This window comes from Pseudoxanthomonas sp. G3, from assembly GCF_057654715.1.
The window spans coordinates 3,916,575-3,974,245 of record NZ_CM172805.1 but is presented as its reverse complement, the minus strand read 5'-3'; the positions used below and the strand labels follow the sequence as shown (position 1 = coordinate 3,974,245).

Here is a 57,671-nt window from a genome sequence, read left to right as displayed (position 1 = left end):
CGATGCGGCCGGTGCCGCGCGACTGGACCACGGGGGCGTGCAGCGCCGTCAGCGTGTCGTCGCCGCCGGCCTTGCGCTCGCCGACGATGCCGCGCACGCGGATGCGGTCGCCCGCCGTGAGAACCGGGGCGGGCGTGCCGTCTTCGAAGGCGACGAACAGCGCGTCGGACGTCGTCGCCTTGCCGTCGCCGGCGTCCTGCACGAAGACGCCGCCCAGGTCGGCGAAGGCCGCGGTGACGACGCCTTCGACGGTGACGGTCTGCCCGTCCAGCGGGCTGCGGGCGCCCTCGCCCTGCACGTCGCCGATCGGCACGATGCGTTCCTTCGGCGTGGCCGCGCAGCCGGGCAGGGCGAAGGAGGCGAGCAGGGCGAGCGTGAGCAGCGAGCGGGGAGACGTCATCAGTGATCGAACCGGGCGAGCGAGGCGGCAAGGGTAAACGGATTGGGTGACGGGCGATGCGGTGCCCACGTGTTCCCCTCGCCCCGCGTGCGGGGAGAGGGTGCCCGGAGGGCGGGTGAGGGGCGACGGCGCCGCGGCGGCATCGAGACCGCGATGTCCCGAACGTTGCGGGGCAGCGTTCGACCGTGGGAATGGAACTCCGTTTTGCCCCTCATCCGCCCTCTGGGCACCTTCTCCCCGCAGGCGGGGAGAAGGGAACGTCCGCGAAGCTTTTTCGCACAAACAAAAACGCCGCCCGGAGGCGGCGTTTCTGCGGAAGGCGCGAAGCCTTACTTGATGTTGGCCAGCATCCAGTCGACGGTGGCGTGCACCTGTTCGTCGGTCAGGGCCGGGTTGCCGCCCTTCGGGGGCATGATGCCGCCGTCAGGACCGGTGAAGCCTTCGATGGCGTGCTTGTACAGGGTGTCCTTGCCCTTGCTGGCGCGCGCGCCCATGCCGGCGGCGGTCAGGGTGGGGGCCTTGCCCACGCCGTTGGTGTGGCAGGCGCCGCAGAGGTTCTGATAGATCACGCTGCCGTCGGTGGTGCCGCCATAGGCGACCTGCGAAGCAGCGGCGGCCTGGGCGGCGGCCGCGGCGGCGGCCTGGGCCGCGGCACCGGTTTCACCGGCGTACACGGCGCCGGCCGGCGCGATGCGGCCCTCGGTGATCTGGGCGGTCTTCGGGTTCACTTCCGGCGGAATCGCGCCGTGCAGGAAGTGCGCGCCGACGATCAGGCCACCGGTGACCAGCACCAGGAAGCCGATCACCATCGAGAAATGCTTGAGGAATTCGAGGTCGTAGTTACGCACTTTCCACCTTTGGCAGCACGGCCGCGGGGCCGTGCATGGCTACGAAAACGGGGGCCGACGGTCCGCGCGACGCGCGATCCAGGCGGGACCGGGCGCTGGAACGCCGCGGGCAAGGGCACATTATAAGCAGTGAGGCCATCCTTGCCTCAACACCGGCGCGTCCGGCTCACTGCGCCAGATACACCTGCAGCGGTGCGTGCAAGGCCTGCAGTACGCCCCGGATCGGGTAACCGGCGCCCGCGCCCTGGCCGGACAGCGCCTGCTGCAACACCTGCCGCTTCTCGGCGCCTTCGATGTGCAGGTACAGGCGGCCGGCATCGCGCAGCACCGGCAGGGTCAGGGTGATGCGGGGCTCGCCCGCGCCGGGCGCGCGCATCGGCAGTACGGTGGCGTCGGTATCCGGGTCCATCGCCTCGGCCAGGCGGTCGCCGCCGGGGAAGAACGAGGCGGTGTGGCCGTCGCCGCCCATGCCGAGCACGGCGACATCGAGCGAAGCCGGCAGTGCAGAGGCGACCTCGGACAGGGCCTCCTCCGGGGTGGCGGCAGCCCGGTACAGGGGGACGAAGCGGGCGCTGGCCGCGGCGTCCTGCAGCAGGTAGTCCTTTACCAGACGGGCGTTGGAGCGCTCGTGGCCCTCGTCGACCCAGCGTTCGTCGACCAGGGTGACGGTGACGTTCGCCCAGTCCAGCGCCTGCCCGGACAGGGCCTGCAGGAAGCGGCGCGGCGTGGTGCCGCCGGACAGGGCGACAGCGGCCTGTCCGCGCAGGGCCAAGGCCGCGCGCAGGTCGTCGGCGACGGCCTGGGCCAGCGCCTGGGCGACGGCGTCGCCGTCCGGGAACGGATGCAGCTGGATCTGCAGCGAGAGATCGGTGGGGGGCATGGGGCGACTCGGGAGTGGGGGCTTCCCGGGGGAAGGCAGGCCGGCTTGGGGTGCCGGGTGAAGGCCCCGCAAGGCGGGGCCGGCGACGTCAGACGGTGTCTTCGTGCCAGGTGCGGCCGTCGCGTTCGACCAGGGCGACGGCGGCGCTGGGACCCCACGAGCCGGCGGTGTAGGCCTTGGGTGTTTCGCGCCCGGCCTCCCACGCGGCCAGGATCGGGTCGATCCAGGCCCATGCGGCCTCGACTTCGTCACGACGCATGAAGAGGGTCTGGTTGCCGCGGACCACGTCCATCAGCAGGCGCTCGTAGGCTTCCGGCTGGTGCACGCCGAAGGCCTCGGCGAAGCTCATGTCCAGCGGCACATGCTGCAGGCGCAGGCCGCCCGGGCCCGGGTCCTTGATCATGATCCAGAGTTTCACGCCTTCGTCCGGCTGCAGGCGCAGCACCAGCTTGTTGCCCATCACCGGGCCGGCGCTGTCGTCGAAGATGGAGTGCGGGATCTGCTTGAACGCGATGACGATCTCCGAGACGCGCTCGGCCAAGCGCTTGCCGGTGCGCAGGTAGAACGGCACGCCGGCCCAGCGCCAGTTGTCGACCTCGGCCTTCAGCGCCACGAAGGTTTCGGTGCGCGAATCGGGCTTGCCGAGTTCTTCCAGATAGCCCGGCACGGCGGCACCGCTGCTGGCGCCGGCACGGTACTGGCCGCGCACGGACAGGTGGCCCACGTCTTCGCCGCGGATGGGCTTGAGCGAGCGCAGGACCTTCAGCTTCTCGTCGCGCACCGCATCGGCCTGCAGGGCGGCCGGCGGTTCCATCGCCACCATGCACAACAGCTGCAGCAGGTGGTTCTGGACCATGTCGCGCAGCGCGCCGGAGGTGTCGTAGTAGCCGGCGCGCTTCTCCAGGCCGACGGTCTCGGCCACGGTGATCTGCACGTGGTCGATCCGGCTGGCGTTCCACAGCGGTTCGAACAGGATGTTGGCGAAGCGCAGCGCCAGCAGGTTCTGGACGGTCTCTTTGCCCAGGTAGTGGTCGATGCGGAAGATCTGGCTTTCGGCGAAGGCGCTGCCGACGGCGTCGTTGATGACCGCGGCGCTGGCCGAGTCGTGGCCGATCGGCTTCTCGATCACCACGCGGGCGTTGCCGGTGTTCAACCCGTGCGCGCGCAGGCGATCGCAGATGTTCACGAACAGCGTGGGGCTGGTGGACAGATAGAACACACGGATGCGGTCGCCGGTGGTCTGCAGGCGGCTGGCAAACTCGTCCCAGCCTTCGTCCTTGGTGGCGTCCAGCGCCAGATAGCCCAGCTTCTCCAGGAACGCGGGCAGCCTGGCTTTCAGGGTGTCGTCGCCGGCCGCGATGCGAGCGAGTGCCTCGCCGACCTTGGCCCGATATTCGGCATCGCCCTGCTTGTCGCGGGCCACGCCGATAATCCGGCTGTCCTCGGGGATCTGGCCATCGGCATAGCGACGCAGCAAGCCAGGCAGCAGCTTGCGCAATGCCAGGTCGCCGGTGCCGCCGAAGATGACGAGATCGAAGGTGTCGACGGGTAAGGTCTTCGCGGTCACGGCGTATCTCGGCGCAGCAGGGGAAAGAGCGGTCACAATACCACCGGGGTACCACGCGATGCCAACAGGTCCGGTACGTGAAGGCATTGTTGCGGTATTGGTACGGCACTGGTATTTTGCTTTCCATGCAAAAGAACCTGCTCGAGGAATACCAGCGTCTGCAAACCGGGGAGTCCACTCGGGCAGTGGCCTACCTGCGCCTGCGCCGCGCGCTGCAGAACCTGATGGATGCCGGCGTACTGCGGCCGGGGCAGGCGCTTCCCAGCGAACGCGACTTGGCCCAGTTGCTGGACCTGTCGCGGGTGACCATTCGCAAGGCGCTGGCCGGGTTGATCGAAAGTGGTCTGCTCGTGCAGCGCCAAGGTGCCGGCACCTTCGTGGCCGAGCGGATCCTGCGACAGTTCTCACGGCTGACCAGCTTCACCGACGACCTGCGCGAGCGCGGGTTGAACCCGCAGGTGAAGTTCCTCGAGCGCACGGTGGGCGAGGTCACGCCCGAAGAGTCGATGGCCCTGAACCTGTCGCCCGGCAGCGGGGTCGTGCGCATGTACCGCCTCCGTCACGTGGACGGCGCCCCGATCGCCATCGAGCGCACCCTCGTTCCTTATGTTTTGCTGCCTGACCCGGAGAGCGTGACGACCTCGCTCTACGAGGCGCTGGACGCCTACGGCCACCGGCCCAAGCGGGCGTTGCAGCGCCTGCGCGCCGTGGCCCTGGATGAAGAAGCGGCCCGCCACCTCGATCTACCCGTAGGTGCCCCGGGTCTGCTGGTGGAGCGGCGCGCCTTCTTGGAAGACGGCCGGGTGGTCGAGTCCACCCGCTCCTACTATCGCGGCGACGCGTACGACTTCGTCGCCGAGTTACAGAGCGACTGATCCCTGGGTCCTTGCGACCCCATTTGCACCTCCCTGAGACGAATCCCGCTACCCCGCCTGTGTAGCGGGCGTTTCTTTGCGCGTCGTTTCGTCGGACATCACGCCAAATACTTGACGCTTCTCACTGAATTGGTGCGATCATGTACATACATGTAGTTGATGCTGTCATTAAATTGACGTTAACATGGCGTGAATTGGGGTAACCGTCACGATTTATCTGGACTTATGTCCGCTTTAACCACACGGACGCGAACTGTGACTCTGACCCGTTGATTCGCCCGCGCTGCGGCGTGGACGAAGGGCAGCAACTTCAAGACAGCCTTGGGGGAGGCAGTCCCGGGCTGGTTTTTTTTGATCCAGTCGCAAGGGACCACCGTGCTCGGCCTGACCCATCTCTTCAAAGCGGCCTCCGGCCGCCGCCACGTGGCGACCGCCTCCGGTTTGCTGTCGCTCGCCATGGCGATCCTTGCGCCTGCCCACGCACAGACTTCGGTCCAGAACACCGCGACGATCGCGCTGCCTCCTGGCGCCACGGTGGTCGACAGCAATCCGGCGAACAACACGTCGACAGCGACCGTCAGTGTGCTGGCACTGCCCCGGTTGACGCTGGTCAAGCAGGTCATCAACGACAACGGCGGAACGGCGGCAGCCAGCGCATGGACGCTGGTGGCAACGGGCGCCTCCACCACCATTTCGGGTGCAACGGGCACGGCGACCGTCACCAACGCGCCCGTTCCTACCGGCACCTACACCTTGTCCGAAACGGGAGGGACGGCCGGGTACACAGCCGACACCTGGAGGTGCGTAAAGAATGGCGACGACGCAGTCACCAGCAACACGATCGACCTGATTGGCAATGACGTTGCTACCTGCGTGCTCGTCAATAATGACCAGCCTGCCACGCTGACGCTGATCAAGACGGTCATCAATGACAACGGCGGCACCGCCACGGTCAGCAACTTCCCGCTGACGGCGACCGGTCCGACCACGATCACCGGCATTAGCGGCACTGCCGCAGTGACGAATACGTCGGTCGACGCCGGTGTGTACACGCTGTCGGAAGTGACGGCCGCCGGTTATGCCGCGGGTTCGTGGAGCTGCACGGCTGGCACGCTCTCGGGCAACCAGCTGACGCTGGCCAATGGCCAGAGCGCGAACTGCTCGATCACCAACAACGATCAGGCCGCGACGCTGACGCTGGTCAAGACGGTCATCAATGACAACGGCGGCACCGCCACGGTCAGCAACTTCCCGTTGACGGCGACCGGCCCGACCACGATCACCGGTGTGTCGGGTACGGCCGCGGTGACCAATGCGTCGGTCGACGCCGGCGTGTACACGCTGTCGGAAGTGACGGCGGCCGGTTACGCCGCGGGCAGCTGGAGCTGCACGGCCGGAACCTTGTCCGGCAACCAGCTGACCCTGGCCAATGGCCAGAGCGCGAGCTGCTCGATCACCAACAATGACCAGGCCGCGACGCTGACGCTGGTCAAGAACGTCTCCGGTGGTCCGGGTGTGCCAAGCGATTGGACGTTGTCCGCCACAGGCCCGACACCTGTCAGTGGTGCCGGCGGCGTTACGGCCGTGTCTGTCAGCGCGGGCACCTATACGCTCGCCGAAACCGGTGGCTCCGCTAATAACGCCTATACCGCGAGCACATGGAGCTGCGACGCGGGCGTGTTGGTTGCCGACCAGTTGACGTTGACCAATGGCGCCAATGCGACCTGCAGTATCACGAACACGTTCGTCGCGCCTGCGGTGAGCTACAGCAAGTCGGCCAGCACGACCGGTCCGGTGGCGGTGGGTGACACGATCACCTACACGCTGACGACGGTGGTGGCGAACTCGCAGACCACGTCGGTGACGACGCTGACCGACACGCTGGGCACGGGCCTGACGTTCGGTGCGGTGACCAATGCCGGTGCGTACACCTGCAACAGCACCAACCCGCTGGTGTGCACGCTGCCGGTGGGCACGCTGCCGGGCACCTACACGGTGACCTACACGGCGACGGTGAATGACCAGGCCGTGGGCACGGTGGACAACGCCGTGGTCGGCACCAACGCGACCTGCACGACGAACTGCGGCACCAGCACGCCGGTGACGGCGCCTGCGGTGAGCTACAGCAAGTCGGCCAGCACGACCGGTCCGGTGGCGGTGGGTGACACGATCACCTACACGCTGACGACGGTGGTGGCGAACTCGCAGACCACGTCGGTGACGACGCTGACCGACACGCTGGGCACGGGCCTGACGTTCGGTGCGGTGACCAATGCCGGTGCGTACACCTGCAACAGCACCAACCCGCTGGTGTGCACGCTGCCGGTGGGCACGCTGCCGGGCACCTACACGGTGACCTACACGGCGACGGTGAATGACCAGGCCGTGGGCACGGTGGACAACGCCGTGGTCGGCACCAACGCGACCTGCACGACGAACTGCGGCACCAGCACGCCGGTGACGGCGCCTGCGGTGAGCTACAGCAAGTCGGCCAGCACGACCGGTCCGGTGGCGGTGGGTGACACGATCACCTACACGCTGACGACGGTGGTGGCGAACTCGCAGACCACGTCGGTGACGACGCTGACCGACACGCTGGGCACGGGCCTGACGTTCGGTGCGGTGACCAATGCCGGTGCGTACACCTGCAACAGCACCAACCCGCTGGTGTGCACGCTGCCGGTGGGCACGCTGCCGGGCACCTACACGGTGACCTACACGGCGACGGTGAATGACCAGGCCGTGGGCACGGTGGACAACGCCGTGGTCGGCACCAACGCGACCTGCACGACGAACTGCGGCACCAGCACGCCGGTGACGGCGCCTGCGGTGAGCTACAGCAAGTCGGCCAGCACGACCGGTCCGGTGGCGGTGGGTGACACGATCACCTACACGCTGACGACGGTGGTGGCGAACTCGCAGACCACGTCGGTGACGACGCTGACCGACACGCTGGGCACGGGCCTGACGTTCGGTGCGGTGACCAATGCCGGTGCGTACACCTGCAACAGCACCAACCCGCTGGTGTGCACGCTGCCGGTGGGCACGCTGCCGGGCACCTACACGGTGACCTACACGGCGACGGTGAATGACCAGGCCGTGGGCACGGTGGACAACGCCGTGGTCGGCACCAACGCGACCTGCACGACGAACTGCGGCACCAGCACGCCGGTGACGGCGCCTGCGGTGAGCTACAGCAAGTCGGCCAGCACGACCGGTCCGGTGGCGGTGGGTGACACGATCACCTACACGCTGACGACGGTGGTGGCGAACTCGCAGACCACGTCGGTGACGACGCTGACCGACACGCTGGGCACGGGCCTGACGTTCGGTGCGGTGACCAATGCCGGTGCGTACACCTGCAACAGCACCAACCCGCTGGTGTGCACGCTGCCGGTGGGCACGCTGCCGGGCACCTACACGGTGACCTACACGGCGACGGTGAATGACCAGGCCGTGGGCACGGTGGACAACGCCGTGGTCGGCACCAACGCGACCTGCACGACGAACTGCGGCACCAGCACGCCGGTGACGGCGCCTGCGGTGAGCTACAGCAAGTCGGCCAGCACGACCGGTCCGGTGGCGGTGGGTGACACGATCACCTACACGCTGACGACGGTGGTGGCGAACTCGCAGACCACGTCGGTGACGACGCTGACCGACACGCTGGGCACGGGCCTGACGTTCGGTGCGGTGACCAATGCCGGTGCGTACACCTGCAACAGCACCAACCCGCTGGTGTGCACGCTGCCGGTGGGCACGCTGCCGGGCACCTACACGGTGACCTACACGGCGACGGTGAATGACCAGGCCGTGGGCACGGTGGACAACGCCGTGGTCGGCACCAACGCGACCTGCACGACGAACTGCGGCACCAGCACGCCGGTGACGGCGCCTGCGGTGAGCTACAGCAAGTCGGCCAGCACGACCGGTCCGGTGGCGGTGGGTGACACGATCACCTACACGCTGACGACGGTGGTGGCGAACTCGCAGACCACGTCGGTGACGACGCTGACCGACACGCTGGGCACGGGCCTGACGTTCGGTGCGGTGACCAATGCCGGTGCGTACACCTGCAACAGCACCAACCCGCTGGTGTGCACGCTGCCGGTGGGCACGCTGCCGGGCACCTACACGGTGACCTACACGGCGACGGTGAATGACCAGGCCGTGGGCACGGTGGACAACGCCGTGGTCGGCACCAACGCGACCTGCACGACGAACTGCGGCACCAGCACGCCGGTGACGGCGCCTGCGGTGAGCTACAGCAAGTCGGCCAGCACGACCGGTCCGGTGGCGGTGGGTGACACGATCACCTACACGCTGACGACGGTGGTGGCGAACTCGCAGACCACGTCGGTGACGACGCTGACCGACACGCTGGGCACGGGCCTGACGTTCGGTGCGGTGACCAATGCCGGTGCGTACACCTGCAACAGCACCAACCCGCTGGTGTGCACGCTGCCGGTGGGCACGCTGCCGGGCACCTACACGGTGACCTACACGGCGACGGTGAATGACCAGGCCGTGGGCACGGTGGACAACGCCGTGGTCGGCACCAACGCGACCTGCACGACGAACTGCGGCACCAGCACGCCGGTGACGGCGCCTGCGGTGAGCTACAGCAAGTCGGCCAGCACGACCGGTCCGGTGGCGGTGGGTGACACGATCACCTACACGCTGACGACGGTGGTGGCGAACTCGCAGACCACGTCGGTGACGACGCTGACCGACACGCTGGGCACGGGCCTGACGTTCGGTGCGGTGACCAATGCCGGTGCGTACACCTGCAACAGCACCAACCCGCTGGTGTGCACGCTGCCGGTGGGCACGCTGCCGGGCACCTACACGGTGACCTACACGGCGACGGTGAATGACCAGGCCGTGGGCACGGTGGACAACGCCGTGGTCGGCACCAACGCGACCTGCACGACGAACTGCGGCACCAGCACGCCGGTGACGGCGCCTGCGGTGAGCTACAGCAAGTCGGCCAGCACGACCGGTCCGGTGGCGGTGGGTGACACGATCACCTACACGCTGACGACGGTGGTGGCGAACTCGCAGACCACGTCGGTGACGACGCTGACCGACACGCTGGGCACGGGCCTGACGTTCGGTGCGGTGACCAATGCCGGTGCGTACACCTGCAACAGCACCAACCCGCTGGTGTGCACGCTGCCGGTGGGCACGCTGCCGGGCACCTACACGGTGACCTACACGGCGACGGTGAATGACCAGGCCGTGGGCACGGTGGACAACGCCGTGGTCGGCACCAACGCGACCTGCACGACGAACTGCGGCACCAGCACGCCGGTGACGGCGCCTGCGGTGAGCTACAGCAAGTCGGCCAGCACGACCGGTCCGGTGGCGGTGGGTGACACGATCACCTACACGCTGACGACGGTGGTGGCGAACTCGCAGACCACGTCGGTGACGACGCTGACCGACACGCTGGGCACGGGCCTGACGTTCGGTGCGGTGACCAATGCCGGTGCGTACACCTGCAACAGCACCAACCCGCTGGTGTGCACGCTGCCGGTGGGCACGCTGCCGGGCACCTACACGGTGACCTACACGGCGACGGTGAATGACCAGGCCGTGGGCACGGTGGACAACGCCGTGGTCGGCACCAACGCGACCTGCACGACGAACTGCGGCACCAGCACGCCGGTGACGGCGCCTGCGGTGAGCTACAGCAAGTCGGCCAGCACGACCGGTCCGGTGGCGGTGGGTGACACGATCACCTACACGCTGACGACGGTGGTGGCGAACTCGCAGACCACGTCGGTGACGACGCTGACCGACACGCTGGGCACGGGCCTGACGTTCGGTGCGGTGACCAATGCCGGTGCGTACACCTGCAACAGCACCAACCCGCTGGTGTGCACGCTGCCGGTGGGCACGCTGCCGGGCACCTACACGGTGACCTACACGGCGACGGTGAATGACCAGGCCGTGGGCACGGTGGACAACGCCGTGGTCGGCACCAACGCGACCTGCACGACGAACTGCGGCACCAGCACGCCGGTGACGGCGCCTGCGGTGAGCTACAGCAAGTCGGCCAGCACGACCGGTCCGGTGGCGGTGGGTGACACGATCACCTACACGCTGACGACGGTGGTGGCGAACTCGCAGACCACGTCGGTGACGACGCTGACCGACACGCTGGGCACGGGCCTGACGTTCGGTGCGGTGACCAATGCCGGTGCGTACACCTGCAACAGCACCAACCCGCTGGTGTGCACGCTGCCGGTGGGCACGCTGCCGGGCACCTACACGGTGACCTACACGGCGACGGTGAATGACCAGGCCGTGGGCACGGTGGACAACGCCGTGGTCGGCACCAACGCGACCTGCACGACGAACTGCGGCACCAGCACGCCGGTGACGGCGCCTGCGGTGAGCTACAGCAAGTCGGCCAGCACGACCGGTCCGGTGGCGGTGGGTGACACGATCACCTACACGCTGACGACGGTGGTGGCGAACTCGCAGACCACGTCGGTGACGACGCTGACCGACACGCTGGGCACGGGCCTGACGTTCGGTGCGGTGACCAATGCCGGTGCGTACACCTGCAACAGCACCAACCCGCTGGTGTGCACGCTGCCGGTGGGCACGCTGCCGGGCACCTACACGGTGACCTACACGGCGACGGTGAATGACCAGGCCGTGGGCACGGTGGACAACGCCGTGGTCGGCACCAACGCGACCTGCACGACGAACTGCGGCACCAGCACGCCGGTGACGGCGCCTGCGGTGAGCTACAGCAAGTCGGCCAGCACGACCGGTCCGGTGGCGGTGGGTGACACGATCACCTACACGCTGACGACGGTGGTGGCGAACTCGCAGACCACGTCGGTGACGACGCTGACCGACACGCTGGGCACGGGCCTGACGTTCGGTGCGGTGACCAATGCCGGTGCGTACACCTGCAACAGCACCAACCCGCTGGTGTGCACGCTGCCGGTGGGCACGCTGCCGGGCACCTACACGGTGACCTACACGGCGACGGTGAATGACCAGGCCGTGGGCACGGTGGACAACGCCGTGGTCGGCACCAACGCGACCTGCACGACGAACTGCGGCACCAGCACGCCGGTGACGGCGCCTGCGGTGAGCTACAGCAAGTCGGCCAGCACGACCGGTCCGGTGGCGGTGGGTGACACGATCACCTACACGCTGACGACGGTGGTGGCGAACTCGCAGACCACGTCGGTGACGACGCTGACCGACACGCTGGGCACGGGCCTGACGTTCGGTGCGGTGACCAATGCCGGTGCGTACACCTGCAACAGCACCAACCCGCTGGTGTGCACGCTGCCGGTGGGCACGCTGCCGGGCACCTACACGGTGACCTACACGGCGACGGTGAATGACCAGGCCGTGGGCACGGTGGACAACGCCGTGGTCGGCACCAACGCGACCTGCACGACGAACTGCGGCACCAGCACGCCGGTGACGGCGCCTGCGGTGAGCTACAGCAAGTCGGCCAGCACGACCGGTCCGGTGGCGGTGGGTGACACGATCACCTACACGCTGACGACGGTGGTGGCGAACTCGCAGACCACGTCGGTGACGACGCTGACCGACACGCTGGGCACGGGCCTGACGTTCGGTGCGGTGACCAATGCCGGTGCGTACACCTGCAACAGCACCAACCCGCTGGTGTGCACGCTGCCGGTGGGCACGCTGCCGGGCACCTACACGGTGACCTACACGGCGACGGTGAATGACCAGGCCGTGGGCACGGTGGACAACGCCGTGGTCGGCACCAACGCGACCTGCACGACGAACTGCGGCACCAGCACGCCGGTGACGGCGCCTGCGGTGAGCTACAGCAAGTCGGCCAGCACGACCGGTCCGGTGGCGGTGGGTGACACGATCACCTACACGCTGACGACGGTGGTGGCGAACTCGCAGACCACGTCGGTGACGACGCTGACCGACACGCTGGGCACGGGCCTGACGTTCGGTGCGGTGACCAATGCCGGTGCGTACACCTGCAACAGCACCAACCCGCTGGTGTGCACGCTGCCGGTGGGCACGCTGCCGGGCACCTACACGGTGACCTACACGGCGACGGTGAATGACCAGGCCGTGGGCACGGTGGACAACGCCGTGGTCGGCACCAACGCGACCTGCACGACGAACTGCGGCACCAGCACGCCGGTGACGGCGCCTGCGGTGAGCTACAGCAAGTCGGCCAGCACGACCGGTCCGGTGGCGGTGGGTGACACGATCACCTACACGCTGACGACGGTGGTGGCGAACTCGCAGACCACGTCGGTGACGACGCTGACCGACACGCTGGGCACGGGCCTGACGTTCGGTGCGGTGACCAATGCCGGTGCGTACACCTGCAACAGCACCAACCCGCTGGTGTGCACGCTGCCGGTGGGCACGCTGCCGGGCACCTACACGGTGACCTACACGGCGACGGTGAATGACCAGGCCGTGGGCACGGTGGACAACGCCGTGGTCGGCACCAACGCGACCTGCACGACGAACTGCGGCACCAGCACGCCGGTGACGGCGCCTGCGGTGAGCTACAGCAAGTCGGCCAGCACGACCGGTCCGGTGGCGGTGGGTGACACGATCACCTACACGCTGACGACGGTGGTGGCGAACTCGCAGACCACGTCGGTGACGACGCTGACCGACACGCTGGGCACGGGCCTGACGTTCGGTGCGGTGACCAATGCCGGTGCGTACACCTGCAACAGCACCAACCCGCTGGTGTGCACGCTGCCGGTGGGCACGCTGCCGGGCACCTACACGGTGACCTACACGGCGACGGTGAATGACCAGGCCGTGGGCACGGTGGACAACGCCGTGGTCGGCACCAACGCGACCTGCACGACGAACTGCGGCACCAGCACGCCGGTGACGGCGCCTGCGGTGAGCTACAGCAAGTCGGCCAGCACGACCGGTCCGGTGGCGGTGGGTGACACGATCACCTACACGCTGACGACGGTGGTGGCGAACTCGCAGACCACGTCGGTGACGACGCTGACCGACACGCTGGGCACGGGCCTGACGTTCGGTGCGGTGACCAATGCCGGTGCGTACACCTGCAACAGCACCAACCCGCTGGTGTGCACGCTGCCGGTGGGCACGCTGCCGGGCACCTACACGGTGACCTACACGGCGACGGTGAATGACCAGGCCGTGGGCACGGTGGACAACGCCGTGGTCGGCACCAACGCGACCTGCACGACGAACTGCGGCACCAGCACGCCGGTGACGGCGCCTGCGGTGAGCTACAGCAAGTCGGCCAGCACGACCGGTCCGGTGGCGGTGGGTGACACGATCACCTACACGCTGACGACGGTGGTGGCGAACTCGCAGACCACGTCGGTGACGACGCTGACCGACACGCTGGGCACGGGCCTGACGTTCGGTGCGGTGACCAATGCCGGTGCGTACACCTGCAACAGCACCAACCCGCTGGTGTGCACGCTGCCGGTGGGCACGCTGCCGGGCACCTACACGGTGACCTACACGGCGACGGTGAATGACCAGGCCGTGGGCACGGTGGACAACGCCGTGGTCGGCACCAACGCGACCTGCACGACGAACTGCGGCACCAGCACGCCGGTGACGGCGCCTGCGGTGAGCTACAGCAAGTCGGCCAGCACGACCGGTCCGGTGGCGGTGGGTGACACGATCACCTACACGCTGACGACGGTGGTGGCGAACTCGCAGACCACGTCGGTGACGACGCTGACCGACACGCTGGGCACGGGCCTGACGTTCGGTGCGGTGACCAATGCCGGTGCGTACACCTGCAACAGCACCAACCCGCTGGTGTGCACGCTGCCGGTGGGCACGCTGCCGGGCACCTACACGGTGACCTACACGGCGACGGTGAATGACCAGGCCGTGGGCACGGTGGACAACGCCGTGGTCGGCACCAACGCGACCTGCACGACGAACTGCGGCACCAGCACGCCGGTGACGGCGCCTGCGGTGAGCTACAGCAAGTCGGCCAGCACGACCGGTCCGGTGGCGGTGGGTGACACGATCACCTACACGCTGACGACGGTGGTGGCGAACTCGCAGACCACGTCGGTGACGACGCTGACCGACACGCTGGGCACGGGCCTGACGTTCGGTGCGGTGACCAATGCCGGTGCGTACACCTGCAACAGCACCAACCCGCTGGTGTGCACGCTGCCGGTGGGCACGCTGCCGGGCACCTACACGGTGACCTACACGGCGACGGTGAATGACCAGGCCGTGGGCACGGTGGACAACGCCGTGGTCGGCACCAACGCGACCTGCACGACGAACTGCGGCACCAGCACGCCGGTGACGGCGCCTGCGGTGAGCTACAGCAAGTCGGCCAGCACGACCGGTCCGGTGGCGGTGGGTGACACGATCACCTACACGCTGACGACGGTGGTGGCGAACTCGCAGACCACGTCGGTGACGACGCTGACCGACACGCTGGGCACGGGCCTGACGTTCGGTGCGGTGACCAATGCCGGTGCGTACACCTGCAACAGCACCAACCCGCTGGTGTGCACGCTGCCGGTGGGCACGCTGCCGGGCACCTACACGGTGACCTACACGGCGACGGTGAATGACCAGGCCGTGGGCACGGTGGACAACGCCGTGGTCGGCACCAACGCGACCTGCACGACGAACTGCGGCACCAGCACGCCGGTGACGGCGCCTGCAGTGAGCTACAGCAAGTCGGTCGAGTTGCCGGTTGGCCAGACTGAGGTTTCGGCAGGCGATACGCTGACCTACACCCTGACGGCCACCATTGGGAACTCGAGTACCACTGCGCTACTGACCCTTACCGACACCCTGGGAACCGGCCTGACGCTGGGAGCCGTGTCTGCCGGCAACTTCTCGTGTGGTACCGCAAACCCGCTCGTGTGTACGTTGCCTTCAGGGACTGCACCGGGTACCTACTCGCTCACCTATACGGCCATCGTCAACGATCAGGCGACGGGGACCGTGAGGAACGCGGTGGTCGGTACCGGCGATGACGCCCCGACCTGTGCAGGCACCTGCACTACCGAAACTCCGGTCACCGAGCCGCTGCCGCCCTTGGTGACGTATGCCAAGTCCGCGGCGCTGCCGGCCGGCCAGGCCGAGGTCCGCGTGGGCGATACCGTCACTTACACGCTGACCACAACGGTCGTCAACGCCGTCACCACCGGGGATCTGGTGCTGACCGACACGCTGGGCGCGGGCCTGACCTTCGGCGCCGTGACCAACGGTGGCCTGTACGCGGCCAACACCAGCGGTGCGCCGGTGCTGACGTTCACCCTGCCGGCCGGCACCGTGCCGGGCACGTATACGGTGACCTACACGGCCACCGTGAACCCGCAGGCTCGCGGCACGGTGAACAACGCCGTGGTGGGAGCGGGCGACGATGCGCCGACCTGCTCGGGCGGTTGCACCACCGAAACGCCTGTCGCCGCGCCGCGCGTGGTGGTGTCGAAGTCGTCCGATCCGGGCAACGGCGCGCAGGTCCAGGTGGGTCAGACGGTCCGCTACACGCTCGCCGTGGACGTCGCCGGCTCCGCATTGACCCAGGAGCTGGTGCTGGTGGATACCCCGGACCGTGGCTTGACCCTGGGCGCGTTGCCAGCGGGCTGCGCGTTCGACGGCACCCTGCTGACCTGCCGCCTGCCGGCGGGCACGTCCACCGGCGTTCATCCGCTGACCTACGATGCCATCGTCAACGAGAACGCTGGGGCCATAGTCGGCAACCAGGTGACCGCCTCCGGCGGCGGTGGCGAAACGCCGGTCTGCACGACCTGCAGCACGGAGCATGAGCTGGATGCACCCGAGATCCGCCTGACCAAGACCGCGGGCAGCCGCGAAGTCCGCATCGGCGACCTCGTGCGGTACACGCTGACCGTGCAGAACGTCGGCAGCGTGGCGCTGATCAACGGCAGCGTGGTCGACACGCCCGCCGTAGGCTTCAGCTACGTCGAAGGCTCGCTGCTGGCCAACGATGCCGATGGTATGGCGACGGTGGCTGGCGGCAATCCGCTGCGCTTCGACGGGGTGGATGTCGCCCCGGGCCAGAGCGCCACCTTGGTCTACGCGATGCGGGTGGGTGCGGGCGTGCGTCCGGGCACCCATGTCAACCAGGCACAAGTACGTTCTGCCACGGACGACCCGATCTCCAACATCGCCACGGCCGAGGTCCAACTGATAGCGGATCCGCTGCTGGATGACAGCCTCGTGTTCGGCACGGTCTTCAACGACCGCGACAGCGACGGCTGGCAAGACAGCGCCGCACTGAGTGGCGTGAAGGTGCAGGGTGGCTTCGCTCCAGCGGCCTACATCGCCAACTCCACCACCGTGGATCGCGGTGCCGGTCCGCAACCGGAGCCCGATGCGAGCTCGCCTCTCTTGCACGGCATCGCCGTGGGCGAGATCAGCGGGCGCCAGTCGGTGGCCGATCCGGTCGAGGACCACGAAGTGGTCATCCGCCAGCGCCTGCGCGAAGCGGCCTTCACCGACGACTTCGTGCTGACGACCGCACAAGGCGTCACCGTACGCATGGATGCGGCCGGAATCACTCGCCTGGAGACGTCTGGCGACGCGGCGAAGGGCTTGACCGCGGCGGCGCCCACGGTGGAACGCCGCGTGGCCCAGTCCGAAGACGGTTACGTGGTGGACTACGTCATCCGCAACGCCGGCATCGACGAGCGTGGTATACCGGGTGTGCGTATCGCATCGGTGGAAGGCCTGCTGATCGAGACCGACCAGTTCGGCCGCTATCACTTGGCCGGCGTGCCGGGCGGTGCGTGGGAGCGTGGTCGCAACTTCATCCTGAAGGTCGACCCCTCCACCCTGCCCGCGGGTGCCGAGTTCACCACCGACAACCCGCTGCTTCGCCGGATCACGCCCGGCGTGCCCGTCCGCTTCGACTGGGGCGTCAAGCTGCCCGAGCAGGTCATCGAAGGCGGAACGAAGCAGGTCGAACTGGAGATGGGCGAAGTGTTCTTCGCCCCCGGCAGCGCAGAAGTACGGGAGAAGTATCTGCCGGTAGTCGAGGCGATGGCAGCCAAGGTGCGCGAGTACCAAGGCGGCGAAGTCGTCATTCACGCCAACGGCGACAACGAAGGCCTGGCGTTCGACCGTGCGAACGCGGTCAAGGCGGCCCTGCTGGCCACGCTCGATACCGCTTCCGCCAAGGGACTGGTGGTCAGCGTGCGCGGGACAGTCGACGACCCCAGCTCGATGATCGTCGGTGTGGATGAAGGCGGCGCGCTGCTCGGCACCGTGCTGTTCGATACCGACAAGTCCGCGATCAAGCCGGTCTTCGAGCCGTTGCTCGACAAGGTGGCCGCGGCACTGGAAAAGATGGGCGGGGGCAGCATCGCCATCGTCGGCCACACCGACGTGCGGGCGTCCCATGCCTACAACGTCGCCCTGGGCATGCGTCGCGCCAAGGCGGTTTACGAAGCGCTCGCCAAACGTTTGAGTCCGGAGGTGCGTGCCAAGGTTCGGGTGGAAGCCAGCAACGATCCGACAGCCCCTGTCGGCGTACGGAAGTGAGGGGGCGTGTCATGAAGAAGCGTATGAAGATGAAACTGCTGGACTACACCCTGATCAGCCTGCTGGCGGGCGCGGCGCCGATGGCCGGCGCCCAGACGGCGACGGCGCCTTCGCAGGCGCAGCAGGACCGCGCCGACGGCACGGCTGCGCCGGTCGATTGCGATGGCGAGCGCTGCACCGGCGAAGAAGGCCTCTTGTTCCGCCTGCGCACGCGCAGCTACGACAAGCCGGTGACGAAGGGGACGAGCCAAGCCTCCTCCTCCGAGGCCCTGCAGCCCGACCGCCGGGTGACCGTGGCGATGGAGCAGCCCGGCAAGGCGACGGCGATGGGCAAGTTCTCCATCGACCTGCCGGGCGGTGGCGTGATCTGGGCGACCGAAGACCCCACGCTGGGCCAGCCGGAACTGTCCGTGTCCGCGCCTTCCATCGTGGCCTTCGACGGCGCCCGTATCACCACGCCGGTACAGTTCTACGTGCGTGGCAACTACCCCGCGTTCATCGACCGGATGGAGATCACGTTGTATCGCAGCAGCGATGGCGACCTGATCGAGCCTATCGCCTCCCTGCCGCTCGACGTGGCGGCCGTGTCGAACACGACGTGGGACGGCGCACTGCCCGATCGCTATCGCTTCCGCAAGGGCGACGAACTCGTGTACGTCCTGCGCGCCTACGGCAAGGATGGCGCCTTCGACGAAACGCATCCACGCACGCTCCAGCTGGTATCGCCGGAGGACGTCGAGCGTGGCATGAACCAGTTGCGTACATCGGTCGAACGCACCTTGGGTACGGCACTGACCGCTGAGCAGGCGCAGACCCAGAGCCTGGTGGAAAACGCGTTTGCCGCGAACGGGCTGCGTCAGCAGAACATTCCCATGTACGGCTCGCGTATCCGCATCCAGGGCCGCAACATCCCGCCATCGGCATCGCTGACCATCAACGGCGAGACGTACCCGGTGGATCAGGAGCGCAAATTCGCCGCCGAGTTCCTGGTGCCGGTCGGCCGTCACCAGTTCCAGCTGGGCCTGGGCGGTCTGGCGGGTGGCGAAGCGACGGCGTCGCACACGCTGGATGTCGACGTCACCGGGCGCTATTTCTTCGGCGTGGGCCTGGCCGACGTGACGATTGCCCAGAACAAGACCAGCGGGGCCGGCGCGCCGTTCGCGAACGACGCCCGCTATCAGGATGACGTGATCAGTGACGGCCGTCTGGCGTTCTATGGGAAGGCCAAGCTGCGGGGCAAGTACCTGCTGACCGCGCAAGCCGACACGACCGAGCGCGACCTGGACCGCCTCTTCAATGGTTTCACCCAGGCCGACCCGCAAGACGTGTTCCGTCGCCTGGATCCGGACCTCTACTACCCGGTCTACGGCGACGATTCCACGACGTACCGCGACGTGGACACGATGGGGCGGTTCTACCTGCGCGTGGATTGGGACAAGAACCAGGCGCTGTGGGGCAACTACAGCACCGGAATCACGGGCACCGAATACGCCCAGTACCAGCGCTCGCTGTACGGCGCCGCGCTCAACTGGCGTTCGCTGGCCACCAACCGCTGGGGCGACCCGGGGACCGAACTGCGCATGTTCGGCTCGCAGGCCGAAACGGCGCCGGGCCACAACGAGTTCATCGGCACCGGCGGCAGCTTGTACTACCTGCGCCATACCGACCTGCTGCCCGGCTCCGACGTCGTCACCCTGGAGATCCGCGATCTGACCACGGGGCGCGCCGAGAACAGGATCGTCCTGCAGCGCGGCGCCGACTACGAGATCGACGAACTGCAGGGCCGCATCCTGCTGACGCGGCCGCTGGCGCAGATTACCCGAGAGAACATCCCCACCCTCACGCGCGATGCGCCCCTGGACGGCTTCGAACAGCGCCTGCTGGTGGATTACGAGTGGGTGCCGTCGGGCTTCGATGCCGACGATGTCAGCGCCGGCTTCCGTGGCAAGCACTGGTTCGGCAACCACGTTGGCGTGGGGGCGACCTATGTGCAGGAGAACCGCGCCGGGCAGGACTACACGCTGGCCGCGGGCGATGTCACGCTGCAGGCGGGCAAGGGCACTTACCTGAAGGCCGAGTATGCGCAGACCGAGTCGTTCGGGGCGCCCGTGTTCTTCTCCGACAATGGCGGTCTGAGCTTCGTCCAGCAGAACGACACCACCCTGCGCCGCGAGGGCGAAGCCAAAGCGCTGGAAGCGCGCGCCAACCTGAAGGAGCTCGGCTGGACGTCGCAGGACTGGAGCATGGGTGCGTGGTGGCGCAACGCCAGTGCAGGCTATTCGATCTCGCGCTACGACACGGGCCGCGAGGTCACCGAGTACGGTGCCGAAGTGCAGGGACAGTTCACCTCCGCCCTGGGCGTGTACGCGCGCTACAGCCGCGCAGAGAGCGGTGCGGAATCGCTGACGCAGACCCAGGCGACGCTGGAGTGGCGCCTCGACGACGCCCGTACGTTCAGCGCCGAAGTGCGCCGGGTCGATACGGAGGGCACATCCTCCGACGCCACCGGCACCCTGGGCGCGATGAAGTACCTGCAGCGCTTCGGCAGCACGCTGGAGCTGTACGGACTGGCACAGGTCACGCTGGACGATGATGGCGGCCAGTACGCCGACAACGACGCGTTCACCCTAGGCGGCAAGTACCTGTATGGCGATAACTCGTCCGTCGGTGCCGAGGTCACCACCGGCGATCGTGGTGAAGCGGCGACGGTGAACGCAGAACATCGCCTGACCCCGGAGCACTCGGTGTACGGCGCCTACACGTACTCCACCGACACCACGGCTTACGATTCGCTGTTCACGCGCAACGCGCAGAACGGCTGGACACTGGGCCAGCGCTGGCGCTTGTCCAACCAGGTCAATCTCTACAACGAAAGCCAGTTCCTGAAGGAACCGAACCAATCGGGCCTGGCGCACACCTTCGGCCTGGATTTCTACCCAGCGCAGGGATGGAACGTGGGCTTCACGCTCTCCGATGGCGAGCTGACCAATACGGACGGGGGCAATGTCGACCGCCGTGCCATCAGCGTGTCCGGTGGTCGCACCTCGCCCGACACCGACTGGCAGAGCAAGCTGGAATGGCGCGAAGACCGCGGCGCCGAGCAGCGCGAGCAGTGGGTCAGCACTAATCGCCTTACGCACAAGATCAATGAGAGCTGGCGCATCGCGGCTCGGCTGAACTACGCCGATACCGAAGACGAGCTCAACCCATTGGCCAGCGCGAAGTTCATCGAAGGCAATGTCGGCTTCGCCTACCGCCCCTGGAACAACCAGCGATGGGGCCTGTTCGGCCGTTACACCTATCTGTACGACCTGGCGACGTTGGGGCAGTTAGGGGGCGCGGATTACGACCAGAAGTCGCAGATCCTCTCGTTTGAAGGCGTCTACAAACTCGACCAGCACTGGGAATTTGCCGGCAAGCTGGCCAGGCGCGAGGGCGAGGTCCGCATGGGCCGCGGCACGGGTGCGTGGCTGGATTCGGCCACCACGTTCGGTGCGGTCCAGGTACGTTACGACTTGCGCACGCAGTGGCATGCATTGGCCGAGTACCGGTGGCTCGATGTCAGGGATGGCGGCACTAAGCAAGGCGTACTGCTTGGTCTCGACCGCGACCTCAACAAAAACTTCCGCATCGGCGTGGGCTACAACTTCACCGATTTCAGCGACGACCTGACCGATTTCGATTACGACCATCGCGGCTGGTTCCTGAACATCGTTGGCACTTACTGACGCTAGCGTCGCTGGCGTCGCGCCTGCGGCAGACGCACGACGATTCTGCCGGCGTGGGGATACTCACGCCGGCCTTGCATTGGCGTCGACGCAAAGAGCGCAGCAGCACGCTGCGGAATGTGGAACTCATCCACGGGCAGATCCGGGATGTGTGTGATGCCTACAGACGGTACGGACGTCGTTTGATGGTGGGTCCCGCGCCGTAGCGCCACCGTCGGTAATTTTCATTACTAACGTACCGCCTGACCTGGCGCCAAACGTACGCGCGCCCCTCGGTCCTCTTCTTTCTCCCGATTCGCGAAGCCCCCGCGCCGCACGAAAACCACTATCCCTGAGGCGGAACGGGCGAGCAGGCCTGAGCGTTCGCTGACAGATCTTCCATGTCCTGCATACGGTGCAGTACGCGAACAAGCACAGGAATGTGACGACCATGGCTTAAACGGGCGGTCGTCCAAAACCGGGATAAGGGTTCGAGATGAAATATCAGGGTTGGGCAGAGCGGCTGCGTTCCACGCTGGCGCGGCTTTCCACGCGGTGGAAGCGCGGCACGCAGCGCACGACATTGTCGGCGACACGCACCGTCAGTTCGATAATCGCCGTTACCAAGTTTTGCGAATCCGTGCGCGGCGCTGAGCGCTCGCTAGACTTGCGTTGTCCGTCACGCGAGGGAGGGGACTCCCGTATGTGCATGGTCCCTAACGGAGCTTCGAGCAAGGCGCCGGCCGTGCAGCGGACCCGCGTGCAACAGGCCTCCTGGCATTTCTGTGCCCGATTCCTCGATGCTACGAGCAGGCGAACTGCAAGCCGGCATCTCTCGCTGTGGCGTTTAGCGCCGTCATCGGTATCGAAGGTCGCTGCACTAGCGCTGGCGTTCGCGGCTACCCCGTTCGCCTTTGCGCAGACCTATGTAACCCCCACTTCACCTTTCACGGGTACGCCAGGTGCGACGGGAAACGCCATCTTCACTTTCCCCGGGCAAGGCATTACCGCGACCGTCAGCGTGAACAGCGCCGGCGTGAACCGCTATTCGATCCGCAATACCGCAACGACCGGAGATGGAGCGCTCGGTACACAGACGCTGAGTACGATCGGAGCTGTCACTAATGCCATGCTGACCAGCGCGACCACGACGACGCCTGCGGTCTATCTTGATATTGGCGGCTTCGGGTGTGCCGTGACACTCGGCGTGGAGCAGACGTGTACGGACCGCGGCACGATAACCATTACGTTCTCGCAGCCAGTCAGCAACCCCAGGCTCCATTTCACCGGGCTCGGCACGACCGGGACGGCCGCGCTCGGGCGATTCCACGCCTATTTCCAGCTGACGGGGAGTTCGCCCAGCGGTGCAACCCTTTCAGCGTTGTCCGGCAACAGCATTTTCTCGACTTCCGGCACTACGATCACTAACAGTCAAACCATCACCTCCGTAAGTTCTCTTTGCAACTCGACGCCACAGCAGGCGGCCTGTGGTTCGGTCCAGGTCAATGGCACCAACATCACCAGCCTGACCTTCTCAGCCAATCTGCGTTACCGCCTCACCGCCGGCGGATGGCCGAACAACAACGCCACGTCAGAACTGGACGGACACATGCTGGGCATTTCGCTGGCCCAGTTCGCAGACCTCGCGATCACCAAGACGAACGGGCAGACAAACTACGCTCCTGGCCAAGCGATGACCTACACAATGGTCGTCTCGAATGCCGGCCCCAACTCCGCCAATGGCGCAGTGTTCACCGACGCCAACGTCGCGAACTTCAACGAGGCGACGGTGACGTGCGCGGCGGCTACAGGCGGTGCCGCATGTCCCTTGGCCGCCAACACCACCGTCGCCTTGATGCAAGGAGCCGGCATCGTTATTCCGACTTTGCCTAGTGGCGGAAGCCTCACGTTCACGGTGACCGGAACGGTGGCTGCGGCAGCGAGCGGAAACCTGACCAATACGGCCAGCATCGCCGCCCCGGTGGGCGTCACCGAGTCGAACACGGCCAACAATAGCGCTACCGACACTGATCTCCTGCAGCCAAGCTTCGGTACCTGCGACGCCCGGATGTACCTTGATCAAGTCAGTACGGCGCAGAATCCCAACGTCGCCACGCTGTTGCAGGTCGGGTACGCCAGCACGCCTTTCACCTATACCGCCCTCGGGTCCGGACTGGCACGCAATGCGCTCGGTTACAGCTCCCAGGACAACTACATCTATGGCATCGAGTGGGATGGGGCGCTGGGGAACGAACTGATTCGCGTAGGCAGCGATGGCAGCAGCGTCAATCTCGGTGTCGTGTCAGGCCTGCCATCCGCCAGCTACGCAGCGGGCGTCATCGGTTCGACCGGCGACTATTACGTCACGGCTGGGGGGACCGCGCTCTATAGGATCAACATCGCGACGCGGACAGCCAGTCTTGTCACCATGAGCCAGTCGATCAACGTGTTCGACCTGGTCTGGTACAACGGTCTGCTCTACGCCATCAACAGCAATACCGGACAGCTGATCAGCATCAACCCCGCCACCGGCGCGGTGACCGCGATCGGATCTTCGGCTCCGGTAACCACATCGATCGCGATGTGGGGCTTCAACAACGCGATACTGGCCTACTACCGCTCGAGCGATAACACCATCAGCGGCATCTATGCAGTCGATCCTGCGTCAGGCGTCGCCACGCTCCTAAGCAACGCCCCGTTGACGAACAACGCGGACGGTGCCAATTGCCCAACCGCCAGTATCCAGTTCAATGCCGACTTGGCCGTCACGAAAACCAATACCCCGACGTCAGGTCCCAACGATCTATCAAATGACACGTATGCGCCAGGCGAGGTTCGTACCTACACGATCGTAGTGAGCAACAACAGCACGTCTTTCGGCGCCCAGAACGTCACGGTAAGCGATCCGGTGCCTGCCGGAGTCGACCCCTCGACAGTCAGCTGGACGTGTACTTCCACCTCGGGTGGCGCGCGTTGCGGGGCTGCCAGCGGAAGCGGTGCGCTCAACGACGTGGGTCTGGATCTTCCCGCCACTATCAATGGCGGTCAGGCTTCGTCGGTGACTTATCTGGTCACGATGACGGTGCCGGCGGGCTTCGCTGGCGATCTTAGTAATACGGTGACGATCACACCGCCCAGCACCATCAACGATGGCAATACCGCTAACAACACGGCCACCGATACGGATGCGTCAGCGCCGCTGCTGACGATCCGCAAGATCAGTATCGGTGGGGTCGACAGTTTCGGGTTCACCGGCACCAACGGTGTGGCCACGCAGACCTTGGTGACCGCCACCGCTGGTGCGCCCATCAGCGGCGCTACCCAGGCACTGACGACCGCGGCGACCGCGACCACGATCACCGAGAGCACGACGCCCGCGACGTACCGTGTCACGGATATCACCTGCACAGGTCTTGGTACGGGCGGTACGGCAACACCCGACCTCGCGAACCGCGTCGTATCGTTGGACGCAGCCGCCACCGCCGCTGGCGCCAACATCGTGTGCACGTTCACCAATACACTGCAGCAGGCGGACATACAGGTGGTGAAGACGGCCGCGCCGAGTCCGGTGGTGTCAGGCGATGTGGTGACGTACACGCTGGTGGTCAGCAACAACGGTCCGAACGCGGTGACGAACGCGCTGTTGAGCGATGTGCCTTCCGCCGGCCAAACCTGCACGACGCCCAGCACGACCGCCCCCTGTACGGCGACCGGCGGGGCGAGCTGTCCATCGCCGACGGTGCCGGTGAGCAGCCTGTTGGGCGCTGGCATCACCATTCCTACCTTGCCCGTCGGCGGGCAGGTGACGGTCACGCTCCAATGCACGGTCAACGCAAGCGGGCAATAGCGCTTGCGAGAGGTTGACGCACTTGCCCGCGCCATACGCGGGCAAGTGGCCAGCGAGCACGGTGACGCAAGGTCATCGTGGGGGCTCATTGATTCGTCTCACACTCATGTCCCATTTGAGACGTGCGTCACGAACTTTAGCGGGTGATGCAGCGGAGCTCGCCTTGATGTGACCCGAAGCGGGTGACCAGGCGACAGCTGTTTCCAACAAGAGCGTCGTGCACGGCATGACGCTTGACCATCATCCGAATCAGAGGTCTTGAAGTGATGCAGTCTCGAATTTTCAAGTGTGGTGTCCTGGCCATCGCGATCGCCATGGCGTCCACGGCCATCGATGCGCGTGCAGAAGCGCAGTGCCAATTCACCCAGGGCTATTGGCAGAACCGCGCGCAGAACGCCAACGATCCGTCGACCGAGGTCTGGTTGTTGATACGGGACGACGTGTTCTACTCCTCCGGACTGAGCTATCGGCAGGTGCTGATGGTGCCGTCCCAGGGCAACGCGTATTGGATCCTCGCGCACCAGCTGGTCGCCGCCGAGGCCAATTACATGCTCGGCGCGCAGGCGCCCACCCTGGTTTCCGATGCCTTGGCCAGGGCCAGCCAGCTGATGAGCCAGTACACCCCGCCGCAGATCGCGGCCATGCCGAAAGGCAGCGAGCTGCGACAGGAGCTGATCGCGCTCTCGCGCGTCCTCGACGACTGGAACAACGCCCTGATCGGTACCGGAGAGTGCATCGACGAAGATGCGGGCGGCAACGGCTGACGCGGCTTCGACGCGGTCGCGGGTGCTGCCGAACACAGCGCGCTAGCAGGCGCATCCGCCCACGTGACGGATGCGCGATCAATCCCGTGCGGGTAGATAACCGGCATCCACCGGAAGGAAGAGATGGGGGTTCGAGTGAGCAAGCGACTTCAGGCCGGGTGGGTGGCCGCCATCGTGCTGTGGGCGTCGACCACCGCCGTGCCGGCGCTGGGGCAGACGGTCGCGTTCGATCATGGCGCGTCGGCAACGGCGATCGGGTCCGGTTCCACGGGCACGCCCTCGCTCAGCTTCAACGTCGCCGCCGGGCAGAACCGCGTCGTGCTCGTCACGGCGACGTTCGAGCGGGACCATTGCACCACCGACACGACCGAAACGCAGTCGACCTGCACCGACGAAACCGCGGCGAACAGCAATTTTGCATCGCCGATCTTCGTCGCCAACAACGGGGCGAACGTCCAGATCCAGCTCACTGCGACCGGGCCGGGTGGGTCGATCACAGGGTCGAACCCTCTTGCGCCGCCGACGGGTGACCTGCGGTTCGGCAACGTCTATTCGCTCACCACGGGATCGGCTACCGCAGGACGCACGACGTATTCGCAGGAGATGTACTTCTTCGCCCTGTACGAGTCGCAGCTGCGCACCCTGTTGGGCGGCGCGGCCAGCGGCACGATCACCCTCAGTCTTCCGGACACCCAGGCGCCGCATCGCGCAGGCGACGAAGCCATGCTCTCCGCCCTGCAGTTCAATCATGTCAACCAGCTGACGACAGGCGCAGCGGGGACAGGCATCGTCCGTTCCGGCATCGAAACCTCGCGCACGAACTGCGCCACCGGCCTGACTTTCACGCCGGGGGTCAATGCGCCTGGCAACTGGTCGCTATGCCTCAACGGTTACGATGCCGGACAGGCGCCCACCAGCGCCGGCGATGGCGTCCTGCTGGTCGGTTTCAACGGGTATGCGCGTACCGGTCCTCTGGATTTCGCCACGGTGACCGGGTTCACCGAGGTGCTGAACCCTTTCGTCACCAACACCGACCCTAGCACGGCGGGGACGGCGGGCGCGCACTTCCTGGCAGGCACGGAGTCTGACGGCTTCAGCACTTCATTCCAGTTCGCCAACGGAACCCCGGCCGCGAACATCACGATGCAGTCCCAGAATGGCTCGCTTACTTCCGCCCAGTCCACCGCGGGCGGCATGGCGGCGAAGTTCACGCTGACGCGTGCGTCGGTCGATCTTTCGATCACCAAGACCAACACACCGGGCATCAACGGCAACGCGGACCAGTTGAACGACACCGTCGTCCCGGGGGGTAGCACCACGTACACCCTGGTGATCGCCAATGCCTCCATCAACTATGTCGATGCGGCCACGCTAATCGATCCGGCGACTGCCGGCCTGGTCAAGACGGGTGTCGCATGCACCGCCGCCACCGGGGGCGCCCTCTGCCCGTCCGCGAGCAGTGTGACGGTCAGCGCCCTGGAGGGCGGGTCGGGTATTGCCATTCCGACGCTGCCGCCGAACAGCACCGTGACCTTTACCGTGACCGCAACCGTGGCGGCGGGTGTTTCGCCCGTCGTCAACACGGCGGCCATCCAGGTGCCCACGGGCTATGTCGATGCGACCCCCGCCAACAATACGGCGACGGACAGCGATGGTGCGTTGACGCGGCTGACGCTGCGCAAGACCAGCCTCGGTGGCGTGAACAGCTTCGGCTTCACCGGTACGAACGGCGTAGTGGCCCAGACGCTCACCACGGCCGCGCCGGGTACCCCCGTGGCGGGCGCGCCCCAGACGCTGACCACGTCGGGCGCGGCCACCACCATTACCGAGAGCACGATGCCCGTGACCTACCGCGTCACCGACATCACCTGCACGGGGATGGGCGCGGGTGGGACGGCGGTGCCGGATCTGGCCAATCGCACGGTCTCGTTGAACGCCGCCGCGACGGCCGCCGGCAGCGACATCGTCTGTACCTTCACCAATACGCTTCAGCAGGCGGACATCCAGGTGGTGAAGACCGCCAATCCGGGCACGGTGATCAGTGGCGGTGTGGTGACCTACACATTGACGGTGACCAACAACGGCCCCGCGTCCGCGAGCAATGTGCTGCTGACCGATGCGGCGGGCACGGGACAGACTTGTACAGCACCGAGTACGACGGCCACCTGCACAGCCACAGGCGGCGCGACCTGCCCATCGCCGACAGTCCCGGTGAGCAGCCTGCTGGGCAGCGGCATCACGATTCCCGACCTGCCGGTGGGCGGCCGGGTCGATGTCACGATGCAATGCGCGGTGACCGCGACCGGTCAGTAGCGTCAGCGGGAAGGCGCGTCCGTTGCGCCTGTACGCGCTGGTGTCTCAGCGCGCTCGCGCGCGGAAGGCCTCACTATCAGCGCGTGTCGGATCTGGCGCGTGATGGGGTGGTCCGCGCCCAGATGGCGACGGGCTTCCACCAGCGCATCCTGTAGCAGCCGCTCCGCGGCGGTGTCGTCGGCAGGCAGGTTGTCCGCGGGCGCGCGGGCCCGGAGTCGAAGCGCCTCGGCGAGGGCCAGGCGAGCCGTAGGCGAAGGCCATCGTCGCTGCTGCGCCGTCTGCACGACCTCCTGCAGCAGTCCGATCGCCTCGCCGGTCTGCGGGGGCGAGGCTCCCAGCAGTTCGTCCGCCAGGATTTCCTTGGCCGCGAGGGTCGCTTCGTGGCGGGGGCCCAGCGTGTTCTCGAACAAGGTGGTGGCTTCGCGGGCACGCGTGATGCGCTGGACGACGTCCCTCGTCACCGGCGCGCGGGCCTCCAGCAATCGCTGACGGGCATATTCCGGGTGCCGCATACCGAAGCTGGCCAGGATGGCGTCGTGCGCCTGCTGCAACGCGCCGGCGTCCACCGACGCGGGCGCAGCCGTGAGTGCGATCTCCAGTTTCAGCCGAAGGCTGCGCGCCGTGTCCGGATGCGTCGCGCCCAAGCGTTGGCGACGCGACGCCAGCAGGGCATCTGCGATGCGCAGCGCTTCCTGGGGATGTCCTTCACGCACCAGCAGCGTTGCGAGCGCCTCACGGGCGCCGTCCGCGAGAGTGGGCAAATCGGCGCCCGCCAGGGCGATCGCGGCGCGCAGATCGCGTTCGGCATCGTCGAGATCCAGCAACTGCGCATGCCATTGCCCACGCAAGGTCAGCAGATCGATGCGGGTCGTGCGCGCGAGCGCTGCGGGCAGGCCGCTCGCGGTCTTGTCCGCGAACGCGAGGGCCTCGAAGGCCGCCGCATGATCCGAAAGTCCCCAGTGCGCACGCGCGAGTTCGGTCAACAGGCTGAGCGACGTCGGGTCGGCCTTGTGCCGTGACGCGGTGATCTGCTGCAGGCCTGCGAGCGCGACTTCCCGCGCTTCGGCATGCCGTGCCTGCAGATTGAGCAGTGTGGCAAGCGTGGCCTGGGTGTCGGGGCGCTGGGTGGGCTCGTCGGCGAGCAAGGTGTTCGCCTCGTCCGCCAGCTTCAGTGCATGCGGGTAGTCGCCGAGGACCGAATAGCTGCGGGCCAGCGAGACCAGCGCGCGTGCCTTGAGGGCGGGACTGGACTGCAGCGGCAGGCGCCGCAGGTGGACTTCGGTCTGTTCGAGCAGTTGGCGCGACGAAGGCCGGGTCTCCGCCAGTCCCGACAGGGTGGCGGCGCCGAGGGTGTCTTCGAACAGCGTGGAGACCGCTTGCATGTCGCGATCTTCCTGCTGGTCGCGCAGGTGATACCAGGCAAGCGCGCCCGCCGCGACCAGCACGACCGACAGCGTGCCGGCGGCGAGCGCGCTGGCGACGGCATGCCGCTGGACGAAGCGGCGCGCCGTGTACAGCCGACCACCCTTGCGCGCGGCGACGGGCTTCCGCGCGAGCCAGTGCTGCAGGTCCGCGATCAACGCGCCGATGCTTGGGTAGCGGTCCCCGGGGGGCATCGCGACGCATTTCAGCGCGATGGCATCCAGATCGCCCCGCAGCTGCTTGCGTAGCTGGGCGTTGTCGCGGCATCGACGATGGGAGGCCACGCCGGCCCAGGCGGCGTCGGCCAGCGACGAGGGCGGTTGCGCCGGCATCGTCGGCAGGCCGGTGAAACTGGCATGCAGGGGCAGCAGCGGTCGCGGCCAGTTCGCCACCAGGAGCTGGTACATCATCACGCCGAGCGCATGGATATCGCTGGCGACCGAGGAGGCTTCGCCCGCCAGGATTTCAGGCGCGACATAGCCGTTGGACACCGCGATCCGCGGCGACGCAGCGCCATCGGCGCCATCGATGACGGCGGAGAGGCCGAAATCGACGAGATACACGCGGCCATCCTGCGCGACCAACACGTTGCCCGGCTTGATGTCCTGGTGCAGCACGCCACGGCTGTGCGCGTAGTGCAGGGCATCGCAAGCCTGCAGCAGCAGGCGCACGCGTTCGGCAAGGGTCAGCGCCTGCCGGTCGGCCCACAGATCAATCGACGTGCCCTGAACAAGCTGCATCGCGAACCAGGGGTGGCCGTCGGCGTCGACACCGCCATCGAGCAGCGGTGCGATGTGCGGATGGTCCAGCTGCGCGAGATGGTTGCGTTCGCGCATGAACGCATCGATGAGCGTCGGCGAGGAGAGTTCGCTGCGGATGCACTTGAGCGCCACCCGCTTCTCGTACTGGCCATCGGCACGGCTCGCCTCGTACACCGTCCCCATTCCGCCGGCTCCGAGCAGGCGCTCGATGCGCCAAGGTCCTAGCTGATCGCCCACGCGACTGGCGGCGTCGTCGTCGGACGCCGGCACGTCGTCTTCGCCCGTGGTGCCAGGCAAGCCCAGCAGGTCGTCGAAATCCATCCCTTCCAAGGGATGATCCGCGGCGTCCGCCGCCAGCCAGCGCACCAGCACGCCGTGGAGGGGCGGATTCTCGGTCGCCAGGCGAGCCAGCGCGACGGCGCGGCGCGACGGCGGCAGATCGACGTAATCGTCGAACAGGGCGAGCGCGCGGGCCTCTAAGTCGGACATCGGCGAGGATCAGGCGGGGGAAGGGGAAGTCGTGCGCGCTCCGACGCACGAGGATTCCCCGGGCGCCGCGTCGGCAGGCACAGGAAAGGATCGGGGCTGGGAAGCGTGAGCGGACATGCGGCCCATGGCGCGAGCGTACGCGCTTGGCGAAGGGCAGGCATGTCCCGAGAAAGATGGCGCGCCCGGAGGGATTCGAACCCCCGACCAATGGCTTCGGAAGCCACTACTCTATCCGGCTGAGCTACGGGCGCACGGGACGGGCATTCTAGCCGCAAACCGGCGGCAGTGGCCCACATCGCGGCGTCGCTGTGTCGTCCGCCGGGGCCGCGGGTGGGCCTGATACCCTTTCCGCATGGGATACGAACGTTTCGAGAGCGCCGAGGTGCCGCGTTGGCGCGAGCGGCTGGGGCAGTACTGGAAGCTGGTGCGGGGCGACCGTCCGATCGGCGTGCTGCTCTTGCTGTGGCCGACGTGGTGGGCGCTCTGGCTGGCCGCCGGTGGCGTGCCGCCGTGGTGGACGCTATTTGTCTTCACCGCCGGCGTCTGGCTCACGCGGTCCGCAGGCTGCGTGATCAACGATTACGCGGACCGCTGGCTGGACCCGCAGGTGGAGCGCACGCGCGACCGGCCGCTGGCCACCGGCGCGGTGAGCGGGCGCGAGGCGCTGGCCGTGTTCGCGGTGCTGATGCTGGTCGCCTTCGGCCTGGTGCTGACATTGAACCGGCTGACGGTGGGCTTGAGCGTGGTCGGGCTGTTCCTGGCCGGGAGCTACCCCTACCTCAAGCGCTACACCTACCTGCCGCAGGTCTACCTCGGCCTCGCCTTCGGCTGGGGTATCCCCATGGCGTTCGCCGCGCTCCAGGGCGAGGTGCCGCCCGTGGCGTGGGTGCTGTACGGCGCGAACATCCTGTGGGCCACCGCGTACGACACCTGGTACGCGATGGTGGACCGCGAGGACGACATCCGCGCCGGGTCGAAGTCGACGGCGATCCTGTTCGGCGACCTCGACCTCGTCATCCAGGGCGTTCTCTACACACTGGTGCTGGTGGCGCTGGGACTGGTGGGGCGGCAGGCCGGGCTGGGCATGTACTACGGGGCCGCACTGGGTCTGTCGGCGCTGCTGATCGTCTGGCAGTTCAAGCTCGCCTGGCGACGCGACCGCGCCGGCTGCTTCAAGGCGTTCGTGCATAACAACTGGGTGGGCGGGGTGGTATTCGCCGGGCTCTGGATCGACCTGGCGCGCTAAGCGCGTTCACGGCACGCGTGCGATCACCCATGCATCGATCCGCTTGACGCCGGCGGCACGCAGGGTGCGGGCTGCGGCATGCAGCGTGGCGCCCGTGGTCATCACATCGTCCAGCAGCGCGACATGCGCGGGCAGCGACTCGGTACCGGCGATACCGAATGCGCGGGCGACGTTGCGCTTCCGGGCGTCCGCATGCAGTTCCGACTGCGCCGCCGTCGCGCGGTGGCGTACCAGGCGATCCGCACACAGCGGAAGCGCCAACGCCCGGGCCAGCGGACGCGCCAGCTCCAGCGCCTGGTCGTATCCCCGTTCGCGCAACCGGCTCGCATGCAGGGGGATCGGGATCAGGGCGTCCGGCCGCGGGGCCTTGCCCAGCGGTCCCGCCGACAGCTCCGCCAGCAACCGGCCCGCCGCCAGGTCCTGATGGAACTTGAACCGCGGCACCAGCCGATCAACGGGAAAGCCATAGACGAAGACCGCAGTGGTGGCTGCGACCGGAGGCGGGTCTGTCAGGCAGGCGCCGCATTCGTCCGGCGCGGGCAAAGGGAGCCCACAGTGGTGGCAGGCGGACGTATTCCAAGGCAACGATTCGGTGCAGTAGCGGCATAGATCGCTGCCGTATGAGCCATTTTCGCGACAGATCATGCAGCGCGGATGTAGAGGGGGCTAATAGGTGAGACCTTTCCCCTTTGATAATCAGCCACTTAGGTGGAATCGCTGCGCTTCGTGCGAGATCGAAAATGGGCCGAAAGGCGAGACTTTTCGGGAATTGGTCCAGCGAAAGGCGAGATTTTTCCCAATCCCCTTTGCGCCGCCCGCCTATTCGTCTCGCTTAGCGCGCCACCCAAGCTTAAAGCGGGGCACTTCCTCTACTGCGAGTAGAAGCTCGACTTCGTCCCGCCCAGCTAGGTGGCGAATGGCGGCACGGATCACCTCACTCCTATTGAGGAGCGCGCCCTGTAGCCATATCAGCTCCGTCTCACTAATGGTGATTGCGAGCACTACTAAAGGAATGGAGTGGGTGGGCGTCATGCCCAGGCTGCTATCAGGTATGCGATTCCAGAGTCTTCAGTTGGCGAACTGAAGGCCTGATCTCGCGCCGCGAGCAGGCCCGCTTTCCTTCAGAGCTGACTAAGCAGGGACGACATAGAACATCCGCGCTCTAGAAGGGAGACTCCAAAAGGATTCGTAAACGCATATACAAAAGGATAGGCACCGCACCGCGCTTTCTTTCTACTCGCTGTCCAAGGCAAATGCGCGCGCTTCAACGAGTCAAGGAAGCTACACGTGCTTATGTAAGCGCATTTCCTAATAGAGATTGTTGACCATTGATCGCTGGTCGTGTATTCGAAGCAGTAGCCGCAAGGACGGAAGTGCGGCACCAAAATTGTAACGCCCAACGGGGATGGCAATGGATCTTGTCAATGGGTTTACTGAAAGGCAGCTCGGCACGTGTCTGAGTCCTAGGTTCCAGGAACTGATCCTGCTACCTACAGAAAAATGCAACTTCAGATGCACCTACTGCTACGAGGACTTCGCCATAGGGAAGATGCCCGAGCACGTTCAGGTGGGCATCGAAAGGTTGCTGATCAAGCGTGCTTCAGAGCTCGAGCACCTAACGCTTACCTGGTTCGGGGGCGAGCCACTGCTGGCAAAATCGGTTGTACTCAGACTGTCGCGTATGGCCTACGAGCTTAGCGAGAGGTTTGGTTTTGGCTTGTCTGGCGGAATCACTACTAATGGATACCTTCTTGAGCAGAACCTCGCGGTTGAGCTAATCAACCTCAAGCAGGACTTTTTTCAGATCTCCTTAGATGGATACGCGCAAGTCCATGACACTACTAGACGCCGCGCAGATGGTAGAGGGACCTTCGATGTCATTTGGGGGAATCTTGAGTCGCTAAAGAAGCTTGAGTCAGAGTTTGATTGCTTGCTCCGACTGCATTTGACCCCAGAGAACTTCGACTCAATGAAAGAGCTATGCAGCCACATCAGGAGAAGCTTTGGAAGTGATGATCGCTTTCGCATCAACTTTCAAGAGATCAAGAATCTGGGTGGCGCTGGCGGGAAATCCGTGAGCCCCGTTGGACAAGGAACATTCCTGGAGCGGATAGCAATACTCAGCCGGATCCTCAATGGTGACGCCGACATTGCGCCTATAAGGCAAAGCCAATCCGTACAGTCAGAATCGTCCGGCGGGCGTCGCGCAGAAGACCTGATACTCGATGAGCCCTACATCTGCTACGCGGCGAAGCCAAACTCACTCCTCATAAGGGCCGATGGAAGAATAGGGAAGTGTACCGTCGCGCTAAACGACCCTAGGAATGATGTTGGTGTGCTCAATGTCGACGGAAGCATTGATGTGAGCATGAATCGCATCAGGCCATGGGCACGCGGCTTTGAAAGTCTCGAGCCCGACGAGATGTCGTGCCCTCTTGATGGTCTGCCAAAAGAATTGGCTCCAATGTTTGGCTCGGTGCCAATGCCCCGCAACAGCAAGGAAATCGCCGCGGTACTCACTACATAGGAGCATCCTGTGACACACAAGTACATGGACATGTTGGGCGTCGAACTAGATGGGTCCGGTCGCGTAGTTCTTAGCGACGAACAGCTAAAAAGCTTAGAATCTCAAGGCAGTAAGCCCGTTATCGGAAAGGGGACCAACTCCGAGGATTGCTCGGGCACAAGTAACGAGACTTGCCGAAACACTACAAATTGCAAGGACTCGACCAATGATACCTGCGTCAATGGCAGCTACATCTATAGCTGCAAGGACACGGGAGATCTCTGGGACAGCGGAGGACCTATTGGTCCGTAACGGCGTGATTCACCTATCCCGTAGAGCCTAGTTCTTTCATGTGGATACTCGGCAGCGAAGCTGCGCGAAGAGAACGCAGGGCAGTACTCCAGGCTGAAGATCATGACTGCGGCTACTCTTGTGTAGCCGCAGTCCTCAGCATGCAAGCTGGGTTTGTGCATCCACGAGAACTAAAGGAATCTTACGGAGAGAGTGGTAGGGGGCTGTCGCTCAGTTCGATTGTAAGGATGCTGCGAGATCGTGGAGCGATTTGCGACCCAATTGCTTTTGACCCCAGGCGGTCAGACCCTCCCGTGCCATCTATAGCCCTCATCGAGGGCGGGCACTTTGTCTACCTTGATAGGCTCATCGGCAAGGGCCGTATACGGGTTTTTGATCCGCAGAAGGGCTGGCGCACCGAGAGCAAGTCCAAGCTGGCGTTCCGGCTTGAGGGCGTTGCGGCGCATGTGCGGCGCGCGCCTGAGTCGCGAGACGAGGGCTCAAGGCAATGCGCATCTTGGTTCGACTTTCTTCCAAAGAGGATTCTCTCAAGACTGACGGTCGCTGCGGTTCTCTGTGCGTCGCTCTCGCAGCTGGTTATGATCCTGCTTCCTAAAATCTCTTCGTCGGTTGTAGATACTGCAGCGCTTGCTGGACAGCCAATCGCTATATCAGGTGCCGCAGTCATTTACGCTGTAGTGGCAGTTATAGCGGTTTCCCTTGAGGCGACCGCCTCTTACGCCCTGGCATTAGTGCGAAGGAGGTTCAATTCGGAGCTCTCAGATAGAGTTTTCGTGAACCTGCTACGCGACCAGAATCCCAAGACCCCGCGAGCACCCTCCTCGCTGCTGACCAAGGCGTCGGCGGCGCTCAGAGTTCAAGACCTGATAGTGAGTGTATCGCTTCAGGGGACGTTCTCGACGCTAGCCTTAATAGCGTCAGTAAGCTTGATGACGACAATGTCGCTGACGCTCACGGCAATTACATTGGTCGCCCTGACTGCGGCCGTGCTGATTGATAGGGCTTTTCTTGCTTCGTTCACGAGTGCTGCTGACTACGCACACCAAGCTGGAGCGTCCCTGAGGTCGCTCCAACTTGATCTATACGGATCACTGAGAGCTATTCGGCGTCTTGGCTCAAGCTCTAGAGCTAGGTCGAAGTATAGGCGGGCCACCAGGGCTTTGGGGAACGCGCAGATACAAGAGCTGAAGGTCGAGGGAGCGAGGTCATCTCTACAGCTTGGGTTGTCACTCATAGATCGATTCTTGTTTGCAGCTTTGGGTGCATACATGTTCTCGCAAGAAGTGCTCACGATGGGCGAGTTCGTCTCCCTCGGTCTATATCGAGAGATGGCACGGTCCTCTATGAGCCGATTGCTCGATATATGGCGTCGGGCGAGATCGCTGTCTTCTCAGCGGCTTATGGTTGCTGACTTGGTTTCCGGCGAGTGCAAAGTAGCTGAGCGTGGCTTGATGATCGATCGAGGGGACGTCGAATTAGTTGACGTGACGTTTAGCTACTCTGCCTTTGACGCGCCAGTGATACAGAATCTCAATCTCAACATTGATAGCGGCAGTTTCACGATAGTGAAAGGCGCTTCTGGATGCGGGAAATCAACACTTCTTCAGTTAATCTCTGGAGAGCTAGTCGCTACGAAAGGGCGAATCACAGTCGGAGGAATTGACGCCAAGCTATGCCCTTCTGGGGTCGGTGCTGTACTAGGGTCTGATCGTCTCATCAGCGCCTCGGTTGCCGAGAACATCTCGATGTTCCGAAAGGGCGTGACCCGCGAAGATATTCAGGCGGCAGCCCAGCTGGTGGGGCTTATGGACGTGCTTGAGTCATTGCCAGGTGGAATTGAAGCCCAGGTCTCGGAGTCATCCCTGACAATTTCCGCAGGGCAGCGTCAACGAATCCTGCTGGCGCGCGCCCTATGCGTCCCCGCGCACCTCTATATCTTAGATGAAGCTACGAACAATCTCGATTCGGCGCTGGAGATGAAGATAGCCAAAGTCCTAAGATCTCTGGGGGCGACTGTCATCCTGGTGTCGCATCGTGACACCCTGCACGAACTGGCAGATACCGTGGTGTCTCTTTCGGATGGATTCAACAGGTATGCGAAGCAAGGCTTAATGGAGACTGCATGAGCAAGAAAGTAGTCGTTATCCTAATCGTTCTTTCGTTAATCGCGCTGGGATACCTTGCAAGCGGCGTATTTAAGGGGAATCAGCCATTCTCGGAACGGAACTCGTTCGACTCCGCGGCGCTAAAGAAAGGCGCTGTCAATCAGGGTTCGGCTGTCCAGCCCGAAAGCATCGAGACCATCCAGATTAAGTCGAGGACTCCCCTTCCAAGTCGCGATGCTCCGCTGCGCGATGTCTACAGTTCACTTAAAGCGGAGTCAGACGCGGGAGACGTGGGTGCGAGTTGTCGCTTGGCGTTTGAACTGAATCGTTGTCAGCGACTGAATGAACTTCAGAAGTTGGTAGATCACTATGTTGGAAAGGCCGCAGCCAACAACGCTCCAGAGATTTCCAACCAGAACGCCGAGGTAGCCGCCAGGCTGGAACACTTTGCGTCGTTGGATGGAGCGGTGTGCGCTGGTTTTGAGGTCGGGAATGCGCCTCCTGCATGGAGCGTGCTTCAGCGTGCAGCTAGTTCTGGTCACGTTCCGTCGATGATCCGATTTGCGATACAGCCTCCGTTAGACGAGAAAGCTTTTGCAGCTGATCTGAAGGGTTGGGAGGCGTACGAGAAGTCCGCTGGGAGCTACCTTCTGTCCGCTGCTAAAAAGGGAAGTCCCGAAGCCGCATACTATCTCCACTTGGCGTACTCCGACTTCCCAATGCCAGGTGGTGCAAGAGTGGTTGTTCCAAGCGCTAGAGAGGCGCTGACATATGCAATCATTGCGCAGAACTTCTCTGATGAACGCTCGACGCGAATGCTGCAAAGGAGGATTGAAAAGCTGGAATCTTCTCTAAGTAGTGCCGATACGGCCGAGGCGGCTGCGAAGGCAAGAGCTTTGTTGTCATCTGACTTTCCCGTGGGGAAGCAGAACATGAACTTCCGAGAATCTTTGGTTCCGGATACGGCTGACGAGTGCGAGAAGTGATTCGTCATGGAGGGCGAGGAGGCTGCAGATGCGGAGGAAGCTGGCAGGGAGTAGTAGCTACCGTTCAGAGTGATGCAAGCATCTCCACTAGAGGCTTAGTGGAGTTCAACATGGACTTTGGAGTTCGGCGAAGAAATTCCTCTACAGTCTGTCCAGCTCCAGCTATCTTGGAATGAAGTGCGCTGGTAAGCAGCTCCTTTAATCGCATGACGTCCTCGCGGGCGTGGGGGCCTCCTGTCGACGGTACGAACTCCGCGATGTGTATCCTCGACCGCGTTAGGCGATTGAGTAGTTGGACAGGGATATCTACAAGAGCCGCCGCCTCCTCGGGCTGCAGTCCAACTGAAGCTGAAGGACGCAGCCTTAGTATTTCCTCACGCACCACGACCATTCGATTGCCGATGCCCTTTCCCCAAGTGAAGAGCTTGAGGCGGGTCGCCCATCTGACATAGTCGTCGTCACAGTCCGTCAGAGAGCCTGCTTTGTCGGCTAGGACCCATTTTCTGTCGAAGGCCTCCGAGCCTCGCAGCGCTTCCTCGCGTCGCAGCGCCGCCTCTGGTGATCTCGGTCCACGTTGGACTTCACTCTTGGGTCTGAACTTCCGTCGCTCGGCGAGGAATGCATCAATCCTGCCCGCCAAGAACGAAAGTCCAGTTGTCTTGATCAGTCCGGCGTGATGCACCTTGAACCAACGGAAGGCCGCTGCCGGCACATATTCATCCGGCGCAACAGGTCTGCCCCTCAATGTTCCATGAAATAGGTCAACCCCCTGCTCTAGCTGCAGTAGCGCGATGGCGACGACATGCATAGCTCTCTGCTCACGAGTCAGCAGCTTGTCCTCGCCCAAGCCTCGACAGTGCTGCACCACGAACTTGTGCATCGCATTGATGAGGTTCAGGAACTCGTTGAGACTCGTGCCCTCAAAGGCGGAGAACTCTCGGGGTGCTGTGGCGATACATGTGTCATTGAACAGCTTCGCTCTCATGGCGGCGAAGAGGGTAGCTACCTCTATGCTGCACGGTGGCGCGGACGGATGTTCGGAAACCGGAGCCCCGCATTTGCAGCGATCCGTGCCCGGCCGGTTCATCCGATAGCCTGAGCCACACTGCAGGCATTCGTTAACTAGAGCAGCTCTATGAACCGGGCAGTGGGTAAGTAGCGAAAGATGCCAGCTCGCATCATGGATGCCATCCATGTGTATGCAGACCGGGCAGATCTTGTGATGGTGGAAGCTCACATGTCGCCCCGATAGGCGCTGCTCCTTCAAGTAGTAGGAGTGATCCTCTGCCTTGCGGATAGCGATCCGCCCATACGTGGATTCATCCTTGACCGTCAGCGCGGAGAGAACTGACGCCGTTCCTCCCAGCGCCTGACGTGTGAGGTCCAAGCCGATGCCGCCCAGAAACATAGTGGGTGAGTCGTATGAATTTGCGTCGCACAACCTTAGGGCGTAGCCGATAGCCGCCTCCCGGGGGTCGGGAAGCGGCGTGACGACTAGGGGTCGAACCAGATCGGTTGCGTGGATCTCCGAGATCAAGCTCATGTCAGCGCCCGATTCAACTCGGCCCTTAGCTGCTTCTTGGTCAAGGGTTTAGGCGGGGCCTCTTTTCTAGGCCTATGCATGGATCCCAGATGCAGCTCTTCGTCCTCCTGATCTTTGGGCGGCCTCTGCGCCAAGTACATGGCGATACCGCAGAGCCGCTGCTGTTCGTCAGGGGAAAGGGAGCCAAAGAATGGCCCGCCATCCATGGGGATTTCGCCCGCATACCAAATGGCTTCCTGAAAAGCGGCATCAAGGTGCGACAGCGAGATCTCGGTCCGGTCCTCCCAGATCGCATCTTTCACTGCCTGGTCCAGGATGCGCCACAGCAGACCGAGACGACCGCCGCATGCGATGAACAAGCGAAGCGAGAGCTCTTCTGATGTCAGGTCTGGGACAACGAAAGGTGCCATGGAGCTGTAGACGCCGCGAAGCACCGAGCGGAAGACCTTCCTGGACCGTGCATCGGTCCAGTCGTGTACGGGGATCTCGATGGTGCGGCTGAATCGCGTGCGCAGTTGTTCCCAATGCCGAACAATCCGACTGGAGCTTGGCAAGCCGACACATACGACGCTCAAAGTGCCCATCTCAGCAAGCTCTTTGAGCCAGTTAGTGGTGAGACTGAGCGACCTGTTCTGGTTCTTGTCCACGAGTTCCTGGAACTCGTCAAGAATCACCATCTTGCAGCCGACCTTGACGAGCAGCTTCTTGAGTCGTGCCGTCTTCTTGTTGACTGGCCCCTCGGCGTACTTGGGGTCTCCGAGTGCCTCAAGCAACGCTTCAACGACGCCGGTGATGGTGCCCTGTGAAGGTACTTGGACGTAGATCACCTCCTTGCGTATTCCGGTTGGAGTTCGTTCGGCTGGGAACTTCATCTCGAACTGGCGGAATATGTAGGATTTGCCAGCTTTTGAATGACCGACAAAATGCTTGAAGGCGGGTGTACACGTGGTGCCCACTTCTTTCAGCACTCGATCCAAGATATCGTGTGATTCGACGAATATGGGTGTCTCGACCCTCAACATAGCCATCTTGCTCAGGTGGAGCGTGAGGTCAGTGGTGGGCTGTGGCGGAACAGTAAGAACGTGGTTCATGCGGCGGCATCCTGTGTGTAAGGCACGGCAACGGTGACGGCGAGGTCTAGAAGATCGTCGTCAGGAGCGACTGAAGGGTTGTGAGGCGAGTGCGTGGCGTTCTGTTCCGCAGGCCGCGCTGCGGCCCCGCTCTTCCGCTTGGCTGACGAGGTTGGCCGTGCGGATGTGGTAGTGGACTTGGAATCATTCTGCTTCCGCATGGTGCGGGCGCGGCCTTGCGCTGCGCGGCTCTTGCGGCGATTCACCACCATGTCCTCTTCAATCATCTCGACGATCTTCAGCTTCGCGTCGCGCAGGCTGACGCGATCCTCGCCCTTCTCAGACAGGTACCTGGCGTACTCCTTGCACTTGGTGTGTTGCCAGCGGGTCAGGCCGCTCGCGTAGTCCTCATCAATCGCCGGCACCTTGATGTAGTCGCCAGTCTCGGGATGTACGACATACAGATAGCCCACGTCCTCATCGTTGGTGATGATGTCGACCGTGATCCGTTCACCCAACTGCTGCCGCATAACACCGAGCTCGGCGCAGTTGTAGTAAAGCGAATCCTTCAAGATGCCTTCGTGGCCAGCAACGCGCGTCTCCGGCTTCCCGAATGCTGCATCCACCCATTGGGCCGAGTCGGGAAGATGACGGTCCACCTTATCGATAAGGCTCTCCCACTTCTGGGCAGGTGTCTTCCTGATCGAGGAGTGCTTGCTCTGGTGATAGATATCCACTATCCAGAGATTAATTACCCGTTTCAACGTCTCTAAGGAAATGGCGGCATGCTTAGAGCTATCGTAGTCTCCCCGCTGGAAGATGGAGGAGAACGTTTTCCCGGGGATAATTGCGATAAGGTCCGTCTGGATTGTACGGAAGAAACGCTCGATCTTGCCTTTGAACCAGGGCTGGCGCCGAGGGCAGGTCTGGATCGTTATGCCGAACTGGCCTGCCGCATAGTCCAAACTTGAGCCGTGGAACTCGACACCGTTATCCACCACCAGGGTGCGCATGATTCCCCAAGTGGGCCACGGGTTAGCAACGTCATTCAACTCAACCTTGGGAAGAAGTGCATGGCGGATGGCCCTCATCACCGTAAGGCTGCTAGGCGCATCAAAGCTTAGAGAGAAGCCTAAGATCATGCGTGTGCACGCGTCGATAATTGCGGTCAGCCAAGGCCGCCCCAAAGGTAGGCCGGTCTCCATGTCAACCACGAAGAGATCGAGGCGGCAGTGGTCCATTTCGGCCCGCTGGAGAGGAAGTTCAGCAGAAGCTCCTCTCCCCGTGCTACGGAACTTCATGTTCGCGGCCGGCTCGCCCTTCTGAGCGGCATATCTCTCATACGCAGGGATCGTATTGATGTACCGACGAAGCTGCTCATAACTGACATGCTTGAGCTGCTCAGCCGGCGTTAGCATCAGGTTTGTGTCATCAATCAGACCGTTGATGTTCTCCTGCACTGACTTGATGTTGCCGTGCTCCGGCTTGAGGTAGTTGTCACGAACGCAGTCCTCCATCAGATCTTTGACCTTCTGCGGGATGCGGTCTCGGTGGCCCTTTAATGCATGCCGATCAAGAAGTGCGGCGATATCGTTCCCTGAGTCGCGATAACGCTTGATCCATTTGGCTACGGTACTGGCCGAAGGGCATACAGGCATCAGCTCGCGATCGGCAGTTTTCAGGTTCAGCCAAGTGAGTTGAATTAGAGGCGCCAAGCTCTTTTGCGTGCAGGGGAAGTGTGCAAGCTTCTTGACAAAGTGCAGTCGCAGGGTAGCGAGCCTTCTGAGCTCTGGTGAAACGGACGCCAGCATGGCAGCGCTCATGACGCGCGCGCGTGCACGCATGTCAGCGTCAACATCGATGATGTTTCGGAAGACAAAGCTACCCTTGTGGTACAAGTCCAAAGCTTCGTTCAGTGTTAGCTCCTGCCTGCGTGCCGACCGCGCATCTTCGAACTCGATTCGCTCCTTATCGAGCAGTCGGGTGATGTGTTGCCGTTGGCCATCCAGATCGAACCGTTGGCCGACCTTGAAGAGTCCTATGCCCATAGCCAGCCCTCCTCATGTTGGGAGGTGTAGGCCATGGTGTCCAAGCCGATCGGACGGGACAGGTCCACACTGATGCGACCCTCCATGATCTGGCGAGCCAGTGACCGTGCGATAGCGACTCGTCCCCAGCCCAGATCAGCCAGCGATACGCCGTCTAGCGCCTGTTGATGAACCAGCAGGGCCTGGAGGTCCGTGATGGCAGTACGTCCACGAGACAACAGGGACCAAGCATTGGCCAGACGAGCAGTAGAAGGCAGGCCGACCTCGGTCACCAACCGATACGCGATGCCCAGGGGCGCCAGCAGCGTGCTCAAGTGCTGGGTGCGCTCCAGAACCGACGCATCTACGTCACGCGCGAATTTCACTTCGATGAAGGCTCGCGACCCGCGGTGAAGCACCGCGAAGTCCGGATAGTGGCGGGCCCAGCCGCCGTAAGGCGTCGCATATTCCATGAGCACAGGCTGCTCGGCGTAGGCGCCCACGGTGGGACAGGCATCCAGCTGCAGCGCGACTTGCTCCTCAAGGGCAGATTCGAGGTGAACGCTTCGAGCCAGCTTCCAGCTGCTGAACCGGTAGATGGCCCGCATGGCGCCTCGGCTGAGCACGTTGCGTGCCCGCACCTCCCCCACGGGGGGCCACCACCAGGTGATCAGGGCATCGTGAAGGTCGGGGGCCGGCCAGCGGGGTAGGACCACAGGAAAGCTTGGACGCGGTATGCCCAAGTCAGGGGTAAACAGGGTCATCGGATCATCCTTAGTGCCGCATGGCGGCACAGGTAAAGGAAAGATCCGGGCACGACGGCTCACCCCGTTGACAGGCGGCGGCCGCGCAGTCCAGAATCGCCAAGAAGCCCGCCAAAGCTTTTGTTAGCGATTCCGGAAGGCCAGACGAAAGTCTGGCTTTCTGCGTTTCTGGCCCGGAGAGTGTGTAAGCCTCTATGTGGGTCAGTTCATGGGGTGTTCTCCGGTGGGGTTTGGGTGGAGAGTGTCTGGGCGGCGGCCTCGGTACGAGCAATCCAGAGGGCGACCTCTTTGGTAGCGGCACACCAGCCCTTCCGGCCGCCCTGTTGGAACAAGGCCACGGGGGCACCATGGCGGCGCACCGCCTGCCTGAATGCTCCGGAAGAAGGGTGGCCGAGCAGCTTGCTCAGCGGCAGGCCACTGAGCACGGGTCCGAACTCGGTCAGTAGCCAGCGTTCCAGTTCCTGGCCGCGCGCGGCAATGTCTTTGTCAGGCAACAACCGACTGTCCTGCATCGTGCGATATAGGCACGATAGGGAAAGACATCCGCGCGCGGGGCCGAAACTTGTACAGAATTTATCGGGAAGACGCCCCGTGCTATGTGGTAACGCCTATCCCGTTGCCCCAGGCGCTCAAGGGCAAGAAGCGTTGGGGAGAGGGGGTGCGCCCATGCGTAGGCAAGGCGGTCTTCTGCGAAGCCGCCATGAAAGCGGGCGTGTGGGAGCCGGACCGGCTGGACCTAGTGCTACGCAAAGCAGCGGGTGGGACCCATCCCACCAACGGCACGATGCGCAATCTACGCAACGGCCACGGTCCCAGCTGGATCACGGTCTCCAGTATTGAGCAGGGCCGCCCGGACATAGACGCCATCTACTGGGGGAACCACCCGATCTTCCACATGCTCGATTGCACCGAGCATGACGCCAGGTTCGGTGCGGTCATGACCTATGCGGTGGACTCGGTATGGGGGCGCGTGCGGGAGCGCTTCTGGCCCTGGGCCCATAGTGGCAGCGAGCCTGGCTCGGGAAACCCCAACATCGAGATCATCCAGGACACGGGTGTCATCGAAGAAGCCTTTTCAGATCCGCACTTCAGCGAGATGCGAGCGCACGATCGATTTGTGTTCGCGATGGCGTGCTACTTCATCGCAAAACGTGCGCGCAAGCCTAAGGTAGCCAGGCACGCAGCCGATATTACAAGGCAGGAATTCATGTTCGCTGCCATGAACCAACCGCAGCTGCTGGTGAGTTGGCGCACACTCCAAGAGGAGGTGGCCAAGAAGATCTGGGATGTCGAGGGGATCGGCGGTCGACTCAGGCCCATTTTTACAGTCCCGGACGGCATCACTGAGAAGTTTCTTAGTGAATGGTTTCCAGAGCAGGTGCTGGTCATGGCCGAGGCGAACGAGACTGAAGCTCTATCAAGAGAGACGACGAAAACGTTGGACGCGGTGAGGGGTTAGGCTTTGGAGGATGAGTCGCAACACCCTAAGGGTCGTTCGAAAGAAAGCGTTCGAGGAGGAGACATGGAGTCGGGATTTGTTGCGCGTGCTACTGCTGTAGCACAGGCGATCTGCTGGTGGGGGGGGCTATTTGGAGGTGGCTTGCTGCTAGCGCATTTCTACAAGATCGGTTACCTGCCGCGCTTTGACTTGACCAGTTTGATGGGAACGATCGCAGGAGTCGCCGGCTTGGGCTTCATGTTTCTGTTGACCATGTCGATGCTGCTGATCCTTCCAGGTCTTGTCCTGCAGATGAGCGACGAGGCCGGGGTCATCGAAAAGATGCCAAGACGTGTACCCGCAGATTCACCAGATCGGAAAGCTGTACTAGGGAAACGCAAAGCACTGTTGGTTGACTGGGCGATCGGCAGTTTCGCAGCGGTGGCTGCGATGGCGGCATTCGTCGCATGTGACCCACCCGGCTGGTTGGTCTCTGGCTTGGTCTGGGGGTCGATGATCTTATGGCTACTTATATGGATGCTTACAGAGGTCTTCGGTCTTGGCGCTTTGAAGCAGGCGCGATGGTGGGTTCGTTTCCACTTCTTTATCAGCTTCCTGCTGTTTGGTACCGTGTCGTTCACTTTCCTATACTCCTTGGGAAACGTTGGGCAGGAAGCGGGCAGTCTGCTTAACATTGGGACTATTCTGGCAATAGTGCTACTGGTCCAGTGTGCTGTGTATTTCAGTCAGGGCGATCCGCTCAAAGTGCGGGTGGCTATGGTTGGATGCTTGGCACTGATGTTGCTCGTAGCAAGCTCGCTTTCCAACTTCTATAGCGAGCGGATTAGTACCTTCTTCCGCTTTGGCATGATGAGCAATGTGGAGTTGATCATCACCGAGAAGGGCTGTGCAATCCTCGATGCTGCGGTGGCCGCAAAGGTTCGATGCAAGGACCCCAAGTCTGTTGATGGGGTGCGTTCAACCGGGCCCGTGGATATCTGGACAAGGGTTGGGGCTGACACCTTACTTTCTGCGCCGAACACCTTAGGTAGCAAGGAGAGCGTGCGTGTTCTTCTACCCAATGAGGAGGTGCTCTCTGTGCGATGGAGTGCTGCAGGCAAAGCTGCTGGCAAGCCAGCGCCGTAGCGCTCTACCGAACACTTGGGCGGCCAAGACTGCTAGAAAGGCTTGTGTGCCTCGGTCATAAGGCCGACATCCATCAATGTTTCTCGGCGGCTCTTGACATGCGTCACGTCAGATCGCTGGGCCGGGCCAGACATCGGCTGGTTGACCGGCCCCAGGCGATCTAAGATCGAGCCGTATCAAGGGGATAGCCAATCAACGGTTCGATATGGACAAATCACACAGCCGGGCTATTGGGTTGCTATGTTACTTAGGGGGAGACGATCGTGCACCAGCCAAAGATCCTAGATGAAACATCACTAGAGCCAGGCGATGTACTGCTCAGTTACGGTACTGAGATGATGGATCATCGGGGCTGCGAGACTGGATACTCTCACGCGGCGATCTATCTGGGGTCAGGAGATATTCTGGAATCAGATGCAGAAGGAGTAAAAAAGAGTTCAGTAGAAAATGTCTTGCTTGCCTACGACCACATCGCAGTCATGCGCGCAGAGAGTACATGGTCTCCTGAGCGCGTTGAATCACTTAGGGAATTTGCTTCTCGACACATTGGGAAGAAGTTCAATGTGCGCGCACTGCCAAGGATTGAAATGCTGAAGCAAATGAACATTGAAGGGTCATACCAGCAGATTGTTGATCATTTTGCTAAGCGTGGTACGCCGGTCGAAACTGACAGGGAAACCTACTTCTGCTCGGAGCTCGTCGTATCAGCATTCATCCATGCCGGAATAATTGAACAGGGAGCGGCAATATTGTTCAAACCAGAGACCCTATTTCCAATCGATATAGCAAAGGACAAGGTTTTTGGGTTCTTCGTCGGCTATATTCCAAAAAACTCTCGATACGTTCTCGACGCCAACGATTGGTTCCAATCAAACATCTGAACTCGCTCACTTAGGCCGAGTTCACCTCGCGGGTCGGATTCGCTTAGGTGTTAGGTTCAAGACTAGACATGACAGGCTATTCAATAGTGATTTCTTTGGTTGGAACTGTAATCACTGCACTGATCGCTGCGTTGATGGGATTCTGGCTCGCTAAGATTCGATTCAAGCATGATCAACTCTGGCAAGAGAAGAACATCACTTACAAGCGCGTTCTCGGTTCGATAGAGGCAATACGCTTTTGGGGCGAAGAGGTGGCATCAAGTAGCCGCTTCCTGCCAACCGTTGAATGGTATGACGGGAAGTCTGCCCATCAGTTCTACGGAGAGGCGCTCCGGGAGATATCCAAGCAATCCGTGATCGGCAAGGTCTTACTCTCGTCAGACTTCGTAGACGCACTCACTGAGCTTATGGTTGAGATATTCCGCGAAAAGCATGAGGCTATGGAGGAGCGCGACGAGGATCCTTCCTACGATGATATTGCTCTTGGAAGCCACGCCGCTGCGGTGCGGGATCTTGTGGATGCGCATCTTCCAAAACTCATTAGTTTGGCCCGCAAAGATCTCGGGGCCTAACAGTTTATGCGAGCCAATGCCGTTTTGCGGTGAAGGTTCGTCTCAGGTGTTCAGTGCTCGCTTCTGGCCGGCAGCGGACGTCATCCTCAGGATGGCGGCTATCGGCCAGAAGCGGACGTGTCGCGCCTACAGGTACTTCGCCTTCAGCCAAAGAGCGCCCTCGACAGCGAAGACGATAGTCCCGAGGTACATCAGGCACCCAAGTGCTCATGCAAAGTGATGGAGAGAACTGCGCCGAGGACGAAAAGCAATATCCCCGCCACCAGCCCCTTCTTCCTCCATGGAGACGCTGGGCTCATACGACTGGCTGCTTTGGGTCGAAAGCGGCCGGTTGAAGGCCGCTTTCGTAGGCGCGCTACGCCTCGGTCTGCTCTGCTAGCGATAGGGCATCATCCACCTCAACCCCCAGGTAGCGGACGGTCCTCTCTATCTTGCTGTGTCCCAGCAGCAGTTGGACGGCCCGTAGATTCTTGGTCCGTTGATAGATAAGTGATGCCTTGGTGCGACGCATGGAGTGCGTCCCGTAGCTCACTGGATCAAGACCGATGCTAACCACCCAAGCCTTCACCAAGCGGGCGTATTGGCGTGTAGAAAGGTGGGATGAGCCTCGTCGCCTGCCGGGAAAGAGGTGATCGTCGAGGCCAAGCTTCTGACTATCGATCCAAGCGCCCAAAGCGTCTCTAGTCTGCGGCGTGATCTCGAACTGCACAGGACGCTTCGTCTTGCGTTGGATGACGCATCCTCGTGAGCCAATGTGCGCGCCATGTGCAACATTACGGACCCGTAGCCCGACCAGATCGCATGCCCGCAGCTTGCTGTCGATGGCGAGGTCAAAGAGCGCCAACTGCCGGCTATCGCCCTTGAGCTGAAGCCTGACTCGAATCGACCAGATTTCCTTGAGCTTTAGGGGCGCCTTCTGCCCGACCAGCTTACCTAGGTTCCAGGCAGGGCGTGCCGCTGAGGGGCCAGAACTTCGCTTCATAGCTTTCTCCAATCCCGAGATGGGAGGGAGAGGCTCTTGTTGCCTTCGTGTCGCCCTAGTTAAGAGGTGCTAGGCGGACATCTTACCCGCTCTCGACCCAAAGCGGCCATCGAACGGCCGCTTTCGACCCAAAGCGGACATTACCATCCGCAGATTCGCCGTAGCCGCGCAATATCGCGATTCGGAGGCAACCCAAACTTGCTTGCATAGTCTCTAGAGAACTGAGTTTCGCTGCGATAGCCAACAAATCTCGCAATGTCTTTAGCAGTTCCCCTGCCCGTCGCTAGTAGCGTACGGGCTCGAATGAGCCTGGTCTGCTTCTGATAGTGCAGCGGACTTGTTCCAAAGAGCTCTCTGAAGCTGCGATGCAGCACGGCAGGTGTCGCGGAGACGAACTTGCCAAGCTCTGACAGTCGAAGGGGTCGTGCGTAGTTCGACTCAATCCATTTGGCGACCAACTGTGCCCGAGCATGCGCTGAGTCAGAGGGAAAACGAGCAAACAGCGACCATCCAACTGGGCTCTGAAGGATGCGGAACAGGAGCTCCCGCTCGTACAGTGGAGACAGCATCGGAGCGTGTTGAGGTTGCTCGGAACTCTGAAGCAGCCGAATCAGTGCATCGACGATCTCTGGTGTCGCCAGTGCCACAGCAGCACGCCCGTCAGCTGTACCAAACCGATGGTCGCGGGCGTCGGCAACAGTTCTTACAACAGTACCGGTGTCCGGATGCCATCTGATGGCATAGCGCACTCCATGGTTTCTGCGAGGTGCCCGGCGAATGAAGTAGATCGACAAAGAGGGGGACGTGCGATCTAAAAATACGGCGACTGATGTGCTGGCCCTCGGCCTGACTTCGCCCTCATTCTGAGTCCCGAGTGACGTGGGCGGACTCAGTTCACGGATTCTTGAAGCGGTCCGAGCGTCTTGAGGGTCAGCCGAGACAATCTGAAGATTGGGCAGGCTGGTCGGGCTCCATGATCCATCCGTATGAAAGTTCAGCCGTACGAGCTCGTCCAACCTATCGCGAACCTCACGAGCTCGCGAGGCGCGGCACCTGCTGCTCTCACTCTTCAATGGAGCATTGGGTAAGGCACGGATCGTGGCGAGCCTTCGCCCGAAGCCGCCGCAAAGCGGACCTCGCCAACTTGTCGTAGCGCTGTCGCGATCCTTCCCCGTCAGGGAGTCTGTTGATACGGATCGGCCTTGCCGCGCAGCACCTGGATAGGTCCAAAGATCTGCCAGAGATGGTCCTGGCGCCTCCACGGCGTCGCATCCTCTATCTTCAGAATGATGGGTGACTGAACTATTCACGGTGCGCTATTCATCCGTCTTCTGCGGGTCGTGTGAAGTTGACGTGTTGGTGACCAAGGAGCAGCTCAGTTGGAGGTGCGCTGTTGCCGCGCCGGAGCGCGGCTAACGTGCCAGCTGTATCGAGCGCAGACCATAGATCGGCGGCAGTCCACTCTCATCTACAGCGATTGAGAGCAGGTTCTTCCTACCTGGTGGCGTCAGGCGTGGCGAAAGTGAGTTCCATCTCGGCTGCCAGGATCTCGGGGAAGCGCGTCAACATGGCCTTCGTGTAACTTTGCTCGAAGTGGGCGTCCAGATCAGCGCGAGAGCGCCAAGTCTCGTAGAGAATCCAAGTGGCCAGATCGTCATTGTCGCGGTGCAGGACGTATCCCATGCAGCCCTCTTCTTTCAGCGTTGGCTCTATCAACGCCCTCAGACCATCACCCAGTTCTTGGGCGTATTCCGGCTTTGCCTTCAAGCGTGCAATCAGAGTAAGTGTCGTATTCATCTGCTATATCTCGTTGTGATTAGGGCCGGATCAAATTCCAGCCACGGACATCTTGATGTTGTGGCCACCATCGACGGTGATGGTCTGACCCGTTACGTATGAGGCACGATCGGAGGCAAGCCACAGCATTGCATCTGCGATCTCATCAGGCTGACCAATGCGCGTGAGTGGCACATTCGCTTCATAGAAGGGACTCATGTCGCGCCCCTGTGTAAAGCGATCGGACATTTCAGTCTTGATGAAGCCGGGCGCCACGCAGTTCACTCGAATGCCTTCTGCGCCAAGCTCAACCGCCAGTGCCCGCGTAAGGGATTCGGAGCCACCCTTAGTAGCCGAGTAGACAGGTAGGAGGGCGCCACCCTGCCGTCCCCACAGCGAGGAAACGGTAATGATTGCGCCACCTGGTCGGCGGAGATGGGGGATGGCGTACTTGGCACTGAGGAGTGTGCCGCGCAGATTCGTGTCGAGCACCGCGTCGATGTCTTCGATGCTGAGGTCTGCGAGCGGCAAGACATGGGGGGGCTCAATGCCCGCGTTTGTGACTAGGACGTCAATGCCGCCGAAGCGCTCGGCCGCTCCGTCCACGAATGCCCGGACCTGCTGCGCGTCCTGTACGTCGGTAGTCATGAACCACGCTTTCCCTCCGGCCCGCTCGATCTCCCTGGCGACTTCTGCGCCTCGGTCCTCGCGGCGCCCGGAGGCAGCGACATTCGCTCCAAGACGAGCAAATGCGAGCGCTGCGGTGTATCCGATACCAGATGTCGCACCCGTAATAACAACTGTCTTGTTCATTGACCTTTCCTCTACTCGATTTGACGGGCGTGGGATTGCCCGCTGATGTGGAGCACAAGGTATTTCTGATGAAGGCAAGGATCATCCGTCGCGCCGGACAATGGGTATGAACTCTACGTTCAGAGCGCCTGTCATCGTTGAAGAACAGCACGGATAGCCAATCGTGGTCGCAACTTCACGACATTGATCGAAACGACGAACGAGCGCGCCAAAAGCGCGCTGGCCCAAAGTAGGCCGCGCGCGCTCTGGGCTGGTGACTCGGGCGACCGTCTTCTTTCTCGCCATCTGAGGAGCTATCTGCATGAATACCAAGGCGTACGCAGCCCAATCACCTACATCGCCATTGACGCCGTTTGGCATCGAGCGTCGGGTGCCCGGAGATCGAGATGTCTCAATAGAGATCCTCTACTGCGGTGTTTGTCACTCTGACCTGCACGCTGCGCGCGGAGAGTGGCCAGGGCAGCGCTATCCAATCGTTCCGGGCCATGAGATCGTGGGTCGCGTCACTGCTGTCGGCTCAGCTGTAGCGAAGTATCACGTCGGCGACATTGTCGGAGTCGGATGCATGGTGGACAGTGATAGAACCTGTCCATCTTGCTTGGCTGGACTTGAACAGTACTGCGTGAGCGGATTCACCGGGACCTACGGGGGCCATCCATCGGGACTGGGGGAGAACACCTTTGGTGGTTACTCCGCTGGAATTGTGGTGGACGAGTACTTCGTACTTCGCGTAACTCACGCTCAGTCAGAACTGCGAGCTGTCGCGCCACTTCTATGCGCGGGCATCACTATGTGGTCGCCTCTCAGGCACTGGCATGCCGGCCGTGGAAAGAAAGTCGGCATCGTCGGCATTGGTGGGCTAGGGCACATGGGCGTGAAACTGGCTGCGGCGCTGGGGGCTCACGTGGTGGCGTTCACTTCATCTGAGTCAAAGCGAATCGATGCCTTGTCACTTGGCGCGGATGAGGTCGTACTGTCACGCAACGCGGATGAGATGAAGGCACATGAACGTAGCTTCGACCTCATTATCGACACCGTCGCGGCATCGCACGACCTCGATCCATTCCTCTCGCTGCTCAAACTTGACGGGACACACGTCCTGACGGGCGTTCCAGAGCATCCCCATCCGTCACCATCAGTCTTCCCGCTCATCATTGGGCGCCGAAGCCTGGCTGGGTCCGCGATCGGTGGGATAGCCGAGACGCAGGAGATGCTTGACTTCTGTGCAAAGAACAACATCGTGGCTGAGATCGAAGAGATCGCTATGGCCGAAATTGAGAACGCCTTCTCTCGCATGCAGAGCGGTGACATCAAGTACAGATTCGTGATTGATATGGCCACGATCTGACTGCTGCGCTAATCGGGCCAACGGGAAAGGCCTATGCGCGTGCACTCAGTTGAGGCGGCCGAATGGGGAGCTTTCGCACCCGCTTGCCTGTTGCTGCAAACACGGCGTTCACCACAGCGGGTCCGATTGTCACCGTACTAACCTCGCCGACTCCACCAGGGTCCTCCTGGCTTGGCACGACATGAACGTCCTGCTCGGGTGCCTCGTTCATCCGCATGATGCGATACGTATCGAAGTTGCCCTGCTCGATGCGGCCGTCTCGTATGGTGATGTCACCGAACAAGACGGCCGATAGACCGAACACTGTCCCACCTTCCATCTGAGCTACCACGGTGTCGGGAGAAATGGCCAAACCGCAGTCAATGACGGACGTCACTCGATCCACGTGGACCGTGCCGTTTTCCGCTACCGTAACCTCCGCAACTTGCGCACCGTAAGACCCAAAGCAGTAGGTCAATGCGACACCGAGCCCTTTACCGGCCGCCAGCTCCCGACCCCATCCAGATCGTGCAGCCACCTCGTCTAGCACCCGTATGGCGCGGGGGTGGTGGCTCAGCATGCGCTTCCGATATGCGATAGGGTCAACATCTGCAGCAAACGCTAGTTCGTCCATGAAGCATTCAACAGGGAACGCATTCTGCATGTGGCCGACCCCGCGCCAGAATCCAGTCACGATTCCCTCCGCTGGCTCCTGGCGAACATAATCCACGAGGACGTTTGGGAAGGCGTAAGGTCCGGAGGCATCACGAATTGCATCTCCATCAAGGTTGTTCTGGAATCTTGCAGGCGCCCAACGGGCTAGCACGCTTGAACCAGTGACACGATGCCTCCACGCGGTCGGAAGCCCATCTGTGTCAAGTGAAGCGGAGAGCCTGTTGTAGTGGGAGGGTCGGAAGGTACCCGAGCGCGTATCTTCCTCCCGTGACCAGACCACCTTTACGGGCCATTGAGTCTGGCATGCGATGCGCACTGCTTGTGCCACATAATCCACATCCAGTCTTCGGCCAAAACCACCGCCCAGCAGGTGGTTATGGACGATGATCGACTCTGAATCGAGCCCGGTAATCTCGGCGGCAACGGATTGCGCTCTAGAGGGAACCTGTGTCCCAAGCCAAAGCTCGCAACTATCCTGCCGAACATGGACCGTGCAATTAACCGGCTCCATGCAAGCGTGAGCGAGCAATGGCTGCTCGTAGATTGCGCTGACAAGCTTGGCATTCGGCGCTGCCATGGCTTCGTCAACACCGCCCTCGTTGCGTGACACCGCGCCAACGCCATCGATGGATGCGGCGCTGAGTTCTTCCGTCAAGCGCTCGCTGGAGTAGTCGGGTCTTGGGCCCTCGTCCCAATCTATGCGCAACGCTGCGATGCCCTTGCGAGCCGCATGATAGTGGTCTGCGATAACAGCAACGGCGCTATCCAGACTTACCACCTGTAGCACGCCGGGAGTTGCAAGAGCTTCGTCCTCAACGACATGCCTAACGCGGCCCCCAATCAACGGACTGCTGAGGATCGCGGCAGTCTTGACGCCCTCAGGGCGTGCGTCGATGCCAAAGCGCGCCGTCCCATTGACCTTCTCGGCGCCATCGAGCCTGTGGATGGGGAGCCCAATGCGGCGAAACTCGGCAGGGCTCTTGATGGTGACGTCCGCGGGGACTGGCAGCAGCGCCGCCCCTCCGGCGAGCGCCCCGTAAGCGGCAGTTCTACCTGATAGACGATGGATGACACGCCCATCCCGTGCATGACACTCATCTGACGCGACACCCCAATTCTTGGCAGCGGCCTGCACGAGCATCATCCGCGCTGCCGCACCGGCCCGCCTCAGAGGCACCCAGTGAGCTCGAATGGAAGTTGAGCCACCAGTGTTCTGGAACCCGGACATGGGGTTGGCATACAGGCGATCGCTTGCCGGCGCGTGCTCCAGACGCATCTGCAGTGGGTCCACCTCAAGCTCCTCGGCTACGAGCAAGGGCAACGCGGTATAGGTTCCCTGGCCCATCTCCACGCGCGGGACAATGAGGGTTATTACGCCGTCCGAGTCAATTCGAATATGGGCGTCAGGCTCAAACGTGACGCCCTCTCCTGCCAGCACACCAGGCAAAGGTAGGGCGAGGCTGAGTAACAGCCCACCACCTGCAGCGGCACTAACGCGAAGAAACTCGCGACGTGTCAGGAGATTCTTGTCACGGCCATTGTCGCTCTTGCGTGACATCGGTCGGTTAGTGCGCATATCAAGACCCTCATAGAAGAATCAAGAACTGCATTGGAAATATGCGCCGCGCAGACGCAAGCTCATCGAGCTGATAAGTATCAACCAGGAGAGTTCCAGTTTGCAGCACGCATGAACTCAAGAAAGGCGCGTAGCTTGCCGGGCATAAGCGTACGAGACGGGTAGTAAAGATAGAACGTCTCTGTTGCGGGGGAAAACCGTTCAAGCACTGGTACCAACGCGCCAGAGCTCAACTCGTCAGCGGCGAACTGTTCGAAGACGTAGGCGAAGCCACAACCAAGTTTTGCCGCGCGAACCGCTGAGCGCTGCTCATCAAAAACGAGGCGACCGTGGACATCAACTGTCAGCGACTGCTTTCTGTGCTGAAACACCCACTCGAAGAATCGTCCTTTGCCGGCGAGCCTTTGGCGAATGCAGCTGTAATTGAGAAGCTCCTGTGGAGACTGGGGTACTGAATGCGCAGCCAAGTACTCCGGGGACGCAACTACTAGTCGACGCTGAACGGGTCCAAGAGGCACAGCGACCATGTCTCTCTGCAACGCATGGCCCAGTCTTATTCCGGCATCGAATCCATTGGCAACAATGTCACTGAGAGAGTTATCCAACGAAACCTCAAGATTGATCTGAGGATAGCGCTCGAGAAAGTTCTCCAGGTGTGGCTCGATCAGCGACGCGTAAGCGACATAGGACGTGTTGATGCGCAAGGAGCCGAGAGGCTGTGTAAAGGTTCCGCCAACGTGGGTCAGCGACTGCCGCATCTGCTCAAGTGCCGGGCCTAGCGTGCTTAGAAGCAGCGCACCTGGCTCACTGAGGGCGACGCTCCGCGTTGTTCGATGAAAAAGTCTAACACCCATCTGCGCCTCGAGCTGCTTGACCGTCTTCGAGATGGCGGTAGGCGTGACTTCCAGCTCAGCAGCAGCACGCGAGAAATTGAGGTGACGTGCCACCGCTTCAAAGGCAATAAGCGAGGGTAGGTGCACCGGTACCGGGGCGACCTGTGGGGCAGAGGGGGCGGCATTACTTCGTTTCTGAACCATGAGTTGATAGTACGTCAACAATCCAGTGGATTCTCGACATGGTTGCCAACTCCTAGTCTCTCCATCGCGGCGCTGTGCCGCCAATCAATGAGACCGAGGAATTACGCCATGTCCCCTGACCAGATCCCCGCCAAGAATACTAACAGCCCCTTCGCGTCCATGAAGGGTCACCACATTGCCGTTCGTGTGCCCGACTTCGAAGCAGCCAAGCGCTGGTACGTCGAGAAGCTCGACTTCCGCGTCATCCGTGAGTGGCCGTACGCCGATCAGAAGCTTGCTTACGTGGCGCCGGCCACTGACGACAGCTTCTTTGTCGAGCTGCTGGGGGATGGCAACCCCCATCCGGTGCCGAAGCCCGTCTACACGGACCTGGGCGACAGCCTGCGGCTGGCCGGCTACCACCACTTCTGCATCAACGTCGACAGCATCGACGACACGGTTTCTGAGCTCCGCCGTCGCGGCGTGACGATTGTTACCGAGCCGTTCGAGCTGCCCGTCATCAACCGTCGCTTGGCCTTCCTGGCAGACCCGTGGGGCAACCTGATCGAGCTTGCCCAGGTTATCGGCTAAGCATCAACAGTCATTGGAGAAAATAGCATGTCCACATATCTCCTCATCGGTGCGGGCCCCGGCATCGGGCTCGCCACCGCCCGCCGGTTCGCTGAGCAGGGCTACAGCGTAGTGCTAGCCGCGCGAAATACCGAGCGTCTTCAGCAGTTTGTCGCACAGCTTCAGCGCGAAGGCCATGAGGCCGCCGCTGAGCGCGTCGATGCATCGAACCCGACAGCCGTTGCCGCCCTCGTGCAGCGTATTGGAAGCGATCTGTCGGTCATCCACTACAACGCCGGCATCCTGCACTACAACAGCCTTGGTGAGCTGCAGACTCGTCCGCTGGAGTCGGAGTCGGTCGATTCGATCATTTCCGACACACATATCAACCTCGTGAGCGCGATGACAGCAGCTAGGGCCGCAGTGCCCCTGTTGGCCGGACGTACCGGTGTGTCGATTCTGTTCACAGGCGGCGGCTTTGGCATTCAGCCAACCGGCGACTTCCTGACCCTCAGTGTTGGTAAGGCGGGCATTCGTGCCACCACGCTGGCGCTGTTCGAGCCACTTCGCCAGAAAGGCATCCATGTCGGCACCGTCACGGTCAGCCGCCTGGTAAGTCCGGACTCAACCGAAGCACTAGACGTGGCCAATGCTTTCTGGGAGCTGCACACGCAGCCGCAGGGAGCCTGGGTGCCCGAGATCGTCTACAGCTAATCGTTAAGAACTTGGAGAAATAGCAATGCGCACTTGGTTCATTACAGGCGCCTCACGTGGCTTCGGAGCGTTGATTGCGGCGCAGGCCCTTGCGGCAGGTGACGCCGTGGTTGCCACGGCACGAGATCCGTCGACTATCCCGGAAGCAGTGCTTCAACACCCCAACGGGCTCGCCGTAGCCCTCGATGTCACCAGTGAAAGCCAGGCTCGGGACGCGGTT

At 62.8% G+C, this 57,671-nt stretch carries 36 protein-coding genes and 1 tRNA gene (2 of these 37 cut by a window edge); 18 read left to right on the top strand and 19 right to left on the bottom strand.

What is annotated here, in order from left to right; all coding sequences use genetic code 11:
• The 4 genes from AC23D6_RS19010 to zwf form a co-directional block, all read right to left on the bottom strand.
• Positions 1-400 carry the 5' end (the start) of an ExeM/NucH family extracellular endonuclease gene (locus tag AC23D6_RS19010; RefSeq protein WP_487750757.1) on the bottom strand. It extends 1,322 nt beyond the left edge of the window, so only the first 400 of its 1,722 coding nucleotides appear in the window; the start codon lies at positions 398-400; the stop codon falls past the left edge of the window.
• Between the two features lie 329 nt (positions 401-729).
• Positions 730-1,248 (bottom strand): c-type cytochrome, encoded by a 519-nt coding sequence (locus AC23D6_RS19005; protein ID WP_487750756.1) that lies wholly within the window; start codon positions 1,246-1,248, stop codon positions 730-732.
• A 166-nt stretch (positions 1,249-1,414) separates the two neighbouring features.
• Positions 1,415-2,128 carry a 6-phosphogluconolactonase gene (gene pgl, locus AC23D6_RS19000; protein ID WP_487750755.1) on the bottom strand — a complete coding sequence of 238 codons (714 nt, stop codon included), beginning with the start codon at positions 2,126-2,128 and terminating at the stop codon, positions 1,415-1,417.
• Positions 2,129-2,216: 88 nt separating this feature from the next.
• Entirely contained in the window at positions 2,217-3,695 is a 1,479-nt protein-coding gene (gene zwf, locus AC23D6_RS18995; protein WP_487750754.1) for a glucose-6-phosphate dehydrogenase, read from the bottom strand.
• A gap of 125 nt (positions 3,696-3,820) precedes the next feature.
• Here zwf and AC23D6_RS18990 point away from each other — a divergent pair, with 125 nt between their 5' ends.
• The 3 genes from AC23D6_RS18990 (at position 3,821) to AC23D6_RS18980 (ending at position 21,831) form a co-directional block, all read left to right on the top strand.
• The gene (locus AC23D6_RS18990) at positions 3,821-4,570 is read left to right on the top strand and encodes a GntR family transcriptional regulator (RefSeq protein ID WP_487752686.1); all 750 of its coding nucleotides are present in this window, start codon (positions 3,821-3,823) and stop codon (positions 4,568-4,570) included.
• Positions 4,571-4,921: 351 nt separating this feature from the next.
• On the top strand, positions 4,922-18,103 hold the full coding sequence (locus AC23D6_RS18985) for an isopeptide-forming domain-containing fimbrial protein (RefSeq protein ID WP_487750753.1): 13,182 nt from the start codon (positions 4,922-4,924) through the stop codon (positions 18,101-18,103).
• Positions 18,104-18,114: 11 nt separating this feature from the next.
• Positions 18,115-21,831 carry a TonB-dependent receptor gene (locus AC23D6_RS18980; RefSeq protein WP_487750752.1) on the top strand — a complete coding sequence of 1,239 codons (3,717 nt, stop codon included), beginning with the start codon at positions 18,115-18,117 and terminating at the stop codon, positions 21,829-21,831.
• Between the two features lie 483 nt (positions 21,832-22,314).
• Here AC23D6_RS18980 and AC23D6_RS18975 read toward each other — a convergent pair whose 3' ends face one another.
• On the bottom strand, positions 22,315-22,437 hold the full coding sequence (locus tag AC23D6_RS18975) for a hypothetical protein (protein WP_487750751.1): 123 nt from the start codon (positions 22,435-22,437) through the stop codon (positions 22,315-22,317).
• A 118-nt stretch (positions 22,438-22,555) separates the two neighbouring features.
• Here AC23D6_RS18975 and AC23D6_RS18970 point away from each other — a divergent pair, with 118 nt between their 5' ends.
• The 3 genes from AC23D6_RS18970 to AC23D6_RS18960 all read left to right on the top strand — a co-directional run bounded on the left by AC23D6_RS18970 (position 22,556) and on the right by AC23D6_RS18960 (position 28,734).
• The gene (locus tag AC23D6_RS18970) at positions 22,556-25,657 is read left to right on the top strand and encodes a beta strand repeat-containing protein (RefSeq protein ID WP_487750750.1); all 3,102 of its coding nucleotides are present in this window, start codon (positions 22,556-22,558) and stop codon (positions 25,655-25,657) included.
• Between the two features lie 266 nt (positions 25,658-25,923).
• Positions 25,924-26,421 carry a hypothetical protein gene (locus tag AC23D6_RS18965; protein ID WP_487750749.1) on the top strand — a complete coding sequence of 166 codons (498 nt, stop codon included), beginning with the start codon at positions 25,924-25,926 and terminating at the stop codon, positions 26,419-26,421.
• Between the two features lie 135 nt (positions 26,422-26,556).
• The gene (locus AC23D6_RS18960; protein WP_487750748.1) at positions 26,557-28,734 is read left to right on the top strand and encodes a beta strand repeat-containing protein; all 2,178 of its coding nucleotides are present in this window, start codon (positions 26,557-26,559) and stop codon (positions 28,732-28,734) included.
• Positions 28,735-28,736: 2 nt separating this feature from the next.
• Here AC23D6_RS18960 and AC23D6_RS18955 read toward each other — a convergent pair whose 3' ends face one another.
• Both AC23D6_RS18955 and AC23D6_RS18950 read right to left on the bottom strand, forming a co-directional pair.
• Positions 28,737-31,406 (bottom strand): serine/threonine-protein kinase, encoded by a 2,670-nt coding sequence (locus AC23D6_RS18955; RefSeq protein ID WP_487750747.1) that lies wholly within the window; start codon positions 31,404-31,406, stop codon positions 28,737-28,739.
• Positions 31,407-31,580: 174 nt separating this feature from the next.
• Positions 31,581-31,657, bottom strand: a tRNA-Arg gene (locus AC23D6_RS18950).
• A gap of 101 nt (positions 31,658-31,758) precedes the next feature.
• On the opposite strand from AC23D6_RS18950, the gene ubiA reads away from it, so the two are divergent.
• Positions 31,759-32,652 (top strand): 4-hydroxybenzoate octaprenyltransferase, encoded by an 894-nt coding sequence (gene ubiA, locus AC23D6_RS18945; RefSeq protein WP_487750746.1) that lies wholly within the window; start codon positions 31,759-31,761, stop codon positions 32,650-32,652.
• 6 nt (positions 32,653-32,658) lie between these two features.
• On the opposite strand, the gene AC23D6_RS18940 is transcribed toward ubiA, so the two are convergent.
• The gene (locus AC23D6_RS18940; protein WP_487750745.1) at positions 32,659-33,297 is read right to left on the bottom strand and encodes a ComFC family protein; all 639 of its coding nucleotides are present in this window, start codon (positions 33,295-33,297) and stop codon (positions 32,659-32,661) included.
• A gap of 766 nt (positions 33,298-34,063) precedes the next feature.
• On the opposite strand from AC23D6_RS18940, the gene AC23D6_RS18935 reads away from it, so the two are divergent.
• The 3 genes from AC23D6_RS18935 (at position 34,064) to AC23D6_RS18925 (ending at position 38,561) form a co-directional block, all read left to right on the top strand.
• Complete coding sequence (locus AC23D6_RS18935; RefSeq protein WP_487750744.1) at positions 34,064-35,179, top strand: radical SAM protein; 1,116 nt, start codon at positions 34,064-34,066, stop codon at positions 35,177-35,179.
• A gap of 329 nt (positions 35,180-35,508) precedes the next feature.
• On the top strand, positions 35,509-37,596 hold the full coding sequence (locus tag AC23D6_RS18930) for an ATP-binding cassette domain-containing protein (RefSeq protein ID WP_487750743.1): 2,088 nt from the start codon (positions 35,509-35,511) through the stop codon (positions 37,594-37,596).
• Positions 37,593-38,561 carry a hypothetical protein gene (locus AC23D6_RS18925; RefSeq protein ID WP_487750742.1) on the top strand — a complete coding sequence of 323 codons (969 nt, stop codon included), beginning with the start codon at positions 37,593-37,595 and terminating at the stop codon, positions 38,559-38,561. The genes AC23D6_RS18930 and AC23D6_RS18925 overlap by 4 nt, the downstream gene beginning before the upstream one ends.
• 64 nt (positions 38,562-38,625) lie before the next feature.
• Here AC23D6_RS18925 and AC23D6_RS18920 read toward each other — a convergent pair whose 3' ends face one another.
• The 5 genes from AC23D6_RS18920 to AC23D6_RS18900 form a co-directional block, all read right to left on the bottom strand.
• Entirely contained in the window at positions 38,626-40,104 is a 1,479-nt protein-coding gene (locus tag AC23D6_RS18920; protein ID WP_487750741.1) for a TniQ family protein, read from the bottom strand.
• Entirely contained in the window at positions 40,101-41,195 is a 1,095-nt protein-coding gene (locus tag AC23D6_RS18915; RefSeq protein ID WP_487750740.1) for a TniB family NTP-binding protein, read from the bottom strand. The genes AC23D6_RS18920 and AC23D6_RS18915 overlap by 4 nt, the downstream gene beginning before the upstream one ends.
• Positions 41,192-43,222, bottom strand: coding sequence for a hypothetical protein (locus tag AC23D6_RS18910; RefSeq protein WP_487750739.1), 2,031 nt, complete (start codon positions 43,220-43,222; stop codon positions 41,192-41,194). Before AC23D6_RS18910 ends, AC23D6_RS18915 begins: the two co-directional genes overlap by 4 nt.
• Positions 43,213-43,965, bottom strand: a complete 753-nt coding sequence (locus AC23D6_RS18905) for a TnsA endonuclease N-terminal domain-containing protein (RefSeq protein ID WP_487750738.1) — start codon at positions 43,963-43,965, stop codon at positions 43,213-43,215. The genes AC23D6_RS18910 and AC23D6_RS18905 overlap by 10 nt, the downstream gene beginning before the upstream one ends.
• A 206-nt stretch (positions 43,966-44,171) precedes the next feature.
• Positions 44,172-44,459 carry a hypothetical protein gene (locus tag AC23D6_RS18900; protein ID WP_487750737.1) on the bottom strand — a complete coding sequence of 96 codons (288 nt, stop codon included), beginning with the start codon at positions 44,457-44,459 and terminating at the stop codon, positions 44,172-44,174.
• 122 nt (positions 44,460-44,581) lie between these two features.
• On the opposite strand from AC23D6_RS18900, the gene AC23D6_RS18895 reads away from it, so the two are divergent.
• From AC23D6_RS18895 to AC23D6_RS18880, 4 genes are all read left to right on the top strand, one after another.
• The gene (locus AC23D6_RS18895; RefSeq protein WP_487750736.1) at positions 44,582-45,424 is read left to right on the top strand and encodes a hypothetical protein; all 843 of its coding nucleotides are present in this window, start codon (positions 44,582-44,584) and stop codon (positions 45,422-45,424) included.
• A gap of 63 nt (positions 45,425-45,487) precedes the next feature.
• Positions 45,488-46,549: a hypothetical protein gene (locus tag AC23D6_RS18890; protein ID WP_487750735.1), complete on the top strand. Its 1,062-nt coding sequence runs from the start codon at positions 45,488-45,490 to the stop codon at positions 46,547-46,549.
• A 263-nt stretch (positions 46,550-46,812) separates the two neighbouring features.
• The gene (locus tag AC23D6_RS18885) at positions 46,813-47,430 is read left to right on the top strand and encodes a YiiX/YebB-like N1pC/P60 family cysteine hydrolase (RefSeq protein ID WP_487750734.1); all 618 of its coding nucleotides are present in this window, start codon (positions 46,813-46,815) and stop codon (positions 47,428-47,430) included.
• A 68-nt stretch (positions 47,431-47,498) separates the two neighbouring features.
• The gene (locus AC23D6_RS18880; protein WP_487750733.1) at positions 47,499-48,002 is read left to right on the top strand and encodes a hypothetical protein; all 504 of its coding nucleotides are present in this window, start codon (positions 47,499-47,501) and stop codon (positions 48,000-48,002) included.
• Between the two features lie 355 nt (positions 48,003-48,357).
• On the opposite strand, the gene AC23D6_RS18875 is transcribed toward AC23D6_RS18880, so the two are convergent.
• The 4 genes from AC23D6_RS18875 to AC23D6_RS18860 all read right to left on the bottom strand — a co-directional run bounded on the left by AC23D6_RS18875 (position 48,358) and on the right by AC23D6_RS18860 (position 51,573).
• Positions 48,358-48,984 (bottom strand): tyrosine-type recombinase/integrase, encoded by a 627-nt coding sequence (locus tag AC23D6_RS18875; protein ID WP_487750732.1) that lies wholly within the window; start codon positions 48,982-48,984, stop codon positions 48,358-48,360.
• 140 nt (positions 48,985-49,124) lie between these two features.
• Positions 49,125-49,631, bottom strand: coding sequence for a helix-turn-helix transcriptional regulator (locus AC23D6_RS18870; protein ID WP_487752685.1), 507 nt, complete (start codon positions 49,629-49,631; stop codon positions 49,125-49,127).
• 847 nt (positions 49,632-50,478) lie between these two features.
• Positions 50,479-50,781: a putative quinol monooxygenase gene (locus AC23D6_RS18865; RefSeq protein ID WP_487750731.1), complete on the bottom strand. Its 303-nt coding sequence runs from the start codon at positions 50,779-50,781 to the stop codon at positions 50,479-50,481.
• A 30-nt stretch (positions 50,782-50,811) separates the two neighbouring features.
• The gene (locus AC23D6_RS18860) at positions 50,812-51,573 is read right to left on the bottom strand and encodes an SDR family NAD(P)-dependent oxidoreductase (protein WP_487750730.1); all 762 of its coding nucleotides are present in this window, start codon (positions 51,571-51,573) and stop codon (positions 50,812-50,814) included.
• 301 nt (positions 51,574-51,874) lie between these two features.
• Between AC23D6_RS18860 and AC23D6_RS18855 the strand changes: the two genes are divergently transcribed.
• Positions 51,875-52,921: an NAD(P)-dependent alcohol dehydrogenase gene (locus AC23D6_RS18855; RefSeq protein ID WP_487750729.1), complete on the top strand. Its 1,047-nt coding sequence runs from the start codon at positions 51,875-51,877 to the stop codon at positions 52,919-52,921.
• 31 nt (positions 52,922-52,952) lie between these two features.
• Here AC23D6_RS18855 and AC23D6_RS18850 read toward each other — a convergent pair whose 3' ends face one another.
• Together AC23D6_RS18850 and AC23D6_RS18845 are read right to left on the bottom strand one after the other, a co-directional pair.
• Positions 52,953-55,133 carry a xanthine dehydrogenase family protein molybdopterin-binding subunit gene (locus AC23D6_RS18850; RefSeq protein WP_487750728.1) on the bottom strand — a complete coding sequence of 727 codons (2,181 nt, stop codon included), beginning with the start codon at positions 55,131-55,133 and terminating at the stop codon, positions 52,953-52,955.
• Between the two features lie 98 nt (positions 55,134-55,231).
• Positions 55,232-56,206 (bottom strand): LysR family transcriptional regulator, encoded by a 975-nt coding sequence (locus AC23D6_RS18845; protein WP_487750727.1) that lies wholly within the window; start codon positions 56,204-56,206, stop codon positions 55,232-55,234.
• 90 nt (positions 56,207-56,296) lie between these two features.
• Between AC23D6_RS18845 and AC23D6_RS18840 the strand changes: the two genes are divergently transcribed.
• The 3 genes in view from AC23D6_RS18840 to AC23D6_RS18830 are tightly spaced (at most 27 nt apart) and all read left to right on the top strand, a layout consistent with a single transcriptional unit that may run on beyond the window.
• A complete protein-coding gene (locus tag AC23D6_RS18840) occupies positions 56,297-56,758 on the top strand; it encodes a VOC family protein (protein WP_487750726.1) in 462 nt (153 codons plus the stop codon).
• A 27-nt stretch (positions 56,759-56,785) separates the two neighbouring features.
• Positions 56,786-57,451, top strand: coding sequence for an SDR family oxidoreductase (locus tag AC23D6_RS18835; protein ID WP_487750725.1), 666 nt, complete (start codon positions 56,786-56,788; stop codon positions 57,449-57,451).
• Between the two features lie 25 nt (positions 57,452-57,476).
• Positions 57,477-57,671: the start of an oxidoreductase gene (locus AC23D6_RS18830; protein WP_487750724.1), read on the top strand. The gene runs 648 nt beyond the window's last position; the window shows 195 of its 843 coding nt (coding positions 1-195); it begins with the start codon at positions 57,477-57,479; its stop codon lies off the right edge, out of view.

Bases quoted from the DNA above. Each gene is read 5' to 3' on its own strand.
- AC23D6_RS18905 (WP_487750738.1), bottom strand. From the start codon at position 43,965: ATGACCCTGTTTACCCCTGACTTGGGCATACCGCGTCCAAGCTTTCCT.
- AC23D6_RS18860 (WP_487750730.1), bottom strand. From the start codon at position 51,573: ATGAACAAGACAGTTGTTATTACGGGTGCGACATCTGGTATCGGATAC.
- AC23D6_RS18965 (WP_487750749.1), top strand. From the start codon at position 25,924: ATGCAGTCTCGAATTTTCAAGTGTGGTGTCCTGGCCATCGCGATCGCC.
- AC23D6_RS18990 (WP_487752686.1), top strand. From the start codon at position 3,821: ATGCAAAAGAACCTGCTCGAGGAATACCAGCGTCTGCAAACCGGGGAG.
- ubiA (WP_487750746.1), top strand. From the start codon at position 31,759: ATGGGATACGAACGTTTCGAGAGCGCCGAGGTGCCGCGTTGGCGCGAG.
- pgl (WP_487750755.1), bottom strand. From the start codon at position 2,128: ATGCCCCCCACCGATCTCTCGCTGCAGATCCAGCTGCATCCGTTCCCG.
- AC23D6_RS18855 (WP_487750729.1), top strand. From the start codon at position 51,875: ATGAATACCAAGGCGTACGCAGCCCAATCACCTACATCGCCATTGACG.
- AC23D6_RS18835 (WP_487750725.1), top strand. From the start codon at position 56,786: ATGTCCACATATCTCCTCATCGGTGCGGGCCCCGGCATCGGGCTCGCC.
- AC23D6_RS18890 (WP_487750735.1), top strand. From the start codon at position 45,488: ATGGAGTCGGGATTTGTTGCGCGTGCTACTGCTGTAGCACAGGCGATC.
- AC23D6_RS18915 (WP_487750740.1), bottom strand. From the start codon at position 41,195: ATGAACCACGTTCTTACTGTTCCGCCACAGCCCACCACTGACCTCACG.
- AC23D6_RS18940 (WP_487750745.1), bottom strand. From the start codon at position 33,297: ATGATCTGTCGCGAAAATGGCTCATACGGCAGCGATCTATGCCGCTAC.
- AC23D6_RS18850 (WP_487750728.1), bottom strand. From the start codon at position 55,133: ATGTCACGCAAGAGCGACAATGGCCGTGACAAGAATCTCCTGACACGT.
- AC23D6_RS18935 (WP_487750744.1), top strand. From the start codon at position 34,064: ATGGATCTTGTCAATGGGTTTACTGAAAGGCAGCTCGGCACGTGTCTG.
- AC23D6_RS18930 (WP_487750743.1), top strand. From the start codon at position 35,509: ATGTGGATACTCGGCAGCGAAGCTGCGCGAAGAGAACGCAGGGCAGTA.
- AC23D6_RS18865 (WP_487750731.1), bottom strand. From the start codon at position 50,781: ATGAATACGACACTTACTCTGATTGCACGCTTGAAGGCAAAGCCGGAA.
- AC23D6_RS18920 (WP_487750741.1), bottom strand. From the start codon at position 40,104: ATGAGCTTGATCTCGGAGATCCACGCAACCGATCTGGTTCGACCCCTA.
- AC23D6_RS18980 (WP_487750752.1), top strand. From the start codon at position 18,115: ATGAAGAAGCGTATGAAGATGAAACTGCTGGACTACACCCTGATCAGC.
- AC23D6_RS18880 (WP_487750733.1), top strand. From the start codon at position 47,499: ATGACAGGCTATTCAATAGTGATTTCTTTGGTTGGAACTGTAATCACT.
- AC23D6_RS18910 (WP_487750739.1), bottom strand. From the start codon at position 43,222: ATGGGCATAGGACTCTTCAAGGTCGGCCAACGGTTCGATCTGGATGGC.
- AC23D6_RS18840 (WP_487750726.1), top strand. From the start codon at position 56,297: ATGTCCCCTGACCAGATCCCCGCCAAGAATACTAACAGCCCCTTCGCG.
- AC23D6_RS18875 (WP_487750732.1), bottom strand. From the start codon at position 48,984: ATGAAGCGAAGTTCTGGCCCCTCAGCGGCACGCCCTGCCTGGAACCTA.
- AC23D6_RS18925 (WP_487750742.1), top strand. From the start codon at position 37,593: ATGAGCAAGAAAGTAGTCGTTATCCTAATCGTTCTTTCGTTAATCGCG.
- AC23D6_RS18955 (WP_487750747.1), bottom strand. From the start codon at position 31,406: ATGTCCGACTTAGAGGCCCGCGCGCTCGCCCTGTTCGACGATTACGTC.